This is a genomic window from Anabaena sp. CS-542/02, from assembly GCF_028331085.1.
GTDB classification, from domain to species: Bacteria; Cyanobacteriota; Cyanobacteriia; order Cyanobacteriales; family Nostocaceae; genus Anabaenopsis; species Anabaenopsis arnoldii.
Map to the genome: position 1 here is coordinate 1 of NZ_JAQMTM010000099.1, position 54,545 is coordinate 54,545.

General features: G+C 41.9%; 43 protein-coding genes and 2 pseudogenes. 26 read left to right on the top strand and 19 right to left on the bottom strand.

The features are described from left to right. Positions 1-395: 395 nt before the first annotated feature. The 3 genes from PN447_RS11230 to PN447_RS11240 form a co-directional block, all read right to left on the bottom strand. A complete protein-coding gene (locus tag PN447_RS11230; protein WP_271763109.1) occupies positions 396-647 on the bottom strand; it encodes a hypothetical protein in 252 nt (83 codons plus the stop codon). A 246-nt stretch (positions 648-893) separates the two neighbouring features. After that, the gene (locus PN447_RS11235) at positions 894-2,399 is read right to left on the bottom strand and encodes a M16 family metallopeptidase (protein WP_271763111.1); all 1,506 of its coding nucleotides are present in this window, start codon (positions 2,397-2,399) and stop codon (positions 894-896) included. Positions 2,400-2,434: 35 nt separating this feature from the next. After that, entirely contained in the window at positions 2,435-4,045 is a 1,611-nt protein-coding gene (locus tag PN447_RS11240; protein WP_271763112.1) for a M16 family metallopeptidase, read from the bottom strand. Positions 4,046-4,197: 152 nt separating this feature from the next. On the opposite strand from PN447_RS11240, the gene PN447_RS11245 reads away from it, so the two are divergent. Beyond that, the gene (locus PN447_RS11245) at positions 4,198-4,812 is read left to right on the top strand and encodes a TetR/AcrR family transcriptional regulator (protein WP_271763113.1); all 615 of its coding nucleotides are present in this window, start codon (positions 4,198-4,200) and stop codon (positions 4,810-4,812) included. Positions 4,813-4,816: 4 nt separating this feature from the next. Here PN447_RS11245 and PN447_RS11250 read toward each other — a convergent pair whose 3' ends face one another. Continuing rightward, positions 4,817-5,266: a DUF4332 domain-containing protein gene (locus PN447_RS11250; protein WP_271763114.1), complete on the bottom strand. Its 450-nt coding sequence runs from the start codon at positions 5,264-5,266 to the stop codon at positions 4,817-4,819. A 71-nt stretch (positions 5,267-5,337) separates the two neighbouring features. Further along, positions 5,338-6,135, bottom strand: a complete 798-nt coding sequence (locus PN447_RS11255; RefSeq protein WP_271763116.1) for a PhzF family phenazine biosynthesis protein — start codon at positions 6,133-6,135, stop codon at positions 5,338-5,340. 518 nt (positions 6,136-6,653) lie between these two features. Between PN447_RS11255 and ffh the strand changes: the two genes are divergently transcribed. The 6 genes from ffh (at position 6,654) to PN447_RS11285 (ending at position 11,329) form a co-directional block, all read left to right on the top strand. Further along, on the top strand, positions 6,654-8,120 hold the full coding sequence (gene ffh / locus PN447_RS11260) for a signal recognition particle protein (protein WP_271763117.1): 1,467 nt from the start codon (positions 6,654-6,656) through the stop codon (positions 8,118-8,120). A 102-nt stretch (positions 8,121-8,222) separates the two neighbouring features. Further along, entirely contained in the window at positions 8,223-8,483 is a 261-nt protein-coding gene (gene rpsP, locus PN447_RS11265; RefSeq protein WP_200987113.1) for a 30S ribosomal protein S16, read from the top strand. Beyond that, entirely contained in the window at positions 8,446-8,904 is a 459-nt protein-coding gene (locus PN447_RS11270) for a KH domain-containing protein (RefSeq protein WP_271763118.1), read from the top strand. Before rpsP ends, PN447_RS11270 begins: the two co-directional genes overlap by 38 nt. Before the next feature lie 129 nt (positions 8,905-9,033). After that, positions 9,034-9,987 carry a PhoH family protein gene (locus PN447_RS11275; protein ID WP_271763119.1) on the top strand — a complete coding sequence of 318 codons (954 nt, stop codon included), beginning with the start codon at positions 9,034-9,036 and terminating at the stop codon, positions 9,985-9,987. Between the two features lie 9 nt (positions 9,988-9,996). Continuing rightward, positions 9,997-10,395, top strand: coding sequence for a ChuX/HutX family heme-like substrate-binding protein (locus tag PN447_RS11280; RefSeq protein WP_271763158.1), 399 nt, complete (start codon positions 9,997-9,999; stop codon positions 10,393-10,395). Positions 10,396-10,522: 127 nt separating this feature from the next. Then, a complete protein-coding gene (locus tag PN447_RS11285; RefSeq protein WP_271763121.1) occupies positions 10,523-11,329 on the top strand; it encodes a DUF6816 family protein in 807 nt (268 codons plus the stop codon). Positions 11,330-11,370: 41 nt separating this feature from the next. Here PN447_RS11285 and bioU read toward each other — a convergent pair whose 3' ends face one another. Next, entirely contained in the window at positions 11,371-12,375 is a 1,005-nt protein-coding gene (gene bioU / locus PN447_RS11290; RefSeq protein ID WP_271763122.1) for a (S)-8-amino-7-oxononanoate synthase BioU, read from the bottom strand. A gap of 676 nt (positions 12,376-13,051) precedes the next feature. Between bioU and PN447_RS11295 the strand changes: the two genes are divergently transcribed. The 3 genes from PN447_RS11295 to PN447_RS11305 are packed head-to-tail and all read left to right on the top strand — an operon-like array spanning position 13,052 to position 14,146. After that, complete coding sequence (locus PN447_RS11295; protein ID WP_271763123.1) at positions 13,052-13,261, top strand: DUF2997 domain-containing protein; 210 nt, start codon at positions 13,052-13,054, stop codon at positions 13,259-13,261. A 40-nt stretch (positions 13,262-13,301) separates the two neighbouring features. After that, a complete protein-coding gene (locus tag PN447_RS11300) occupies positions 13,302-13,688 on the top strand; it encodes a DUF1257 domain-containing protein (protein WP_271763124.1) in 387 nt (128 codons plus the stop codon). Continuing rightward, positions 13,688-14,146, top strand: a complete 459-nt coding sequence (locus PN447_RS11305; protein ID WP_271763125.1) for a ferredoxin — start codon at positions 13,688-13,690, stop codon at positions 14,144-14,146. Before PN447_RS11300 ends, PN447_RS11305 begins: the two co-directional genes overlap by 1 nt. A 68-nt stretch (positions 14,147-14,214) precedes the next feature. Here the strand turns inward: PN447_RS11305 and PN447_RS11310 are convergent, their stop codons facing one another. The 3 genes from PN447_RS11310 to PN447_RS11320 all read right to left on the bottom strand — a co-directional run bounded on the left by PN447_RS11310 (position 14,215) and on the right by PN447_RS11320 (position 19,019). Continuing rightward, on the bottom strand, positions 14,215-15,654 hold the full coding sequence (locus PN447_RS11310; protein ID WP_271763126.1) for a DUF4335 domain-containing protein: 1,440 nt from the start codon (positions 15,652-15,654) through the stop codon (positions 14,215-14,217). A 23-nt stretch (positions 15,655-15,677) separates the two neighbouring features. Continuing rightward, positions 15,678-16,304, bottom strand: a complete 627-nt coding sequence (locus tag PN447_RS11315; RefSeq protein WP_271763128.1) for a DUF3038 domain-containing protein — start codon at positions 16,302-16,304, stop codon at positions 15,678-15,680. Positions 16,305-16,628: 324 nt separating this feature from the next. After that, a complete protein-coding gene (locus PN447_RS11320; RefSeq protein ID WP_271763129.1) occupies positions 16,629-19,019 on the bottom strand; it encodes an endonuclease MutS2 in 2,391 nt (796 codons plus the stop codon). Positions 19,020-19,439: 420 nt separating this feature from the next. Here PN447_RS11320 and PN447_RS11325 point away from each other — a divergent pair, with 420 nt between their 5' ends. The 8 genes and pseudogenes from PN447_RS11325 to PN447_RS11360 all read left to right on the top strand — a co-directional run bounded on the left by PN447_RS11325 (position 19,440) and on the right by PN447_RS11360 (position 27,630). Further along, positions 19,440-20,099: an OB-fold-containig protein gene (locus tag PN447_RS11325; protein WP_271763130.1), complete on the top strand. Its 660-nt coding sequence runs from the start codon at positions 19,440-19,442 to the stop codon at positions 20,097-20,099. A 19-nt stretch (positions 20,100-20,118) separates the two neighbouring features. After that, a complete protein-coding gene (locus tag PN447_RS11330) occupies positions 20,119-21,399 on the top strand; it encodes a flotillin family protein (protein WP_271763131.1) in 1,281 nt (426 codons plus the stop codon). Positions 21,400-21,471: 72 nt separating this feature from the next. Further along, complete coding sequence (locus PN447_RS11335) at positions 21,472-22,056, top strand: flotillin domain-containing protein (protein WP_271763132.1); 585 nt, start codon at positions 21,472-21,474, stop codon at positions 22,054-22,056. 236 nt (positions 22,057-22,292) lie between these two features. Further along, a complete protein-coding gene (locus PN447_RS11340) occupies positions 22,293-22,934 on the top strand; it encodes an IS607 family transposase (RefSeq protein WP_271763133.1) in 642 nt (213 codons plus the stop codon). Between the two features lie 143 nt (positions 22,935-23,077). After that, positions 23,078-24,241 (top strand): GuaB3 family IMP dehydrogenase-related protein, encoded by a 1,164-nt coding sequence (locus PN447_RS11345; RefSeq protein ID WP_271763134.1) that lies wholly within the window; start codon positions 23,078-23,080, stop codon positions 24,239-24,241. Between the two features lie 331 nt (positions 24,242-24,572). Continuing rightward, a pseudogene (gene trxA / locus PN447_RS11350) lies at positions 24,573-24,917 on the top strand (thioredoxin); the annotation flags it as partial. 221 nt (positions 24,918-25,138) lie between these two features. Further along, positions 25,139-26,209 carry an LOG family protein gene (locus PN447_RS11355; RefSeq protein ID WP_271763159.1) on the top strand — a complete coding sequence of 357 codons (1,071 nt, stop codon included), beginning with the start codon at positions 25,139-25,141 and terminating at the stop codon, positions 26,207-26,209. 89 nt (positions 26,210-26,298) lie between these two features. Continuing rightward, entirely contained in the window at positions 26,299-27,630 is a 1,332-nt protein-coding gene (locus tag PN447_RS11360; protein ID WP_271763135.1) for a D-alanyl-D-alanine carboxypeptidase, read from the top strand. Positions 27,631-28,090: 460 nt separating this feature from the next. Here the strand turns inward: PN447_RS11360 and lptC are convergent, their stop codons facing one another. The 3 genes from lptC to metG all read right to left on the bottom strand — a co-directional run bounded on the left by lptC (position 28,091) and on the right by metG (position 31,737). Then, a complete protein-coding gene (gene lptC, locus PN447_RS11365; RefSeq protein ID WP_271763136.1) occupies positions 28,091-29,347 on the bottom strand; it encodes an LPS export ABC transporter periplasmic protein LptC in 1,257 nt (418 codons plus the stop codon). Continuing rightward, complete coding sequence (locus PN447_RS11370) at positions 29,347-29,976, bottom strand: LabA-like NYN domain-containing protein (protein WP_271763137.1); 630 nt, start codon at positions 29,974-29,976, stop codon at positions 29,347-29,349. The genes lptC and PN447_RS11370 overlap by 1 nt, the downstream gene beginning before the upstream one ends. A 159-nt stretch (positions 29,977-30,135) precedes the next feature. Beyond that, on the bottom strand, positions 30,136-31,737 hold the full coding sequence (gene metG / locus PN447_RS11375) for a methionine--tRNA ligase (protein WP_271763138.1): 1,602 nt from the start codon (positions 31,735-31,737) through the stop codon (positions 30,136-30,138). A 564-nt stretch (positions 31,738-32,301) separates the two neighbouring features. Between metG and PN447_RS11380 the strand changes: the two are divergent. After that, positions 32,302-32,710 (top strand): annotated as a pseudogene (locus PN447_RS11380) (1-acyl-sn-glycerol-3-phosphate acyltransferase); the annotation flags it as partial. Positions 32,711-33,140: 430 nt separating this feature from the next. After that, positions 33,141-33,974: an alpha/beta fold hydrolase gene (locus tag PN447_RS11385; protein ID WP_271763139.1), complete on the top strand. Its 834-nt coding sequence runs from the start codon at positions 33,141-33,143 to the stop codon at positions 33,972-33,974. Positions 33,975-34,002: 28 nt separating this feature from the next. Here the strand turns inward: PN447_RS11385 and brxL are convergent, their stop codons facing one another. The 6 genes from brxL to PN447_RS11415 form a co-directional block, all read right to left on the bottom strand. Beyond that, complete coding sequence (gene brxL / locus PN447_RS11390) at positions 34,003-36,021, bottom strand: protease Lon-related BREX system protein BrxL (RefSeq protein ID WP_271763140.1); 2,019 nt, start codon at positions 36,019-36,021, stop codon at positions 34,003-34,005. A gap of 191 nt (positions 36,022-36,212) precedes the next feature. Next, positions 36,213-36,629 (bottom strand): four helix bundle protein, encoded by a 417-nt coding sequence (locus PN447_RS11395; RefSeq protein WP_271763141.1) that lies wholly within the window; start codon positions 36,627-36,629, stop codon positions 36,213-36,215. 81 nt (positions 36,630-36,710) lie between these two features. Continuing rightward, on the bottom strand, positions 36,711-39,299 hold the full coding sequence (gene pglZ / locus PN447_RS11400; protein WP_271763143.1) for a BREX-1 system phosphatase PglZ type A: 2,589 nt from the start codon (positions 39,297-39,299) through the stop codon (positions 36,711-36,713). 99 nt (positions 39,300-39,398) lie between these two features. Continuing rightward, a complete protein-coding gene (gene pglX, locus PN447_RS11405; protein WP_271763144.1) occupies positions 39,399-43,073 on the bottom strand; it encodes a BREX-1 system adenine-specific DNA-methyltransferase PglX in 3,675 nt (1,224 codons plus the stop codon). A gap of 222 nt (positions 43,074-43,295) precedes the next feature. Next, a complete protein-coding gene (brxC, locus tag PN447_RS11410) occupies positions 43,296-46,844 on the bottom strand; it encodes a BREX system P-loop protein BrxC (protein WP_271763145.1) in 3,549 nt (1,182 codons plus the stop codon). Next, positions 46,834-47,430, bottom strand: coding sequence for a DUF1788 domain-containing protein (locus PN447_RS11415; protein WP_271763146.1), 597 nt, complete (start codon positions 47,428-47,430; stop codon positions 46,834-46,836). Before PN447_RS11415 ends, brxC begins: the two co-directional genes overlap by 11 nt. A 324-nt stretch (positions 47,431-47,754) precedes the next feature. Between PN447_RS11415 and PN447_RS11420 the strand changes: the two genes are divergently transcribed. From PN447_RS11420 to PN447_RS11445, 6 genes are all read left to right on the top strand, one after another. Beyond that, entirely contained in the window at positions 47,755-49,230 is a 1,476-nt protein-coding gene (locus PN447_RS11420) for a leucyl aminopeptidase (RefSeq protein WP_271763148.1), read from the top strand. A 177-nt stretch (positions 49,231-49,407) separates the two neighbouring features. Next, the gene (gene plsX / locus PN447_RS11425; RefSeq protein ID WP_271763149.1) at positions 49,408-50,433 is read left to right on the top strand and encodes a phosphate acyltransferase PlsX; all 1,026 of its coding nucleotides are present in this window, start codon (positions 49,408-49,410) and stop codon (positions 50,431-50,433) included. Between the two features lie 87 nt (positions 50,434-50,520). Further along, positions 50,521-51,513 (top strand): beta-ketoacyl-ACP synthase III, encoded by a 993-nt coding sequence (locus PN447_RS11430; protein WP_271763151.1) that lies wholly within the window; start codon positions 50,521-50,523, stop codon positions 51,511-51,513. A 71-nt stretch (positions 51,514-51,584) separates the two neighbouring features. Further along, positions 51,585-52,466 (top strand): ACP S-malonyltransferase, encoded by an 882-nt coding sequence (gene fabD / locus PN447_RS11435; protein ID WP_271763153.1) that lies wholly within the window; start codon positions 51,585-51,587, stop codon positions 52,464-52,466. A 111-nt stretch (positions 52,467-52,577) separates the two neighbouring features. After that, positions 52,578-53,213: a lysophospholipid acyltransferase family protein gene (locus PN447_RS11440; RefSeq protein ID WP_271763154.1), complete on the top strand. Its 636-nt coding sequence runs from the start codon at positions 52,578-52,580 to the stop codon at positions 53,211-53,213. A gap of 87 nt (positions 53,214-53,300) precedes the next feature. Further along, entirely contained in the window at positions 53,301-53,594 is a 294-nt protein-coding gene (locus PN447_RS11445; protein ID WP_271763155.1) for a DUF2288 domain-containing protein, read from the top strand. Positions 53,595-53,660: 66 nt separating this feature from the next. Here PN447_RS11445 and PN447_RS11450 read toward each other — a convergent pair whose 3' ends face one another. Further along, positions 53,661-54,188: a YdcF family protein gene (locus tag PN447_RS11450; RefSeq protein WP_271763156.1), complete on the bottom strand. Its 528-nt coding sequence runs from the start codon at positions 54,186-54,188 to the stop codon at positions 53,661-53,663. Between the last annotated feature and the right edge of the window lie 357 nt (positions 54,189-54,545).

Consider the following 54,545-nt stretch of genomic DNA (forward strand, 5'->3'; position numbering starts at 1 on the left):
CTTGCAAGGGTAGGTTTTTAATATGATCTGTGAAGGCAAGACTAGGAAGACAAGGAAGGAAAGTTGACAAGGGAGAAAAACAGTACAAAGTCTGTATTTTTAGTAAGAAAAATAGCCCCTTAAAAGACCATTGTCCTTATAAAATCTTCCTTGTCAACTTTCCTTCCTTGTCTTCCTAGTCTTGCCTTCACAGATCATATTAAAAACCTACCCTTGCAAGGAGAGGGTGGGGTCAAACAATAGTTGATACACTAATCATGACTTGACAAACATCCTCTAAGAAGATGTCAGATGCTATTTATTCTATAAATTAATTTATAGGTTAATTTAGCGATATTGAAGTTAATTTGCATCAAAATCAAGCATTATTTTAAATATTTAATTATAGAAATGGCTTACAAAGAATTGAGTCCTTCATTGAACATAGTTCTAGCACCAACAATCACCACACCCATTTGGGTTCTTAAGCTAAAAAGAAAATTATCTAGATTTTGATCTAGATTTTGATCTAGATTATTAGCTAAAGACTGTTCATTGATAGCGCTTCCTTGACTTCCCTCCACCCTGTTCATTTCCCCAAATGTGATTTCATTCAGAATCTGTTGAACCTTAAGAGGGGACAAGTCATCAATTGTTATCTTTGCCATGTGATTAACTCCCTAAATACTTCCGGTGAGACTTAGTAGGCTTTTGACAGAATTATGCTCAAAATTATAATTTCTTTCTTATATTTGACAATTTCATTGGTAAAAGTCAAGAAAGTTTGTGAATTTTCTAGACAAAAATCAAGTAGTTACGTCTGAAAAACCGATGTTTTGCCGAGTTAGCAGTTTTACATCTTGAGTTGTTTATTAGGGATTAGAGACGCGATGTCTCGCGTCTCCAGTTAAGTTTTAATTCTGCGCCTGTGATTGGGACATGAGAATTGTCACGTCTATGGGGGTTACCGTTGCTGCTAGTTGCGTCAATGGCGGTTGAATGGCTGTCTGGTTCCCTACTACCAGAGTTATCATTTTTTCGGGTTTGAGGTATTTTTGTGCTACTCGTTGCACATCAGCTTCGGTTGTGGCGGCTACGGCTTTTTGATACCTAAATAAGAAATCAGCCGGATAGCCGTAATATTCGTATCGCATTAACCGTGATAAGGTTTGAGCAGGGTCTTCAAAGTTGAATACAAAGGAGTTGAGAGTAGACTCTTTGGCATAAGCTAGTTCCTTTGGTGTCACTGGTTGTGCTTGTAGACGCTTGATTTCCGCTTGTACCGATTGGACAAATTGCACAGTAGCATCTGAACGGGTTTGTCCACCTGCAATAAACATTCCTGGGTAATCGAAGCGAGGACTCCAGTAGGCATATACAGAGTAAGCTAAACCCTGGCGCGATCGCACCTCATTTAATAAACGTCCACCAAACCCATTTAATACCCCATTCAATACATCCAGCGCAGCATAATCGGGATTATCCAACTGACCACCCAGATGTCCAATTAGCACACTACTCTGAGTTAGTTGTGGTTGATCCACAAAAAATATCCCACCTGTATTAACTGGCGTTACCTCGGATAACTGGGGTGGCGTAATTTCGGGATGGGGTTCCCAATCGCCAAACTTAGCTTGAATGAGCGATCGCATTTTCTGCGCTTCAAAATCCCCTACAATCCCTAAAATCATATTATTGGGATGAAAATATTGCTGGTAAAACTGCAGCAAATCCTCCCGGGAAATATTATCTAGGGTGGCATACTCCATAGTGCGAGCATAGGGGCTATCATTGCCATAAATTAATTTCTGAAATTCTCGTCTAGCAATACCCTCTGGATTATCATTACGGCGAGCAATACCACCCCTAGCCTGGTTTTTAGCTAAATCTAACTGTTTTTGGGCAAATACAGGTTCTCTCAATACCTCCGCAAACAAATCAAACACCGTTTCTAAATCTTCGGTGAGAGACTGAAAACTCGCAATACCTGAAGCTTCACTAATACCAGTTTCCACAGTAGCAGCACGTTGTTCTAAAATCTCATTGAGCTGATCAGCCGAATGCTTCTGAGTTCCCCCAGTCCGCATCACCGCACCAGTGAAACCAGCCAACCCGATTTTATCAGCCGGTTCTAGGCGACTTCCAGTCCGGATCAAAGCGGTGCCATTTACCAACGGTAAATCATGGTCTTCCATTAAATACACAACCAAACCGTTATCCAGCACAAACCGCTCATTTTTGGGTAACTTAATCTCAGGCAATGGTGGCAGAGCTAACTCAGTATAGTGTTTAGCCGCCGCCGTCGCCGCCCAAGAAAAGTTAAAACTGATCAACAAACAGGCAACAACCAGAATCAAACTATAAAATAGACTCCTACTCTTGCCAAACCTGAATTTAACATTGAAAATTCTCAATCCCATTCTCCGTCTCCTGAGCCTGTGTGTGCTTCATTCTTTTAACCTTGTTTTGACAACAACTTACCAATTGTGCGGTTCTGTGATGTAAAACTTGCCTCAGCGACCCGTTGAATGTCCGCAGGTGTCACCGCCGAAATTGCATCTAACTGCTCAAACAAATTGCGCCAAGAACCAGTTTTTACTTCCGCTTCTAATAACTGCTGGGCCATACCCATATTGGAATTAAGACTACGTAACAAACTCGCCCGTGCTTGAGTTTTCACCCGTTGCAACTCAGCCTTCGTCACAGGTTCAGCTTTCAATTTGTCAATTTCCTGTCGCAAAGCTAAGGCCACCTCATCCACAGTGTGACCGGGAGCCGTGATCGCATAAAATAACATTAAATTTGGGTACTTATCCCCAGGAAAGCCACTAAAACCCTCAGCATTTAAGGCCAGTCGCTGCTGTTCTACCAAAGATTTATACAAACGAGATGTACGCCCATTACTTAATAAACCTGCGATAATTTCATAAACTGCGTCATCGGGATGGCTAACTGATGGTCGGTGATAGCCTTCTAAATACCAAGGTTGAGAGGGTAACTCTAAAGTAAATTCTCGTGTTTGTGTTTGCGGTGGTTCAGCGGGAATCTTTGCTGCTGCTTTTGGTTTGGCTTGATAGCGGCCAAAGTAAATTTTTGCCAGTCTTTTCACTTGGGCCGCATCGACATCTCCGACAATGGCAATGGTTAAATTACTCGGTACATAGTGAGTGTTAAAAAAGTTTTGTACATCTTCGGGTGTCAGATTCCGGATATCCTCTTCATAACCAATCACCGGTCGCCGGTAGGGATGGACTGTGAAAGCAGTATCGATAAAGTTTTCCACCATTGTACCGATAGGCGAATTATCTACCCGCATCCGGCGTTCTTCCAAAATTACATCTTTTTCTTTGTAAAACTCGCGACGTAGTACAGGTTCTAAGAATCGCTCTGATTCCAGTGACATCCACAGTTTCAACTTATTAGAAGGAAAGCTGTAAAAGTATTTAGTAGCTTCGGCTGAAGTAGTAGCATTTAAACCTACGCCCCCGGCTTGGTTGACAATTTGGCCTAATTCGTTTTGCTTGATTAGCTGGTCTGCTTGGGACTGTATTTGCTTAAATTCAGTTTGCAATTGAGTCGCATCATCTTCTTTACCATTGGCTTTTGCGCTTCTAATTTGGGCATCTAACTGTTCTAGGCGGTCTAGTAATAGGTTTTCTGCCTCGTAGTCTTTTGTACCAATACGCCTAGTACCTTTAAATGCTAAATGTTCTAAGAAGTGTGCTACACCAGTTTGACCATCTGGCTCATCCACACCCCCAACATCAGCATAAGTAACAAAAGAAACTACAGGTGCTTGATGTCTTTCTAAGACAATGAATTTCATCCCATTATCCAGGCTAAACTCTGTTAGTTGCTCAATTACCCGATCTAAATAAGGTTGAATTGAACTCTTCTGTGATGATTTTTTACGAACTTGCAGGATTCTTTGCAGAGGATTTGCCGTTTGAGTGTCAGCTAGAGCCGTGTTTGGCACTAACCCACACCATAAAATTAGGAGTACCATCAAAATGGTCGAGAGCCGACGCAATGACCAAGCCAAAATTGAACGAGGGGGCTGATTCATAAGCGACAATAAAATTAAAGTTCTATTATCTAAGAAATGTGCTAAGTAACAAACAGGGCGTTAACCTTGTATTTAAGTTTCTGTGTTTTTGGTACCTGATATTAGAGAATAATCATACAAACCGCCTTCCGAAGATCACACCATAAGTTATTATGCGAGTTTTTAATTCACCTCCGCCTTCAGAAGCACAAACACGTACCCGCATTTTAGAGTCCGCACAGAAGTTGTTTGCTTCTCAGGGATTTGATGGTACTACCACCCGTGACTTAGCACAAGCAGCTGGGGTTGCTGAGGGTACTTTGTTTCGTCATTTTCCTAATAAAAAATCCATTTTAGTGGAAGTAGCTACTAGTGGGTGGGTGGATATCTTAACAGATTTGCTCACAGAATTGAGTGAAATGGGTAGTTATAAGGCTATTGCACAAGTGATGCGCCGCCGGATGTGGAATCTACATAAAAATGTAGATATGATGAGGGTCTGTTTTATGGAAGTCCAGTTTCATCCAGATTTGCGCGATCGCATTCAAGAAGAAGTCATTGATAAAATGACCGATGTGGCTGAAGCTTTCTTTCAAACTGCCATGGATAAGGGGATTTATCGCCAAACCGATGCTAAACTGGTGGCTAAGGTTTTTTTAGGAATGTTTGCGATCGCCGGTTTCTCTAACAATACTGTCATAGCTCCCGATGCTTCCCCCCAGGAAATGCAGCAAATGGCCGAAGGATTAGCCGACATTTTTCTCAATGGCGTGTTAGCCAAGGAATAATACATCACCCCTGAGAACTCAGCAGTATTTTTGCTTGTTGACTCCACTGTTCTACCACATCAATAGTTGGACACAAATCTCGGCGTTGCATTGTTGAGACTTGCAGACGCATAATTTGTTGGTGTAACCTGTGGGTGGGTGTTTGAGCCAGTTGTGCTACACAACCAATACCGGAATGGAGCAATAAACCGCAGTATTGCACTCCTATACCAGGAATACGCGCTAAATCCGCTAAAGCCATCCATTTATTTACATATTGAAGATTAACCTGTAGTTTATTTGCCAAATCCACCCTACTTTGGGCAGTTTTTCCTTGTTTAATTAGGTCTTTTGTGGTTGTAATTCCACAATTTTGCAATTGGGCCTGTTCTTCCTGACTTAATCCAGGTAATTGTTGAATCGGCCAGTGAGAACTTCTGACCTGATTTTTATGATTTGGCTGTTTAAAGGACATTTGCAAGGTGGAGTGTGGCTCTGCTGAAAGTTAATCTTAGGGTTTTTTGATGTAGGGGTAAGCGGACTTTTTTAAGTAATTAATTCCCCCCGCATGACAGTTACTGCTTGTCCTGAAAGCAACACGCGATCGCCCCCTGAATAACTCACCTTAACCACTCCACCACGATGGGAGGCTTGAAAAGCCAAAAACTCATTTTTACCCAAGCGATCGCGCCAGAATGGAGCCAGACAGCAATGGGCAGCCCCAGTCACAGGGTCTTCATCTATACCTAAACCCGGCGCAAAAAACCGAGAGATAAAGTCATATTCAGAACCAGGAAGACTGCGGCTAGTCACAATCACATTAGCCATAGGTAAAGTTTTTAACTCCTGAAAATTCGGCTGCATTTGTCGTACCAACTCCTCCGACTCCACCTCTACCAAATAGCCCAGAGAATTTTGCAGCACTGACTTACAAGGTACACCCAAAGCCGCAGTTAATGCGGGAGGTGCAACTGTAACTTGAGAAATATTCACCGGAAAATCTAAACAAATCCACTCACCCAACCGTTGAGCAATCAAAACACCGCTTTTAGTATAAAAACGAGCAACTGCATCAGCGGATAAATACCCCTCAGACCATAACACATGAGCGCTGGCTAAAGTTGCGTGACCACACAGAGGGACTTCCACAGTAGGAGTAAACCAACGCAACCTAAAACCATCATCCTGTTGCAGTAAAAAAGCCGTCTCAGATAAATTCATTTCCTGAGCCACATTCTGCATCCAGCCATCATCTTGAGACTCAGACAAAACACAAACCGCCGCCGGATTACCAGCAAAACATATATTAGTAAAAGCATCAACCTGAGTAACTAACTGCCCCATAACACCAACCTCAAATTAAAATTAACTAACACCTCAGCGTAACTTTGCGCTTACCTTTGCGCCCCTTTGCGTTTAATCATGATCAAAACATCCAACATCCAAACCTTACATCACCTTATAAGAAATACACTGCGTAACATAGTCCCACACTTTATGTTTCCATCAGTGTGGGCTTTGAGTCCAAACCCAGTATCCCTTGGGAGATTCAACGAACCTCTGTTTAGAGTTCACGGTATGTCCTATGGCCAAGAAGAATACAAAAATCCTCAACACCTTTGTACTGCCGGAATTTTACCTACCCACAGAAACTGACACACATATATTATTAAGGCAGCATTAACATTTTAAATCTTCCTAGGCAAGCTACGGCAGGGGAAAGTGAATTGCTCAAGTCGGGATAAAAACTACTAAGCTGTAAATAGCACGCGACAACTTGACCGTAAATTCTAAATCGCCCCAGAAAGTTTTAACCTGGGCGGTTTAAGCTTACCCATTGGCGAATTACCTGTAATGACATTATGTTTGATGCTTTATCTGAACGTTTAGAAAGTGCCTGGAAGAAGCTACGGGGACAGGACAAAATATCTCCATCCAATATTCAAGATGCTTTGCGGGAAGTACGCCGCGCCTTGTTGGAAGCAGATGTCAATCTCCAGGTAGTTAAAGATTTTATTGGCGAAGTCGAAACCAAAGCACAGGGAGCCGAGGTGCTCGCTGGTGTGCGACCTGACCAGCAATTTATCAAAATTGTTCACGATGAATTGGTGCGGGTCATGGGGGAGGAAAATGTTCCCCTGGCTGAAACTGAGGAGAAGCCAACAATTGTGTTAATGGCTGGGTTACAAGGTACTGGTAAAACCACAGCTACTGCTAAGTTAGCCTTACATTTACGGAAATTAGAGCGTACCTGTTTATTGGTAGCCACAGATGTATACCGCCCAGCCGCTATTGACCAGCTACTGACCTTGGGTAAGCAAATTAACGTCCCAGTTTTTGAGATGGGAAGTGATGCAGACCCGGTAGAAATAGCCCGCCAAGGTGTGGAACGTGCCAAGGCGGAGGGTGTGAACACAGTAATTATTGATACTGCTGGTCGTCTGCAAATTGATGAGGATATGATGGGGGAACTAGCCCGCATCAAAGCTACTGTTCAACCTCATGAAACCTTGCTAGTTGTAGACGCTATGACTGGTCAAGAGGCAGCAAATCTCACCCGCACCTTTCACGAACAAATCGGCATTACAGGGGCGATTCTGACCAAATTAGATGGTGATAGCCGTGGTGGTGCGGCGCTGTCAGTCCGACAAATTTCGGGAGCGCCCATTAAGTTCGTGGGTATAGGTGAGAAGGTGGAGGCGCTACAACCCTTTTATCCTGACCGCATGGCTTCCCGGATTCTGGGCATGGGTGATGTTCTTTCTCTGGTAGAAAAAGCTCAGGAAGAATTTGATCTGGCCGATGCTGAAAAAATGCAGGATAAAATCCTTTCAGCAAAGTTTGACTTTAATGACTTCCTCAAGCAGTTGCGTTTGTTGAAAAATATGGGTTCATTAGGCGGGATCATGAAGATGATTCCCGGTATGAACAAGATTTCCGATGACAAACTTAAGGAGGGAGAAACCCAGCTCAAGCGCTGCGAGTCCATGATTAACTCCATGACCCGCCAAGAACGCCAAGACCCGGATTTATTGGCGAGTTCTCCGAGTCGGCGGCGGCGCATCGCTCAGGGATCTGGTTATAGAGAGCCAGATGTGAGTAAATTAGTGGCTGATTTCCAAAAAATGCGCAGTCTGATGCAGCAAATGGGTCAAGGTCGAATGCCGGCGGGAATGCCAGGAATGTTTGGCGGCGGCGGTATGGGCAATCTTTTTGCCGGTGGTGCTAATCCTCCCTCGGCTCCTGGATGGCGGGGTTATAATAGCGGTGCTACCACGAAAAAGAAAAAGAACAAAGATAAAAAGAAGAAGGGCTTCGGCAATCTTTAGAATTTTTCCACCGTTCATGATTCCTAGCAGCTAATGCTAGGCAAGTGCTAAAATTGTCATTTTAGTACCAACCAATACGATTAGGAGAATTGTTCCTCAACCATGATTAAATTGCGCTTGAAGCGATACGGCAAAAAGCGGGAAGCAAGTTACCGCATTATTGCCATTAACAGCCTTGCTCGCCGTGATGGCCGTCCCCTGGAAGAACTGGGATTCTACAACCCCAGAACTGATGAAGTGCGACTAGATGTTCCCGGTATCGTCAAGCGACTCCAACAAGGCGCCCAACCCACTGATACCGTCCGTAGCATTTTAGTAAAAGCCAATGTTTTTGAACAGGTCAGTGCCACAACCGCATCTTAACTCCGGAATTAAATCTCTCAATGCTAGTCCCAATTATGTTGGGCTAGTTAGGTTTTTGATGCAGCCATTTTTAGAATCTCCAGAAAGTTTAAGTATTGATTGTGAGACTGCTCACGGGCTTAAACGGGTTTGGATTCGCATTGCCTTTGATAGCAAAGATAAGGGTAAAGTGTTTGGTCGAGGAGGACGCAATATTCAGGCAATGAGAACGGTGATTGCGGCGGCGGCGGAAGTTGCTGGACAATCAGTCTACCTGGATATGTACGGCAGCAATGGTTTAGGTCGAGATGGAATGTCTTCTGAGGACGACCAGCAAGAGCGATCGCCTTCGGCAGTGCGCGGACAGCAATCGTCAGAACCTAAAACACGAGACACAAATGTAAATATACCCAGACCAGTTGTCAAACCAAGAACTCACTAGTTAACTAAGAGAAAGTCTGAGCGTTGGTTTAATCCCGCTCAGATATTCCGTTTTTTTATCAAAAGTTCTCAATTTAAAATTACTTTAGTTGTCAAAAAACGAACCGCATAAATTAAGCAATACATACTTATGGCAGATGCCTTAATCATTCAGCTGCCTAATATTCCCAGTGCGATCGCTCTTGGCGGTGATAGAGAGGAAAATCTCAAACTCTTATCCCGGCAAACAGGGGCTAATTTGGTGTTGCGTGGGCAAGAACTACATATTGGTGGTACGGAGGCGCAAGTTCATCTGGCGGCTCAATTGGTGCGATCGCTTGAAGAAATCTGGATTAAGGGCAACACTATCTCCAGTGCCGATATTTTAACAGCCCATCAAGCCCTAGATAATCATCGCCAAGGAGAACTGCAAGAATTACAGCGAGATGTTTTAGCTAAAACTCGTCGCGGTGAAGAAATTCGTGCCAAAACCTTTCGCCAACGCGAATACATTCAAGATATCCGTAAGCATGACTTAACATTCTGCATTGGGCCTGCGGGAACAGGTAAAACTTATCTGGCTGTTGTCGTTGCTGTGCAAGCACTCCTGAATAACCAGGTGGAAAAGTTAATTTTAACCCGTCCGGCTGTGGAAGCAGGGGAAAAACTGGGCTTTCTACCGGGAGATTTACAGCAAAAAGTTAATCCCTATCTTCGCCCCCTTTACGATGCTATCTATGAATTTATTGATCAAGAAAAAGTCCCCAGTTTAATGGAACGTGGTGTCATTGAAGTTGCTCCCCTTGCTTATATGCGAGGACGCACCCTCAACCATGCTTTTGTAATTGTCGATGAAGCCCAAAATACTACACCCGCCCAAATGAAAATGGTGTTGACTCGTTTGGGTTTCCGCTCTCGGATGGTAATTACAGGTGACACTACACAAACAGATTTACCCCTGAACCAAAAATCAGGACTAGCTGTAGCCTTACAAGTTCTCAAAAATGTTGAAGGTATTGGCTTTTGTGAATTCACTCAAAAAGATGTTGTCCGCCATCCCTTGGTTCAACGCATTGTCGCTGCTTATGAAAAATACGAAAGGTAAGGAACAATGATGAATAAAGATTTAAAAGATTTTTTAGAAGTTTGTGAAAAGTTAGGTACTTTACGCATTATTGTTACTAGCAGTTCTGCTGTATTGGAGGCTCGCGGTAAAATAGAAAAGCTATTTTATGCTGAATTACCTAAAGGTAAGTATGCGAATATGCATACTGAAGGATTTGAGTTTCACTTGAATATGGATAAAATTACCCAAGTGAAATTTGAAATAGGTGAAGCAAAAAGAGGTAACTTTACCACTTATGCAATTCGATTTTTAGACGACAAGCAGGAAGTTGCTTTAAGTTTATTTTTGCAATGGGGTAAACCCGGAGAATATGAACCCGGACAAGTTGAGGCTTGGCAAAGTTTACAGCAACAATATGGGGAAGTTTGGCAACCTCTACCGATGTAAATGCTAACCTACAAAAACATCTGTGTACCCTATAGCCATACCCGCCAAGGTGTCTATATCTGTGGTTAATTCATTCTGAGTTATACAGCAATCAAAATATCACCACTTTCAAAATCCCATAAAATTCATGCTGAGTCTCAGGGCGATTTGCACTTTTAGCTTAGTTATTTTCTGCCTACTCGGATGCAATGGTACAGCAGCAGCTGGAGAATTGTCTCAACGCCTGGCAAATTTTCCCCAGTGGGAACAGATAACATCTGTGGAAACTGCTCAAGGAGATTTGGTTTATCCTGATTGGATGGCTGGTTCATGGAAGGTGACAAGTACATTAGTAGATTTGGTTGCACCTTTAGCACCGGATATAGTCACCCCGGGATTTGAATCTAATCGCGAACAACTAAATCAACCTGTGAGTTTTGTCGTGCGTTTTATTAGACAAAAACCCCCTAACAGTGGGTTAAAATTGATTCCGAAAATTGCCGATCAATCATCAGTTGTAGTAGCAGATAGAAAATTTAATAGTTTAAATTTGGCCAAGGCTTATTTAGGTGAAGAAGCGGTTTTATCAGTGAAAATAGACCCAGATTCACCTAATCGCCAAATTACCCGTTTACGTGGGGAATGCTTGACGGCTAAAGTTTGCGATCGCCAATTAGTTTCTATCATTAGCGCCCGCGCTACAGAAACCACCTCAGATAGTAATTTTATTACATCGGAAGTTTTTCAACAACTATTTAAAGGTGATTCGCGTCCATATTTCAATACCGTAGAATCAACTACAGCTTATAATAAACTGGCTACATCATATCCTACCGTCGTCGCAGATCAAGTAACTGCTGTTTATCTTTCACCCCAAGACCCAAATTACTTTAGAGCGGCTTCTCATCCAGTGGCCCTCTATCGGTATCGCTTAGAATTTTCACCCACAAACTGAGGACAAATATCAGAAGGGGCTAGAGGCTAGCCCCTAGCAGCTTATTTCACAAATTGGGGCATAATTTCAGCTGCGGTGAAAATCCCATAAATACCGCGATCGTGTAATTGTTTACCAGCTTTAAGATAACCGAAGGCCGGACCACAAACATTCGCCGCCATACTGGTTTCATCTCCTAAGGTAAAGGTATGGGTGGAAATCTTACCTTCAAAGGTACGTCCTGTAACTTTAACGTTGGTGCTGAGAGGTTTTTTAGGATTGCGAGTGTCAACTATACCACCAACTGTAACGCGATCGCGCGAACAAATGCCGGCAAATTCTAACATCACATCATCAGCGTGTTCCATATTCTCTAAAGTCAACACGCCATTGGTTTTATCTAGTAGGGCTTCTACTTGTGCGTCAGTCATTGCCCTAGCCTTTTCTACAGTATAACCAGGCATATGGCCAATGTCCTCCCGAACTGTAGCCCGATAAGCTTCCCAGTTAGCAATACCGACACCAAAGGTAATTTCTACCTTGTGAATTTCGGCGTAGCTTTGGGCTGCTAAAGCCGCCGCCGCCGTTAATAATCCAGGTGTAGCACCACATCCAGACATATAAGTGATTCCGGCTGCTTGTAGTTCTGCTTTCATTGACAAAAGTTGTTCTACTGCGCTGGTGCGTTTAATAGCATCCACTAACACACCCCGCCAACCAGATTTGATAAACTCTTGGGCTACTGAGGGGATGAAATCGTTAGGGAGGTTGGGTAAGGCGAGAAAGTAACCATCTACAGGCTGATGAGTCGCAATTAAATCTTGAATGCTGCTATTGCTTAATGTCCCAAATGGTTCTAAATAACCCACAGAACCTTGAGACTGGTAAGTTTGAATACATTGTTGAGTATTTAAACCTTCTGTAGAGTAAGCGTAGCCTTTTTGGTCCCCTGCTGCGACTAAGATCATTTCCCCTTTGCTGGAGAGAAGTTTTGCGGCTGCTTGTCCCAGTCCACCAAAACCCAGAACTCCGACGCGGATAGGTTGCTTGGTTAGTTGTGTATTCATAGTGAATTTACCGTGTTAGCTGATGGCTATAAAGGTTAATTATGCTCCATTATCCTGGTTTCGTTAGCTGAATAATGCTTTTTTTATGAGAATATTTTGCTGATTTGACCTTGGATACCAAGACAGGGATGTTTATTATTTAACTTACCTCTGTGCCAAAATATTTAATAGGTATTTGTTATTATTAGCTTTGCTAAAAAGCAGTAACTAGAGCGTTTAATACATATGTACTATCAAGTGATCGCATTGTATCCCAAAGCGCAGATATTAAATAATGCCACTGGGTAAAAGCACACACATTGAAGTTATCTATGGACAGAATAATATATATTCAATGGTAATGATAAACTTTTTCAATAAAAAGTATATTTTTGTGAAGCATAAAAAGACCTAAACTACTGCTATAGGTGGCTTTCAGGGTTTTTATTACCCATTTTTTCACAGCAATCGTGAGCTTGACTAATTAGTGAGGTTAAGAGAAACTAACTAATAAGTGATGTATGTGCTTATAATAATAATAAATTTTGTAAAGATTCTGAGATATATATTTTGAGAGATGGAACATTAGTTAGCAAATGCCAAGTTTGTATCTAAATAATAATGTTCCCAGGGCTATATTTTTAGCCGGCTGCTCAGGCGGTCAAGTTCAAAAGTCGTATCATGGTTGGCCAAAAGTATGGAGACATTAGAGTTCATCATCTATCCAGACGGTCGGGTACAAGAAAAAGTCACTGGCATTATCGGCAATTCATGCGCTGAGGTCACAGCAGCAATAGAAGCACAGCTAGGACAAGTACTTAGTCATGAGCCAACCTCAGAATTTTTTGCGACTCAGTTGCAACAATCCACAGTGGCTAATACCCAAGCCACATACAGCGATTGGTAAGTTTTTCCTCACAGTTTAGTCTCATTTATTAATCACTGCCATGTCACATTTTAGCCAAATTAAGACTCAAATCCGTAACCTGGACTCTTTAAAAGATGCACTCACTGAATTGGGCATAGACTGGAAACCCGGACACCGGGAAGTCCGTGGCTATCGCGGTCAAACCCATCCTGCGGAAGTCACTATTGAGCAGGAAAATGGCTATGACATCGGCTTTAGATGGAATGGCAAAGAATATGAATTGGTGGCTGACTTGCAATATTGGCAACAAGGCTTATCTGTGGATGGGTTCTTACGCCAAGTAACCCAACGCTATGCTTACCAAACAGTGGTGAAAGAAACAGCTCGTGTAGGCTTTGAAGTTGCAGAACAACAAAAAAATCCAGATGGCTCAATTCGCTTAGTAGTACAACGCTGGAGTGCGTAATGGCTGATTTTCTGCCGTCGCAGTCAGAAGAAGAAAACAACCGTTCCGGTGCAGAACCAGAGTTAGGCGGTTTCTTACGGGATGAGCCAGAACGCTCTGGTTTAGAGCCGGAATTGGGTGGTTTTCAGCGTCAAAAGGGTGTTTACGTAGACGAAATCACCTGCATTGGCTGCTTACACTGCGCTCATGTTGCCCGTAACACCTTCTATATTGAAGCGGATTATGGGCGATCGCGCGTGATTCGTCAAGATGCTGATTCAGAGGAAGTCATTCAGGAGGCAATTGATACTTGTCCAGTTGATTGCATCCATTGGGTTGATTACACTGAACTGAAAAAGTTAGAAGAAGAGCGGAAATATCAGGTAATACCTATTGCCGGGTATCCAGTGGAACAGGCTGTATCTACTAGTCAACGGCGGCGTAAAAAACAAAAGTTAAAACCCCCAAAGAACTCTTAATAATTTGTCATCAGAAAACCTCTATAAGATACCCGAGTTCTTCAAGAAGTCGGGTATCTGCTTATTTATTATTCATTTTCTGCAAATGTTTGAACTTTGCCATCAGGGCTGAGAAGGACTCGAATTCTGATAATTTCTCCATTTTTATTGGCAGAGACAAAGGGTTTACCAATTTCAGGCATCCCCACATCCTCAATGAATATTCTCGCAGCCTGATTTATGGGATAAATCTTGTCAATGCTACCATTATCATTAACCATTAAGCTGTACTCTAGTGTTTGTGTAAATCCACTAGGTGGCTGCCAGCGCTTTGTAAATATTTCTCGAGCTTCTGCTACTTGAGGGATATCAAATAACTGACTACCGGCGGCCAAAGTTTCCGATGTCCGAGTTACCGGTTGACTCGTTGACCTACCAACTAATGAATTATTATTATTTGACTGAGTAGGAATATTTCTAGAGCCATTGATTGTGTTTTCCCTTTGCTGTAGATTGACCGGTGAAGATGGCAAAGAACTCTGATTTGGCTGGGGATTAGTGGAAACAGACAAGGGAACTGATGAGATACTGGGTAATGTATATCCAGAAGAGAGGCTACGCTGCGCGAACGGCTGAGATAGAAACACTGGATCCTGCCCAGATGGGAGAGATGAAGAGGGATTAGTCAGGATGCTAGAATTAGATGGCTTTAGGGGCAGTTCCGGGAAAGTGCCAGTGGGAATTTGAGAGTTCGAGGCTAAGGTTTGTGGAGAGGTCAAATTACCTGGGGGCGTAACTTCGGGTTGCTGTGTGGGAACATCCACAGACGGTTTTACAGCAGTTTTCGCTATCTGTGTTTGATTTTGCCTATTATTGACAAAGTTCCAAGTCAGTGGTAAAAGTCCTACACCTAAAACCATGACTGCGGCAATGGGAGACCAAGCTGGTAATCGCAAAAGTTTATTATTGTTATTTAAATTTGGTAAGGCCATAACATCAGCAGAATACTCATCTAAAGCAGTTGCTAAATCGAAAAGTTGCAGCAAACTCAATATAATTACAGAGCCAGATGTTGAGTTAGCAAGAGAACCAAGAAATAGATTATGAGTTACATCATTGTCTGCTTCTAAGTAGATTTTGCTCTGAGATGTTTGGTAGATAAAAGATTTCGAGGTTTGAGCGCTGGGTAGTGGAGTCTGGTCAAAATCTGTGAACTCTGAATCATGAGATACTTTACTGGAATCCTGAGGTTCACAAAGACTCAGCCAAAAGTTATTTGGGGGTTGCTGTAGAAATTTTTGTACATAGTTGGTGACAACATCACACAAAATTTCTAGTTGATCGCGATCGCCCCTAATGAGGATTTTACCTGCTTCTAGTCCTTGGGCATCCTCAAAATATAGCTCAAAGGTTAGCTGCTTGATCACAGTTTTTCCCATTAAATGGGACAACGGCGAACTTTGTGCCCATATTTCTAGGGTACAATTAGGGCGTGCGTAGCGTCTAATGACAGAATTAAATGGTGGCATAGCAGAAACGACGAAGGAGACGATTATCTAAAATTAGAACTCTCTATTAGTGCTAGCCAGAGACGGCGGTGTCCACCAGGCGCACTATAAAACAGTAAATCTACAAGCAGTTTTAGTGCTAAGTTTGTGAGTAGATCCGTGGTTATTTGGTCGTCTTCTTCCATCCGTTCTTGGTAGGTATTACAGAAGGCATCGATATAATCTCCAAGTAAAGCAGCCTGATGATAGCGAAGTGGGGCGAGCCGCTGCTCCCGATTCTTTTCCGCCATTTTTTCCAGTAGACCAACAGCACGGCGAATTAATTCCTGGTGCTGTTTGGCGAGGTAGCAGGTAATGAGAACAATTGCTCGAGCTTCTTCTACATCTAGCTTTTTTCGTCCACCTTGTCCCTTGCGTAGGGGATTAGACTGACGCAATCGCCATAAAGCTACCCGGTCTGGCACTCTTGACTCTAAATTCAGGTTAATTGCCGCAGACAGCATAGCTTCGGAACCAATACCAGTGAAAGTTTCTAGCGCTAACAGCACCAAGTCTAACTGGGTCTTGATATTCTCCCACTGAACTGTGTTTGAGGCTGGAAGCTTAATTAAATCGTCCCACTGAGGATTTGGTGTGGCTGAATCGGCGGCCGAGTGCATAACGTTTAGCATAGGTGATCAGTCTGTAGGGTCTGTTGCTGTTACCCATTTTGAAACCAGACCCTTAAATATTAAGGTTGGTTTCCCATCGCTTTGCTCATTTAGTCAACAGCAATAGTCTTTGTCTTACTTTACTAGAGGAAAATCAATTTTCCACCAATTTACTTGACAAAAAACATGAAGTTATTGATAAATTAAATGCTTCCTTATTCATGTATAAATAAACATTGCTGAATTTAGTTAATATCTAATTGCTAATTGCTAATTTATATAAAAGCAACTAATAACTAGATATTAAAAATTTACTTGCCCGCACCCATGATATTTATTGCCTATTTATTTAATATGAGCAATGGTGACACCACTACCACCATCTACTTGTTCTGCCGGTTGGTGGTGGCTAACTCTGGAGTGCTGATGCAAAAAGGCGTGAACTCCTTGCCGTAACTTACCGGTACCATGTCCGTGAATAATCCAGATTGGCCCTGTAGCTTCAGAAATTGCCTGATCTAAGATAATTTCCGCATCTGCTACCCGTTTACCACGCAAATCCACTGTATTTCGAGACGTGCGAATAGCTGGGGCGGGTTTTTCCGGCTGAGGAACTACGGCGGGCTTCTGTTTAACTACTGGTTCAGCTTTTTGACCATCCAAAGATTCGATATCTTCGAGCTTAACCGTCATCTTCATCATCCCAAAGCGAACGCTGAACTCACCATCCTCATCGGGAGCAGTTAAAACTTCCGCTGTTTGTCCAAACTGGGAAATCCGCACGCGATCGCCCACTTTGGGTTTAAACCCAACTTTTGGTTTTAGAGATGCTTGTGGCTGATATTGTTGGGCAATTTGATGTAATGCATCCGTTGCTTGTTGAGCATCTTGGGCTTTAGGTGTACCTTTTTGCAACCGGCGAATAACTTGGGCAATTTCACCTTTAGCCTGGGCGATGGCTTGTTGTACTGCTACTTCCTGATCAATCCGCAAAGCTTTTTCCCGTTCCTGCAAAGCTTGAGATTTTGCCGACACTTCCTTATATAAACGTTCCGCTTGCTGCAACAAACTTTGAGCTTCCGCAGCTTTAGTTTCTTGGCTGCGGCGTTGTGCTTCTAACCCAGCAATGACCTGATTAATTTCGTCGGTAGCTCCTCCCACTTGAGTTTTTGCCTGTTCTACCACCTCTGGTTTTAAACCTAAACGCAGAGCAATTGCTAAGGCGTTAGAACGTCCAGGAATCCCCCACAATAAACGGTAGGTAGGCGAAAGTGTGCTTTCATCAAATTCTACAGACGCATTTTCAAATCGCTGATCATCATACTTGAGCGCTTTTAATTCACCAAAGTGAGTTGTGGCCATTGTTAGCTGGGCATGATTAGCTAAATATTGTAGTAAAGCGATCGCTAAAGCACTACCTTCTGCTGGATCAGTTCCCGCCCCCACTTCATCCAGAAGGACGAGGGATTGGGTATTGATATCTGCCTGTTCCCCAAGACTCAAAGCATTCAAAATCCGACTAATCCGGCGAATATGTCCAGAAAATGTCGATAAACTTTGCTGTAATGATTGTTCGTCGCCAATATCAGCTAATACCTGCTCAAACCAAGGTATTTCTACTGGTTCGCGGGCGGGAACAAATAACCCTACCTTCGCCATTAATGCTGCTAAGGCCAGGGTTTTTAAAGTGACTGTTTTACCACCGGTATTTGGTCCAGTAATCGTTACTACCCGAATATGGGGACTAATTAATAAATCCACTGGAACCACCGCTTGACCATGTTCATGCTGCTGTTGCCACACTAACAGAGGATGGTGTAATTGCCTTAGGGTAATGACTTCATTGTCCTCACGGTTAATAAATCTGGGAGGATTAGCTCCTAACCAAAAACTGTACCTAGCCCTGGCGGTTGCTAAATCCAATGTAGTCACAATTGCTAACAACCGTTCCAAATCTACTTTGACTGCTGCGACTTGCTGTGTCAGCATCCGACGAATGGCTTCTTCTTCAACTTGCTCTCTTCTGAGAGTCTGTCGCAGTTGGTTACCCAAAGGCACTATAGAATTAGGTTCTATATAAAGAGTAGCTCCACTGGTAGAAGTATCATGTACAATACCCGGTATCGCATCCTTTTGGGGTGCTTTTACGGGTATAACAAAGTGATCGCCTCTTTGGGTAATGATTTGTTCTTGAACTGCGCTCGATTTTGCATGTAATATATTTTGCAATTTTTGAGTAATTTGAGCGCGTAATTTACGTACTTCTGTACGGATTTCCCCCAGTTTTTGGCTAGCACGGTCGGTTACTTGGCCTCGTTCATCAATACATCGGTGTATTTCCTGCTCTAGTTCGGGATAAGTCCGTAAATCAGCAACTAACTCTGTGAGTACGGTCAAATCTTCTTGATTATCAATTACGCGGCGTAAATTTCTCGCCCCTGCCAAGGTCGTAGCGATCGCTAGCAGTTCGTCCCCTGCTAAAATACCGCTAAGTTCTGCCCGTTCTAAAGAATCGCCAATATCTTGAACACCCTCAAATGACAATCCCGTTGTCATTCGATTCTCCAGTTGGTAAACTTCTTTAGTCTGGGCAAGTAATTGCTCACTTTCTGCTTGAGATGCAGGTATTTTCAGATGCAGTGATGCGATCGCCCCTAGTTTAGTAGCCGCAAATGTGGAAAGATGCTGACAGAGGCGATGCCATTCGAGTAGTTCTAAGGTTTCAGACTGGATCAAGGCTTCAATATCTAATCTAAAAGAATTGTAACAATTGTGGCTGCTATAGGACTCACTCTTCAAGGAGAAAAAATTACTGGGTCATGAGACCACTGTATTACTACCTCTTGACTCTTATGCAGATATATGCTAACTATCTTCAATTCTAGCCTGAAACAGGGTCAAGTTGGCATTTAAATACAAGAGTTTCTCAAATCTGCCCAACCAACTCAATATTATTCGGGCAACGGATTTTAAAATTAGTTAAATATTTCAAGAAGTTTCATACAAAATATTAAAAAATATATTCTTGTGTACAAAGAAAAAAAATAGCCAAAATCATAGTCTAATATTCTGATGTGAAAACTATCAATTTCAATTAATGCCAACTGTATACAGGTATCACAGAAGCTAGTCAGCATAGTATATCGACAAAATCTTATGCTATTTAACCCTGCCAATTTACCCTATTGGATATTCCTAGGCATGGGAATATTGCTGTTTGTATTTCTGATCATTTCCATTGGGGGAGATGGAGATGTAGAATATGATGACGATATCGATATCCAAGTCAACCTTGATCAATTACTAGGATGGACAGGCATTGGCAAAGCTCCACTCATATTGTTACTAGCAACAGATTTGAGTTTGTGGGGTATTTTAGGGCTGATATTAAACAGTTGGGCGATTAGCCTAAGTAAAGGTAATTTAAGTGGGTTTATTAGTGGAACTGTATTATTAATTTCGCTAATTATCAGCTTATTACTGGGGAGATTAATAGCACAAGTAATTGGGAAAATATTCGCTGAATTTGGTGAAGATACTAGTAAAGAGCGATTGATTGGTTGTCTGGGTACGGTTACTTCCTTTTACATTCCTAGTGAACAGGAAGGTAAAATCGGGCAAATAGACATACTAGATGGAAAATCAAATTTTTTGACAATTAGTGCGGTTTTACCAAAATGGGCAACTGTGTCGCCCAAACGTGGAGAAACAGTAATTGTCATTGAAATCAATCAGCAAAATTATGTTGTGATTGCCCACAAGAGTCGTGATGAAGAACTTTGGCTAGCCAACTCCATCAACCGAGATAAAAATTAAACAAATAGGGATCATAATTATGTTATTTTGGTTAACTTTTATCCAGTCATTGCCAACTGTAAACACACATCAAACCTTACAACCAAAACAGCAGGAAACAGGATATCTCGTTCAAACTATCCCAGTGAGAACTCAATCTACTATCGCTCAAATCCATAGTTCATTGGTATTACCAGGAGTAATTGGGGCTTTCATCCTATTACTTTTATTGAGTTTGTATGCTTACACAAGAGTTTATGTAGTCACACCCAATAATGAGGCTTTCGTCAGAACTGGGGGACTGTTTACAAAAAAGAAATCGGTAATTCTTTATGGCGGTTGTATTGTTTTACCAGGATTCCACCAACTGACTCGCGTCCCCCTGCGAGAAATTTCTATTGATGTAGAACGTACTGGAAAACTAGCCGTGCGTACTAAAGACTATCTGAGAGCAGATATTAGAGTCACATTTTATGTGTGTATTAATGCCTCTGAAGAAGATGTCTTAAAAGCAGCTGCGAGATTATCTCAGAATGGTAACAAAATTACTGGGGAAGATATAAAGAACGCCCTAGAAAAACGTGCTGATGATGCCATTAGAGCAGCAGCTAAAACCAAGGATATTGCAGAAATAGATTCAGATAAATTGGGTTTTGCTCAAGAAGTCTTGAACTTAGTAGGACCAGATCTAAAAAAAGTGGGTTTAACCCTCAATAATATTGCAATTTCGGAAATATTAGAAAGTGTTACCTATGACCCAGATAACTTTTTTGATGCCCAAGGTGTGCGTTTAAGAACGGAAATTATTCAGCGTTCCATTGAACAAAAACGGGAAGTTGAGTTAACAACCCAAGTAGCAATTGAACAAAAAGAACTGGATGCTGAAAAGCGATCGCTACAAATTGCCCAGGAAAAAGAAAGTGCAAAACTATCCCAAAAACTCCAAGTAGAGGCACTGAAGGCACAGCGAGAACGGGAAATTCAAGAAGCAAAAGATAAAGAAGCCGCCGCTATACAAAGAACTAAAATTATTCAAGATAAATTAGTTGCAGAAGAAGAAATTCGCAAAAAATTAGCTTTACAGCAAACCCAAATAGAAGCTGAGATTGCTCTGGAAGAACGAAACAAACAGTTAAAGGTGACCCAATCCCTGCAAAAACAAGAAGCCGAAATTGCCGAAATTGACCGTCAACAAAAGGTAGAATCAGGCAGACTCAAAGCACAAGTAGAAATAGTTGAGTCAGAAAGATTAACACGCATTGCCCAAGAAGACGTTGCGATCGCCATTGCGTCCAAAAAACGTGAAAGCTTTATGGCGTAGGCAGAACAAGCCAAAGCGGAAGAATCAGTAAATACAGCCGGGGAAATTGAAAAAGCCGAACGTGACAAACGCTTGTCAACTATTGCAGCCGAAAAGACTGCCCAACAGCTGAGTATTAGCGATCGCAATATCATAGAAATAGATGCTTTCCGCCGTCGTCGCCAAGCAGAAATTGCCCAAGAAGCAGCAGAATTAGAAGCTGAGTCAATTCGGATCCTCGCCGCAGCTAACCGCGATAAAGTTTTAGCAGAAGCAGAAGCCCTAAAAGTGAAAATTGCCGCCGAAAATACCATCAGTAACGCTAACCTATCTGCTAAAATTCTCACTACTATTTGGCCCGAATTAGCCGATAAACTCCCGGAAATTATTACCGCATTAGCACCTCAACCTGGAGTTTTAGGAGATACTCGTATTTACTCATTCCCTGGTGCTAACGGTACAAATAGCAGTCAAGATATTAACAAATTACTTCTTTCTACCAGTGGGCTTTCCTTAATTAATACCTTGCTTGACGAAGGGAAGTTAGGGGAATTAATCGGGCAATTTAGCCAACTAGTCCGTACTGAAAATCAAGTAATTAAGGACACAGACAGTAATGTTTACTTATCTAACAAGACAACACAAACTTATAGCCAGACCAACAAAGAAATTGGTTAACAATAGTTGGGAAAGCTTACTTAGTATAAAATATTTTATGACAGGCGCAGCAGTCATCATATCCTAGCTCGGAGAGGGGACTTAAGTCCTCTCTCAATCTGGGAAGCAGAGCAATGAGTAAAAACAGAAAATTGAAATTTCCGCTGAGGTGTAACTAATTGTAAACTATTTGCTTAAAACGAGGAAATATTACTAAATCACGCTAGACTAAAAGTAGTTGATTTAATGAGGTCTTAATGCAGCATGTCACTCCCAAGGAAGCAGCTAAAATCCTTGGTGTCCATGTATCGAGTCTCAGGAGATGGGAAAACGAAGGCAAGCTTAAAGCAATCCGTACACCAGGAGGTCAAAGGCGGTTCATCCTCGAAGAAGTCGAAAAAATTGGCGGAATACCCCGGACAATTAAAACTATTTGCTATGGACGAGTATCGACTCATTCCCAGCAAGATGATTTGCAACGACAACTTGAACACTTACGCACAAGATATCCAGAGGCTGAAATTATTTCAGAAGTTGGAAGCGGACTCAATTTTAAACGGAAAAAATTCCTCGCCATTCTGGAAAGAATCATCGACGGCGATATCCAACGTATTGTCGTTGCCCACCCTGACCGACTTGTCCGATTCGGATTTGAATTGGTTAGGTGGTTATGCACAAAATTTGAGTGCGAACTCGTGGTTCTCAATGACCGCAAGCTCAGTCCAGAGCAGGAACTCGTACAAGATATGCTGTCGATCATCCACTGTTTCTCTAGCAGGTTATACGGGCTTAGAAAATACAAGTCAATCATCAAAGAAGACTTACAAAAAGAAATCGCGTCACAAGGAATCGACAAAGCAGCCTCCGAACAGTGTATTGACAATCAGGCTATTTCCTAAGTTAATCTAGTTTAATCGCTTTAATTAGCTTAAAAGTTGCACACTGGGGTAAATCCTCATATTCATTACTGGCAAAAAAAACTGCTGCAAATACCCTCACAATTTGATACCCTAGCTTAAACAGATTTGAGAAAAGTTAAAGCGTGGAAATTCAACTTGGGCGCGGGAAAAAAGCTCGTAGAGCTTATGGAATTGATGAAATTGCTCTAGTTCCTGGTAACAGAACACTAGATCCAAGTCTGGCAGATACTAAGTGGACTATCGGCAATATTGAACGAGAAATCCCGATAATTGCCAGTGCCATGGATGGGGTAGTGGATGTGAAGATGGCTGTACGCTTGTCACAGTTAGGAGCATTAGGAGTCATCAATTTAGAAGGTATCCAAACTCGCTATGCCGACCCAAATCCAATTTTAGATCGGATTGCCTCTGTAGGGAAAAGTGAATTTGTTTCCCTCATGCAAGAACTCTATGCCGAACCGATAAAGCCGGAATTAATTGAAAAACGTATTCAGGAAATTAAACAGCAAGGTGGTATAGCAGCGGTGAGTGCTACTCCCGCAGCAGCCAGTAAATATGGTCAGGTAGTGGCAAAAGCCGGAGCAGATTTATTTTTTGTCCAGGCTACAGTAGTCTCTACAGCGCATTTATCCCCAGATTCGATAGTTACCCTTGATTTGGCAGAATTTTGCCGTTCTATGCCCATTCCGGTGGCCTTGGGCAATTGCGTCACCTATGAAGTCACGTTGAATTTATTGAAAGCAGGAGCGGCTGCGGTATTAGTAGGAATTGGACCTGGTGCGGCTTGTACCTCTCGCGGGGTTTTGGGCGTAGGTGTACCACAAGCAACGGCGATCGCTGATTGTGCCGCAGCCAGAGATGATTATTATCGGGAAACTGGTAACTATATCCCCATCATTGCCGATGGCGGTTTAATCACCGGTGGAGACATTTGTAAGTGCATCGCCTGCGGTGCTGATGGTGTGATGATTGGTTCTCCCTTTGCGAGAGCCGCGGAAGCCCCTGGACGGGGCTATCATTGGGGAATGGCAACTCCTAGCCCAGTATTGCCCCGTGGTACGCGCATTAACGTTGGTACTACTGGCAGTCTAGAACAAATACTCATTGGTCCTGCCGGACTAGATGATGGTACTCATAATCTTGTGGGAGCCTTGAAAACTAGCATGGGTACATTAGGAGCCAAAAACATCAAAGAAATGCAGCAAGTAGAAGTGGTAATCGCTCCTTCCCTACTAACCGAGGGAAAAGTATACCAAAAAGCCCAACAATTAGGCATGGGTAAATAAAAAATCCCCCATAGGCACTAGAGAATCACTAATAAGAAATAAATTATTTAGTTTCTACCATGCCCTATACCCCATACCCAAACTCAAAGTTGGCAGAAATTTTTTTCCAGACTCTTAAAAAAATCCTGGAAAAATCCAATCTGTAGCCTACAATAGAGATAGCGGAGACGCATGTTTCCGTTCACTCCTCACACCACACTCCGCCCGGACTACTGTTCGGGCGGTTCCTTATGTTTATCCATAATTTCTTTAACTTCGTTGCAAATGTACATTCTTCACCTCTAAGCTGCTGCTTTTGCTATGGTAGAATTTTCACCAAACTCAAAAATATAATTGGCAAAGGTTCTTAGGCATGTCAGCAGCCGCACAAGTTACAGATTCTAGTTTTGATCAAGAAGTACTCGACAGCGATGTACCCGTTTTAGTTGACTTCTGGGCACCCTGGTGCGGTCCTTGCCGCATGGTAGCTCCTGTAGTGGAGGAAATAGCCAGTCAGTTTGAAGGTAAAATAAAAGTTGCGAAAGTCAATACTGATGAGAATCCTCAAGTTGCTAGTAAGTACGGTATCCGCAGTATCCCCACGTTAATGATTTTTAAAGGTGGGCAGAAAGTTGATATGGTAGTTGGCGCAGTACCTAAAACTACATTAGTTAACACTTTGGAAAAATATCTTTGAAACTCAATTGGGATCAACATTCTTTTGATCCTTCCATTTGCTCTAGATTTAGATCAATATGCGAGGCGCGAAAACTCGCGTCTCGAAAAAACTTTTTGTTGTGCTGAAAAGTTGCACTAAATCTTTACCAACCACCAATTATGAAACACGACTGCTCAAGGCAGTTGTCTATTGCATTGCAAAATTAGGTAAAATGTAATGCCATTGTGACGAAAGTTCTCATGACCTCATCTGCGTCGTTTGAAACATTAGAGAGTCTCCAGGCGGACATCGCTGAACTATTTGACCGTTTACCAACGTTAAAAAATCGGCAACTGATTCAGCAGGCACTGGCTACTATAGTGCGTTTAGCTGATAGTGAAATTGAACGTTTGGACTGGAAAATCTTATCGGCCGCTTTAGCAGATATGGAGCGAGGTTTCCAGTTATTTTATGACTATCGACACGTCCGCAAAATAACTATCTTTGGTTCTGCTCGTCTATCCCCAGAAACACAGGAGTATCAGATAGCCCTGGACTTTGCTCGCGCTGTTTGTCAGTTAGGATTTATGGTCATGACAGGCGGTGGTGGCGGCATCATGCAGGCAGGAAACGAAGGCGCTGGGCGAAATAATTCCTTTGGCTTAAATATTCAGTTACCATTTGAGCAACAGGCGAACCCATTTATTGAGGGTGATCCTAAGCTGATTCATTTTAAGTATTTCTTCACCCGCAAGCTGTTTCTCCTCAAAGAAAGTGATGCCGTGGCCTTATTTCCTGGAGGTTTTGGTACTCAAGATGAAGCTTTTGAGTGTATGACCCTCAGCCAGACCGGTAAATTTGGTCCGGTTCCTGTAGTTTTAATTGATCATCCAGGTGGAGATTATTGGCGCTCCTGGAGCGAATATATTGATAAACAACTCGTGCACAAAGGTCTTGTCAGTCCTGAAGACCCCAGCCTTTACACCGTCACAGATAACCTGGAAGTAGCTTGTCATGCTATCACCAATTTTTATCAAGTTTACCACTCTAGCCGTTACGTAGGTGAACAGTTGGTCATTCGTCTATCAACAGATTTATCTGATGCTGCGGTGGAAAAATTAAATGCCAACTTTAGCGACATTCTGGTGAAAGGAAAAATTGTCAAAAGTCAGGCTTTACCCCCAGAAAACCAAGATGAGACCGAGGAATTACCCCGTCTGGTGTTGTATTTTAACCAACGTGATTTGGGTCGCCTATATCAAATGATTGCGGTAATTAACCAGATGGGTACACCTTCTGTGGCAGAAAAACCTCATCCAGAAAGAAAGTAGGGGCGGTTTGACAGATATTATTCCTGGTCAATACTGATCATGAGCACAAAACTTGTATATTAGCTCAGGAAACATATAGGGGGATCAAAATGCTGGAATTATTAGGTTCGGGTTTAATTTCTCTTTGGCTGGAAATGGCTGGGGTACAAATTAAGCCCACAGAAGCTTTGGAAACTTTGGCTTTACACAATAGCCGTGGTTTAGTTCTAGCTCCCGATCCTAATCCAGCAGGGTCTACCACAGTTCAGCAATATTTACAGGAACTAATTACCACGAAATTAGTCCCGGAAAATTTGACCGAGAGTCAGGGTATTTGGTTACAGTCCGGACCCATTTTGATGGCTAATCATCAAGGTACAAGACCTCTACCTGCTGCTTCTTTAACTAAGATTGCTACTTCACTTGTGGCTTTGAAAACTTGGGGGCCAGACCACCAATTTGAAACTTCGGTCAGCTCTACAGGTCCAATAGTTAACGGTGTATTGCAAGGAGATTTGGTGATTACTGGTGGTGGTGATCCCATGTTTGTTTGGGAAGAAGCCATCGCCCTGGGTAATAGTCTCAATCAAATGGGTATTAAGCAGGTAACGGGAAATTTGGTGATCAGGGGGAATTTTGCCATGAATTTTGAACCAAATCCTATATTAGCCGCTCAGATGCTCAAACAAGCCCTAAATCATTTAAGTTGGACTCGTCAGGCAAATTACATATATTCAACCATGCCCAAGGGCACAGCTAAACCTCAAGTTGTGATTGCGGGGATTGTAAAATCAGCATCCCAACCAAACCCCCAAGAAACCCTATTGATGCGTCGCGGTTCTTTACCTTTACACCAACTTATCAAGGAAATGAATGTTTTTAGTAACAATGTCATGGCTGAGATGTTGGCTCAATCCCTAGGGGGTACAGCGAAAATGCGATCGCAGGCTGCCAAATTTGCCGGAGTCCCGGAGGCAGAAATTCAATTAATTAATGGTTCAGGTCTGGGAGTAGACAATCGTATTTCTCCGAGGGCTGCCTGTGCTATGTTAATGGCAATTCAACGGGAAGCTACCACCCACAATATTAATGTAGCTGACTTGTTTCCTACCTCTGGATTTGACCGTCGGGGAACAATGCAAGCTAGAAATATGCCTTATGCTACTGTGATGAAAACTGGTACTTTGCGCGAGGTTAGTGCTTTGGCTGGAGTCTTCCCTACACGCGATCGCGGTTTGGTTTGGTTTGCTATTATTAACCATGGTTCACAAATTCCAGCCTTCCGAGCTAGTCAAGATCGGTTTTTACAAGCTCTTGTCCAACGCTTGGAAGTATCTCCCAATATTCCCTCTACTATTACTCCCAACTCTCCTAAATATTCTTTACCTGAATTGGGTACCCCTAGTCGTAACGCAATTTTGTTCCCCGCTAATAATCCTTGATTGGGTAGATACACGGAAACAATCAAGGATTATTAGATCCTCTTGTGGGGGTGTCAACTATTCTCTCAGAGGATGTTTGTCAAGTTATGATTAGTGTATCAAATATTGTTTGACCCCACCCCCTTCCTTACAAGGGTAGGTTTTTAATATGATCTGTGAAGGCAAGACCACCGAAGACAAGGAAGGAAAGTGGACAAGGAAGATTTTATACGGGCAATGGTCTTTTAAGGGGCTATTTTTCTTACTAAGAATACAGACTTTGTACTGTTTTTCTCCCTGGTCACCTTGTCCACCTTGTCCACCAAGTCTTGTCCTTGTCAGGGGAGGGGACTGGATTTGATTGTTTTTTGTGTGGTCGGTGAGCGAAGTCGATAGCGATAGCGTGGCGTTAGCCATACCGTGTTCGGTGTGTTCCCCATTCCTTCCCATTCCCCATTCCCTGTTCCCTGTTCCCTGTTCCCTAATTACTAGTACCAACATCTTGAGGAATAATTTCTGTTACTACTCTGCCACCCGATTTCCCACTTTTAACTACAATGTCCTCTGTTTGTAGGTTACCAATGGCTGTTCCACCTGTAAAATTTATTGGTGGGTCAATCTGATTATAAAAAACATTTCCCTGAGCTTCTAATAATTTCTTGTCGAGATACCAACTTAATTGATTAGATTTGAGGGTCTGACCACGTTGCCCTATAGCGTTGACATTTCCTGTTAAATTCACAATTTTATTCGCTATTTTCATTTCGCCTCTATTGGCGGTTACAGTCACATTCTCAGCAGTCTGGACAACACTCACAGTCGAATTGGTCTTCACTGTTTCTGCTTTCATATCCCAGGTCATAGACTTACTAGCTATTTGCGTCGGTGGGTCTAATAAATTTAACTGGGCGTTTTTTTTGATCGTGGCAATTTGGCTTTTTAAGTTTATTTCCGCAGCATCTCCCTTTCCACGGTCAGTAATTTGATTGTTGTTGTAACGGTCAATTTCTATGGTGCTTTCAGTAATTAATATTTCTTGTGGAATCTGCCAAATTAAATTTTCCGTTCGCATTTGCATTTGCGGATCAACGGAGATAGCTACTACGCGACCAGAAAATTCTATACGTTGTTCGCGAGTTTTAACTCGTGCTTCTTGCGCCGATGCTTTTAGTCGTTGATGAGTTCCATTGATTTGGTTACGGACAATTAATAAATCTTCTTGAGGTAACCATTCTAATTCATTACCTTTCAATACAATACCGTTCTTAGGATCCCTAGCCACTATCTTTCCCTTGAGAAATAGCCGCTGACTATCCTGTTCAATATCTGCTCTTTCTGCTTGTATTTCGTAAACCGGTTTGCCATCTTGGTATAGTTCACCAATGGGATTTTCTGCCTCACCAAGTTTGTCTTGAGTGTATCTCGCTTTTTTAGCTCGCACTTTCCAAAGCGGTTTTCCGACCTCGTCCGCTTGCTCTAAGGTGACATCGAAAAATGTCAAATTACTTTCTTGGGGAGATGAATCAGAATCTTTAGCTTGTTCAGCTATTGGGTATCTACCACCACAAGCAACTAAACCAAGTAACAATAAAAAAGTTAAAGGCAGGTAAAAAAGGTGGGCTTTTATTTCGACCCCCTTCAGATTTGATGATAAAATTAATCTAGGTAAATTTTGATGATTTTGCCTTGTTTTAGGACAATTTACCCTCTTTTCTGGCCTGCCTTTGCAATAATTCATTAATCTTGGATTTCTAAGTGTTGATCACTTTCCCTGATATCTTCCAGAAACCCCATGCTGGATAGAGGTCGATATGGATAGCTTTGTCGCGGGTTTTTTTGAATATCCTCTTTGATGGCTTCTAAATCAATATAGCGATCGCTGACGTTGATTAAACTATCACTGGTCATTGAGCGCAAGCTGACGACCTCTACACGCACACCACGATAGCTAACTGAGTTGACTGCGTATGCCAAGTCCCCATCGCCGCTGACTAATACTGCGGTATCATAAGAATCTACTAAAGCCATCATATCTACGGCAATTTCTACATCCAGGTTAGCTTTTTTTGAGCCGTCCGGCAACTGCACCAAATCTTTGGCAATCACTCGATAGCCATTCCGACGCATCCACAACAAGAACCCTTGTTGCTTTTCGTTGGTTCTGTCTACACCTGTATAAAAGAAAGCACGCAATAGTCTAGATCCCCCAGTTAATCTGCACAGTAGCTTGGTGTAGTCAATTTCAATTCCCAGTTGTAAAGCAGCATAAAATAGATTGGAACCATCAATAAAGATAGCGACACGACCTCGATTTTCTAAGACTTGTTCCGGCGTAAAGATTGAGTCATTTTCTAGATTATTCAACATTGTTCTCATACCTCATTATTATTCTTGTTATATTTGATACGCGTTAGCAACGTGATATGCTAGAACAGCTTATGATAAGGTTTCGGAGCTAATAAATTAAGCCCCGATAAGTTTTTTGACAAAATTAAGAACTTGAACAAAACCGAAAAATAAACAGGACTAATGGTTTTTTGAAGTTTCTATGCGCTTGAACACGGGATGGGGTTTACCCAAGGATTGTGTACTGGTTAGTACACCCCATTTTGCATGGGTGGCAAAACCGGCAAGCATTGAAGTTTTTATTTGATCATTAAAGTCAATTCCAAAGCCCAGCTGCTGATAAATGGCGCTACTGATATTCGGAATAATTGGGGACAGGAGATAAGCTGCTAGTCTAACAGATTCTAGAACTGCGTAAAGTACCGTTTCTACTTCCTGCTGCTTTCCCAGTTTATATAGTGACCAAGGGGCTTGTTCATCAATAAACTTGTTACTGGTACGAACCAGCATCAGGATAGCTTCACAGGCTTGGTTGAAAGCTAGCGCCTCATAGGCTTGTTTTACCTGTTCTCCTAGACTTAAACCAATCGATTTCAAAGGATTTTCGTCATTAATGGCTTCATTTGCAATTGGCACTCCATCGCCAGTACAGTATTTCTTCACCATGTTTAACGTCCGATTCAGCAAATTACCTAAGTCATTAGCCAAATCTGCATTCAAAACATTAATGAATCTAACTTCATTAAAATCGCCATCTTTGCCAAATTCGATTTCCTTAAGGAAGTAATAACGAACCGCATCACTACCATAGCTTTCCACTAGCCTTACAGGATCGAGGGTGTTACCCTGAGACTTGCCCATTTTTTGGCCATCTTTGGTTAAAAAACCATGCCCAAACACCTTATCTGGTAAGGGTAAACCGGCTGACATCAGCATAGCTGGCCAATACACTGCATGAAATCGGAGGATATCTTTACCAATTAAGTGCAAATTGATTGGCCACCAGGTTTCTAAAGCATTAGCTAAAGTTGGTTCTGAATTTGCTTCTAGCAGTGCGGTGACATAAGCTAGCAACGCGTCAAACCAAACATAAAGGGTATGCTTGGGATCAACTGGTACAGGAATACCCCATTCCAGATTGACCCGTGAAATAGAAAAGTCTTGTAAACCCTGGCTAACAAAGCTCAAGACTTCATTACGACGACTCCCGGGTTGAATAAAATCTGGTCGAGACTGGTAAAATTCCTCTAGTTGCTTTTGATACTTAGATAGGCGGAAAAAGTAATTTTGCTCGTCCCGCCACTCCACTTCCTTGTTAGTATGAATAGGGCAGCGGTGTCCTTCTAATAGTTCCCGTTCTTCCTTAAATTCTTCACAAGATACACAGTACCAACCTTTCTGTTGTCCTTGGTAGATATCCCCTTTTTCCCAGACTCGGTGGAAAAACTCTTTAACTATCGCTTCATGGCGAGAATCTGTAGTCCGACTAAAGCGATCATATTGAATATCTAATAACTGCCATAAGCTGATAAAGCTAGGCACAATTTGATCGCAAAATTCTTGTGGCGCTTTTCCTAAACTTTCTGCTGAACGCTCAATTTTCTGGCCGTGTTCATCTGTACCTGTAACTAGCAGCACCCTATCCCCTAGGAGCCTGTGAAATCGGGCTACTGCGTCCGCTGCTATTGTTGTATAGGCACTTCCCACGTGAGGAACATCATTCACATAATATAGGGGTGTAGTCAATGCAAATGTTTTTTCTGTTTTATCCACTAAATTCATACAGAATAAAAAAAATCAATTATTAACCTTTTCTATCTTACTTTTACTGACCAATATCCGCAATCCTATAATATTACTACTTGTTTGACAAACGGTAAATTAATATTAGTGAATTCAGAATGGTAACAATTATTTATTAATGTGTATAAATCCATTACCTTGAATCCTAAAAGATTATTTAGCTACTAGTAATATTTTCTATCTTTTCCTATCAGATTGATTGTCACCGTCACTACATAAATCTAAACTCCAAAAACCTAACTACCTTGATGCATAAAATTTATCTACCTGAAGACTGCCTTCATATGAAGACTGAAATATAAAGATTAACTCAAGCTCATATGTCATATTTGGTAAAAATCATATAGCATTTCCCATGCTCGTGAGGTACAAAGTTGTTTAGTTTCAGGGAACAGGGAACAGGGAATAGGGAACAGGGAATAGGGAATTGGTGTGTACTTCATGAGCCTGAAAAAGGCTTTATTTGGTAAAAACCATATTAATTATTTATGATTCCCAGCAATCCCTGGATGTTTTTGGCTATTTCCTAGCGGTATCGACGCTATCCAGTCAAAGCAGATGGTGGGTGTTTTTCCTGAAGGAACTCGGCCAATGGTGACATTATCCGCCTCAACAAGGTAGGCGAATTTCACAGAGGATTTGCTCATGTAGGACTGTGGTCTACTTTATTTGGGAATTTTACCAATTGCGATCGCCCAAGGGCTGACCTGTCATTCCGCTTCCCTAACAGAAGTAAATACTTATGGTTTACCTCTGGGACTGCAAAGTTTTTTTGAGCCGTCAGGACTTTTATTTAATTAATCAACCCGGTTTACATCCCTTGGTTATCTATCATAGGGTGGCTATGTTGATTGGCCGCCCTTATTCGGTGACACCACAACATCAACGAAAATATCATGGCAAACAAGCCAAAAATGTTGTGAATGAACTAACTAAGCATTGCCACAATTAAATTACCATTTAACTAGTTTAAGGTTGTCATTAGAGATTTGATAGGGGGTATTTTTGACAAACCCAGGAAACTAGGCTTAAGCAATTCACACTGCACAATTAACAATTTAAAACTTAACACTGTTTACAATGGTCATTTCAACTCTCAAACACAATATATGCTGATATACAAAGGAGTGAAACTCTTTTTTTCCTGTTAATTTCACTTGTCTATCTGTAAATAAACCACTAATTCAACAGTTTTTGATAAATTGATTTCATCTTAACTGTGTCAGTTATATTCAATGTGGTCTTACTATCCACGCTATCATTTTATCATAATTTCAAGTGCATGATTGTGCTTCACTCTCTTAGTGTGATCACATCTGGAACAAATCGGATATTTACCCGTGTAATTCCATAACAACAAAAAGTTGAATTTAAATTTTACAATGCCAAAAGTTGAGCTAAAGCCGTGTTTCCTCACTCCTAACCGAGTCCAACTAGAGTATCCGTTATTTGTGTATTTACCAGGACTGGATGGAACTGGTGAACTATTGCGATCGCAAACCGCTGGCTTAGAAGTTGGCTTTGATGTCCGGTGTTTAGCGATCCCCAGACAAGACCTCACCACCTGGGATGAGTTAAGCAACAACGTCTTGGACTTAATTAAGACCGAATTAGCAAAAAGCTCACAAAGATCAGTTTATCTGTGTGGCGAGTCATTTGGGGGTTGTTTGGCCATGAAAGTAGCAACCCAAGCACCACAATTATTTAAGCGGATTATCTTAATTAACCCAGCATCAGCCTTTCAATTGCGCCCTTGGTTAAGTTGGACATCCCAACTAACTTACTTAGTTCCAGAATCCTTTTATGATGTTGGCACACTAGGGTTATTGCCATTTTTAGCATCCTTACCACGCATTCCCCGCCATTTGCGCCACGAACTGCTCAAAACCATGCGGTCTGTACCCCCAGCCACAGTTACTTGGCGATTGTCTTTACTCAAGGAATTTAACGTCACTCAAGCTGAGTTACGCCAACTAACTCAAGCAGTTTTGCTGATTGCTGGTGCTGGCGATCGCCTTTTGCCATCTGTACAGGAAGCCGAACGCTTAGTAAATATCTTACCTAACACCCAGTTAGCTGTGTTACCTGACAGCGGACACGCCTGTTTACTAGAATACAATGTTAATCTCTATAAAATCTTGCGGGATCAGAATTTTGTAGAACACCACATTCAAGCCTGTCAGGAAATACAAAATCAATTACCCACACCACATTAACCGCTGCGACGCAGTCTATCAATTCTATTTAGTCAACTGCTAAGGCTTTAAATACTGCATCTACTGGGTCAGTGTAGAAAGAGGTTTGAAATTTAGCAAACAATTCAGGGGGAACACTAGCAATATCTACAGCACTACCCATTGGTAAAAGAATACGTTTAGCACCGGCATCAAATGCTACTTGTAGGCTACCGGCTAAGTTACTGACTGGAGTTATTGTACCACCCAGGGTCATCTCCCCAAAGATAGCTAATTGTATTTGTACACTGCGTTTCAGGGTAGCAGAACACAGAGATATAAATAGTGCAAGTCCGCTTTCTTGGGGGATACCAGTACCTTGTAAATCTAATAACTGTAGTAAAAAATCCCAATTACCTGGGTGAATACTACTGCTAACCCGTTGAGCGTTAGCTTTAAAGTAATTCATAGCAATGTGCAAACTGTCTTTGATTTTAGTAGCATTGGACACCCCTGTACGGGTCAGCTTGCCATTACCTGGTACTGCTTGCAGTTCGAGTTTGAAAACGCCGATAATACTACTATCTCCAGTGCTGATCAAGTGCAAATGACCAGGGGTAAGAATATCTTGGCTAATGAGGGTAGATCCTCCCTGTTCTGGTACGGAAACAAAATGCTCATCCATTGTTTCCAGGTCAATGTAACTGAAATGGACATCATAAAATTCCATACCGCCAATTTTCTTTAACTGTTCCTTGACCCGTCGGCGCACTCGCAGTGCATATACTAGAGCATCATGGACATCTTGTTTACTAAATGAACCATGGGGGAAAAGTAATTTTAGTAATCCTGATACAGTTTTACGTACTGCTTGCACGTCCCGTTGTTTGAGGTTATTACCCAAGCGAAAGTAGCGGTCAATCGCATCGGCAAAACTGCGTTTCCGCATTTCCCGCAACCACTCTGCTAAATAATCAACAATAAAACCATATTGATTGGTAAAATTCTCTGGGCTGAATTTGGGAATTTCCCAACCGGGAATGTAGGCGTGAAAACGGTCAAAAAAAGCAGTATCAATCATGGCTTCAGGAAATGGCGCCAACAAATGAGAGGTTTTTACCAAAGATTCTACGCTTTGATCAATATTACCTACAAAAACCATAGAAGCATTAGCGGTAATTTCTGCTTTACCCCGTGCAAAGGAACCTGAAGCCATGTAGTCTTTCATGATTTGTACACCATCGTTGTCATGAAAGCTGATACCGGCGACTTCATCAAAAGCCACTACATCAAATAAACCGACCAATCCCACGCGCCGGGTGGACATATTATAAAAAAGATTGGCTACTGTGGTTTTACCGCCAGAAACAAGGATGCTGTTGGGAGAAACTTCTTTATAAACGTGGGATTTACCTGTGGAACGGGGGCCAAGTTCACAAGAGTTATAATTGTTCTCGCAAAGAGGTATTAAACGCGCGAGTAAATGCCATTTTACTTCGTCGCTGACAATAGTTGGTTCTAGTCCGGTTGACCTGATTAACAGGTCAATCCATTCATTGCGGGTAAAAGCTGGACGACCTGCAAACAGTTCATCCATATCTACATTAGGCATTTGAATGGGTTTGAGACTGGCGACAATAAAAGGACTAGGTTTTGTCCCTCCTTCGTACTCCATTTGTAAAATACACCAAATTCCACTACCTAGGAGTTTAGAATTTAGTTTCACAGTTTCTGGGTCAATTACTACACCTTTAATACCGAGGTTGGTTAAGGTACCTTGGTAAATATCATCTTTTTCGTTGAGTGTGACGTTTACTTGGTCAATGATTGTAAAACGTCCTAGTTCTCTAATTTTGGATTTGACTAGCTCCGCTTCATCAGGACGAACATAATTTTGAGCTAGGATATTTTTGACACGAGTAACGCCTTCTGCAATAGTAGTTTCTTCATCTGTGGCACAGTACATACCCAATAGATACTCCAGCACATAGACGGGTACATTTGCACCTTCTTTGATGCGCTTTGTCAGGTCTTTCCGTACTACCTTACCAGGATAAATGTTGTTTAGTTTTTGGTTGAGGTCGTCCATGGGGAGAAGGGGGAGCTTACAAGGGTAGGTTTTTTACATTGTCGTGAGGGCAAGACTTGGAAGACAAGGAAGGAAAGTAGACAAGGAAGTTATGCCAAGGCGTGAAAAAATACCCCTTTAAGAGCTATTAAAAGCAATTGATTGAGTATTATTCTTCAACATTGTTCTACATTCCCCATTGAGAACAATACTTAATTGTTACCCATTAACCAACTTTCTGGATGATTAATCATTTTTACTAATCCGCTTAAAACTTGATTGTATGTACTATATAAATCTCTTCCTTCCTCTACGGAAATATATTGACATTTCACTGCAAATTTTAGCCACACTTGGGTTTCTGCTGCTTCCGATTCACAATCATTTAATTTAGCTATAAATGATGCTTGATACCTTCTTTTTCTCCATGCCTCTGCATAATTCGCACATACTGAACGAGAAGAACGACGTATTTGGTCAGTCAGAGAATATCTTTCTTCCGCAGGAAACTGTTTTGATAACTCAAAAATTATCATCGCTGCATTAAACGCTTTTTGATATATTACTAAATCTTCATGGGTTTTAATTCTTCTTTGTTCCTCTTCCTTGTCTACCTTGTCTTTCTCCATTATAAATCTCTATGTAAAAAACCTACCCCTGTGAGGAAGGGGAGAAGGGTTTGCGATCGCCATAGCTTAGATATTCAGCTATCAAAAATCACCGAAGTCATTGGCAATACCTAAACTAATTATCCATGTTTCTCGCAGCAATTCGCTCTGGTCATCTGCATCTTTGACAATTAAATCAGCCCTAGTAGGAGGACTAGCGGTATTTACAGTCAATCTTAAGTCAATTTCTCGATCGCCTGGATTAGGACTTGTGCTGGTTAAATTCACTTCAGCTACATTTGTAATCGGGGTATGGGTTTGAGGGTCATAGAAACCAACTGTAATTTGACGCGATCGCCATCTGCCCTCTACAGCTTCAGTTTGTACTAATATTAATTTAAATCGATTATTTGTCACCCTGCGCACCGTAGCACTCACCTGTACCCCCACTTTTCTGGGTTGTCCCTCATTTTTTTTAACTGCTCGTTGGTGATGGTAAGTAATTACGGGTACACAAACTTCTTGTAAAGATGCACCACCATGTACAAATTGTGACCCTGCACCTTGAACAGCAAAGCGTAATGACCCACGGGGGACTATGGCAAAAAGATTTTCTGTTGTGTAGGGTAACTTAAAATGCAGTAGGGTACTATCACTTAGCGGTTTGGTTGCTAATAAGTAGCGACGTTTACTTGCTAAGAGAGCTTCATCACTGGGGATGGGTCGTTTATCTGCTTCTTGAATGGGACGACGTTGATATAAAAAGCCGTGGTCAGCAGTGATAATCACATTTGTACCATTAAGGGAGTTACAAATTTTTTTGACTAATCTCAATAACTGTTTTATGGCATCTTCACAAGCAGAAAATACTTGGCGTTCACTAGATGCTTGATCTCCAATGGCATCAATGATATTATCATAGATGTAGATTAGGCGATAAGGTTGCACTGCTGCCCTTCCCGCGTCAGTAGTCATATGTAGCAAGTCTTTAGCATTGAGTACTGTTACTGCTACACTGCTATTTTGGCTGAGTACCTTTTCTCTGGCTGCTGTGCCTTTGGTACTCATACCATCCCGCAATACATCATCATTATCTGGTGTTAATTCTAACTTTGAACCTGGTAAAAGTGCTGCCATCCCCCAGCGGGTAACACTGGGTAAAATACCTAAAACCGGTTCTAGGCTGGTTTCGCCCCGGACTTCTGTTTTAATGACTGTTGCTAGTTCCCTGGCGACTTCGTAGCGCAAAGCATCGGAAATAATTACAAAGGCTTTTTCTCTGTCGCTCCGGGCTAAAATTGGTGATACATATCTACGAAAGAATCCCCGCTGTGGCGGAATATCTCCTAGTTCCCAACTGTTACCCAGAGCATCTGACCAAGCTGAACCTAGTTCATCTAAAAACCATTGGGTGTAAAAGTTTTCTATATCTTCAATTAATGCTTTGAGAATATCCCCTTGAGCTTGATCGCTAGCAAAGATAAAATGGCGATATGCTTGGTCAAATTTGTGTAAATCACTGGCGTAAGCTTTGAATAAAGCTGGCGCAGGTTGGCGAAATCCACCTAAATACTGCTGTCGTAACTCCCAAAGTGCGATCGCAGCTTCCAAGGCTTGGTAAATTTTCTCATACCCAGGAAACCAAATCAAAGTATAACGGGCTTTTAACCAGTCTTTCCAAGGGGTTACTCCCACTGTTGGTGTTTCTGTTCCGGGAGTGGAGATTTGAGTAAAACCAGTTTGCAGGGTTTTCACACAAGCGCGAATTAACACCTGATCTACAGCTTCAAAACTGGATGCTTCATATAAAATTGCTGGTGATTCATTTTCAATCACATCAAAAATATGCAACTGGTCTGCTATTTCACCACTTAATTTTTGCCATCCAGGGGAATCTTGTTGATCTCGCATCCACTGGTCAATAAAAGCATAAGCTCTTTGTCCTGGGGTGATAACTTTGTCTGCTAACTGTCCAGGAACCTCACCATGTAAGGATTTAGCGAAATGGGTAATGAGTAAATATACACATAATTTGTTTAAACTGGGGTTGGGGGAAGCAAAACCTGTGTGTTCTTGAACAATATCCCAGAAGGTTTGTGGGGAAACAAGTTCTACAATCTCAGACCATAGGGGATTATCAGTTTCTAATAATCCTTGTAATAGTACCTGGCGAATTAAGCCACTAGGATCAGGGACTTTTAAATTTGCGAGAACCGATAACATGGCTAAAAATAATCCCCGTTCATCGCTATCAGCAGAAATAGCCATTGCTTGGAGGTCTTCACCCCGGTTTTTACAGCTGAAGAATTTTGAGTGTTGACGAATGGTTTTTTCTAAACGTCGCTGATGTAGTCCTAAATCTGCATAAATTAAAGCTGCTGGGTCAGCGGAAAAAGTTAAACCGCTTTTTTGGATATCTAACAGCCAATTTTCTTGGGGTTCTGGTTCGGGGAAGGGAGCATAAAGCAGAAAGTTTTGATTGGGGTATTCAATCAGTAAGCGATATTTGACGGTGAAGGGAGTATCAGCAAGTTGGAGTTTTTCGACTTCTTCTATTTGCAGTTCGTTGAAGATGCTGGTAAATTGCTCGTCGGGGTCGTACCAAAACACTATCCGCCTTTGTGAGTGAGACCAACGGGCGGAATCTTGGAAGATGTTTTCTAGTTGGCTTTGGATACGGTTGGTGTTCATTTCTAGCCGGGAGAGAGAGCGCGCGGGAGTTTACTATAATAAAGGGTGATATTGTTTTAGGCTTTCATCATCCCAATAAACGGGGTTTGACAGAATTTGCTACCTTCTCCATTTTGATGCTTTTTCTAAATCTGCCATTTTTAAATCTGTACCTTCATAAACTAACCCCTTAAACAGGGTGTAGTTATACGCCACTCCATCATCAAGGTCAATTTTAATGCGTGTATCTGCTAGGTGTTGGAGTTTGGCTTGGTAGTCCCTTAGTTCTAATTGTTGGTCTTGTAGTTCTTTAAGGCGTTTACTGGCTGCTTTCTTGGTGGTGGTGCTGGCCATCTCGCTGTCTAATTGTTGTTGCGCTCTGAACATTTCGTTATGTAGCTTTACTTGTAATTCTAATACGTAATCCATCCGCAGACGGGCGAGGGTGTCTTGGTTGTAGCGGTGGAGGTAGACTAAAGCGCCAAAGGCTCGTTTTTTACCACTGGTGAATAACCAGTAAATGGGGCGTTTTTTGTAGGTTTGGATGTGGTCAGAGATGAACTCTTGGAGGAAGTAGCGCCGGATGCGGTCTATTGGGGTTTCATTATTTCTCTGGGTGAGAACCTTGGCGATAAAGTTGAGGTTTTCCATGAGGGTGTCGGGACTGTATGCAACTCGCATAAATTCCACAAACTGGGTAACAATATCTTTATCAAAGTATGCCTGGTCCGTGATGGGTATGATGGGATTACTGCTGGGGGTAAATGTTTGGTGTAGTCCGGGGTCAAAGGGTTGACCAGCGTGGATGAGTCCGGGGTGATCTAGGCTATAGCGTCCCATCATACAGCCGACGGCGTAGGAAATGAGGGAACGAATATCTTTGTTGAGGTCGGCTCTGCGGATGGTAATTTGGTCGTCGGGTACTTCTGGGGTGAGTTCTTCTTGCAGTCCGTAGGCTTCTATCCAGTAGCGGTTATTTTCTTCTTCTAGGTGTTGCAGTTCTCGGAATGCTGTTTCTGCTTGGTTTTGCCAAATGTCAAAGGCTTCCCTCAGGTGTTTAGTGTTGTGGCGTAATAATGGGTGGGTTTGGAAGTCCCAGGAGGTCTCGTAGTTATCCCAGTCTTGTTTACTTATTTGAATATTTTTGATAGCTGTATTTATTAAAATAATTTTGTTGTGATTATCTTTCAAGGGTATATACGGTATTTTAGCAATATCTCCTGGTTGAAAATTTAAAGTGGGAGAAAGAAAGTTTAAACATCTTTCAGCAACTTTGGAATTTATTAGACTTCCCATTATATCTAGATTTTCTGATGAAGCAAATAATGTACATCCCCCATTATCGAATAAAGCACCAGCCGGGCTATATCTTGCAGAGAAATTAGAAGATGAAACAGTTGTCCAAGTATATCCATCCCGAAAATAATAATCTTGATTTCTTAGTGTAGGCTTGCCTTTAGTATTATTTAACTGACTTTTTATCTCTGAACCGTTATTATACCAATTGATAATATACTCCCTATTGCCATACCATTTTCTGAACTCTCCACCTTTGTTATATGGAAACCATGTAAAATCACAATAAGTTATATCTTCGATTTGGAAATTAGATAATTTAGATTTTAAAATACTTACCTCATACCATAGCCTTAAAAATCTATCATTACAACCAGTATCTAATCCCTTTTTAGGTTCTGAATAATTTCCTAATAGCCTTCCTTGACTGTAAATATCTAATTCCTTAGAAGAAATCCAATAAGCGATCGCACTTCCCGGAATCTTTGCAAAATCAGCAGCATTTGCATAATAAAGATACCCACAATCAGGATTTTTGATAGCTTCTAGTAACTTTATTGGCTGTGATTCTGCCGAGCCTAAATAACCTAAATCTACATATATTCCTTTTGTATTCTCAAAATTATTCTTAATAACAAAAGTTACTAAAGGAACAATTGCAGAATCAAAAAAACTTGTATAGGAAGGTTTGACCAAGCTGTAAATTGTTTTTTGGGAAATAATAAATTTTCTTAACTTCTCATAGGAAGATAAAAACATCCAAACAAAAGGAGAAACGAAACCTAATTGAGATTGAGGTAATCCACTGTCAAAGCTTCTTATAATAAATGCAGCAAATAAATCTGATTTAACATCTTTGTAATGATTTGCCAAAAAAATTTTTAAAGTGTCATTTATTCTTTTACTCCCCATATAAGGTGGATTAGCCACCACAACCCAATACTTATTCCTCAACAACTCAGCTTGAGAAATCAAATTATATAAGGGAATAACACTTTCCTGAAAAATAGGATTACTCCCCTGGAGATCATCTAATTGCTTACGCAACTTATCAGCATCAAAATCTGGTGGCGTTATCAAACTACCTAAACTATCCGCATCCTCAAACGCATTTAATAAAGGTTCCCAATCTTCAGGATTTAATTCAGCTACTGGAGGTAAAACCTGACTACGAGTAGAGCGCACAGTCATAATATTTAAAGCCGGAGGTTTCCGCAAAATCCGCGAATTAACCGCCCGTGCTTTCATCAAAACTGCAAAACTAGCCAACTGCACCGCCCGCTCATCAATATCTAAACCATATAAGTTATGAGTTAAAATCAGTACGGGAATATCTCTTTCTAAATAACCCTGTTCCTTATAAATTTCTAACAACAAGTCAAAGGCATATACTAAAATATGTCCACTACCACAAGCAGGGTCAATTACCGTTAACTCCTGGGGAGTCTGGGGAAGACTAGGGGAGGTATTGGGAGAGTGTAAAGGGAAAGAAGTTTTTTCAGCTTGATGAAGAAGTTCAAGTAAAGGTTCTTTGGTTTCCCCTCCTGTCACCACAGAATTAATCACCGATGACTCACCACCAACATCACCCAATTTCCCACCCTCTAAAAAATAGGGCATTTTTTCCCGTAACTTTGACTCTGGGTGAGACTCCAACCACAACCGCCCTAGGCTATTCTCTACCATGTACTGGACAATCCACCGGGGGGTAAATAATTGGGTGGCGGCGGGGATGTCTTCAGCCTCAACCTTAGATTTTGCCCCAATTATTTCATCTTTACGATCAGAAATATAAAACTGATATAGCCAACCTACTATTTCAATATCTTGCCAATCTTCCTCAGCAATGTCCTGAACAAATCGCCGTATAATTGAATCTTGATTAAGCAGATTTATAGGTAAACATAAAGCTTGATAATTTTTCTCTTTGTCAAATAACGTGGGAACACTAGCTGATAAAGCTTCACACTGAGCTAACAACATCCGACGATAAATATACCCATCGGGGTTAGGTTCTCGACTAGCAAGCTTACGCCACTGGGTGAGTGTTGCTAAATTTAACCCTGGTAACTCTTCCATTTCCGCAATAGAGTAAGCATCCCGCAAAATATCAGGGTCTACTAAATTCGGGTCACTACTACTCAACACCCGCCCAATGTACCTGTTTACCTCCATAAACCGCAATGCTGCTAAACGGTTAAACCAGGTGTAAGCAATTTCATCAATTAATGATTCCACAGCTTTAGCTAATTTCTCCCCTGGAGTTTTGGCGTTGTCCTGCTGTTGTAGTAATTCATCTAAACGTAATCTTAACTGTTGATATTGGTTAGCTTCTGTAGCGTTAAGGATTTGTCCAGCTACCAATAAACCCCCAGAAACAGGTTGCGGTTCTATGATTTTTTTCTGGGTAATACCGAATTGAGTCGCACGCGCTGTTATTTGTTGCTTTAAGTAACCACGCGCCCAATTTGCAAAGTTTTTAACAGTAGTGCGGTTCATGACAGTTAAAGTTTTAGCTGAGATAATGCTGAGATAATTTAAAAACCTGTGTTTTTAGTTACTAAGAGGATGTTGTACAAGATTTTAACAGATAATTTTTATTCTGAACTGTCAAGAATCACCGACCTTTTCGCCGAGGGTGGTTTCGACTACGCTCAACCACCGCAACCCTGACCGACTTTTCAAGTACCCTCTTAGCCTTGCAAGTAACAAATACTTAAATTATTCTAGTCTCACCTTGTGATTCTGCTGAATTTGATGTAATAACTCCTGGCGCAAAGCTTCTACATAATTATTAACATCTTCTGGGGTCTCTAATACTAATTTAGTAGTAACTTTTACCACCTGTACCGCCACAATGGGTTTAGTTTTAACTACTGGTGTGGAGTTATCACCTGGACTTTGTAACTGAGTTTGAATAATTTGCTCTGCTTGCTGGTCTACTTGAGTCAGCAATGATGTTAACATTTCTTGTAACTCTGCTTCATGGGCGATCGCAGAATCAATACTCGTTACCTGAGAACTCGAACTAACAACCTGCTCAATTTGTTGTGTAATACTGCTGAAATCTAACTTCTCAGCAACTTCTGGATGTGCAGAGGTGATATACTCATTTACCTTTTCCCGCAATTCTTTACTCTTAGTCTCCACTTGATAAATTCGTTTACTCAAAACTCCCTGTACTTTCTCTTTCACAGGTTTAAGCAACATCACCAACTCAGGAATCTTGTCCGTAGGGTCAGGCATTGCTAAAATCTGTTTAACAGACTCTACCCGCTTGAGTAATTCCGGGTCTGTAACATGGCGGAGTTCTGGTTCTAAATCCTGCAAATCCTGTCGCACTTGTTGAAATAATTTAATCTGTCCAGTAAAGAAATATTGCAGCTTCTCCACATCCTCAATATATTCTTCTATTTCATCCCGTTTAGTACGAATACTGCGGAACAAATCCGCCGCACCATCCTTAGTTAATAGCTCTCCCAACAAATCTAAATTTGTCTGCAATAATTGCATAAAAGGTAAACCATGCTTCTGCACCTGAACTAACCATTCTTCCAGTTGTTTACTTCGTGCTGATAAAGCTTTTTTGTAACTTTCAAATAATAGTTGAGGGTCACTGGGTATATTCCCATTTAGTAAGTCACTAGCCAAATCTTTGGTTACTTTTAAACTTGTTGGGTCAATGACATCAGCTAGTCGCACTGTATATGTATCTAAACCTTGACGAGAACGTAATGTTTTAACTAAACCTTTTTCTCGCAGATTGACATTACCTTGTGCGTGTCGCAGTTGTACTACACCTTGATTAAGCAACTCCGCCATCACTCCTAGGGTATCCAGTTGTGACCACCCGTAAGGACGAACAGCAAATTTATTGATTAATCCTTTAATTGTAACTTGGCGATAGGCGCGAGATTCGTCCTGTAACCAAGTACGCATTTCACTATGAGCAGCTGCATTAACTGCTTGTTCAGCAATGTTTTTTTCTTCGCTATCACGAGTCAACGCATTAGTAACTTGTTCTTCGGTTTCAAACCCACTAGCAACATGACCTAATTTTTGATAAACGTTCGTGACTAAATAGGTTAGTCCTTCTATTAATAGGTTTTTTGCATCCCGGTTACGAATTTCTACTTTAGTTCCATAAGCAAATACATCTGCACCCGCAATTAAATCTTCTAAGGTATTTTTGATATTTTCACGCCGCTGATGATTTTGATCCCTCCGCGCCATTAAAATTCTTTGGATGTTGGGAGTCAAACTACTACTATTTTTCAGACGCAAATATTCATCTGTTTTCACTAAGGTATTCAGGTCATCAAGCAAGGATTGGTCATCTTGTAATCTGACTAATACCTCATAACCTCCTCCCGTAATTCCTAGACAAAAATCATCATTTTGCATAGAGGTGTAACTTTCTGCATAGGGGGTGACAATATGCAAAGTCAAGTCATTTGTTTGCTGTCCAGAGGTCTGTTCATCTAGCTGGCGACTAAATGGATATCTATGACGACCATATTTTAATTCTTTGTCAGTAAAAATTGAGTCCCAAACCAATGTTTGCATCTCTTTGCTCACTTTACCAGCATCAGCTTGGATATTTTTAATTTCTCTACCAATGTCTTGTTCTTCATGGGTGAGGAAAATATATTCATCACCATTGCGCTGAATTAAAGTCTGTCTTTCTAAACGTCCTAATGCAGCTTCTACTTGCTGTTTGAGTAATATTTTATTATCGTCAATGTGACCTAAACTTAAAGTGGTCAAGTTATCCAAGTTTGCGCTGATTTCTTTGATATACTTGACCATGAATAATGTTTTTAACAGGTCAATATCAAAAGTCTGTAATTGTGGGTTACGTGTAGCCTGATTAATAACTTGGCTGATAGCAGTATCTAAAAATCCTTCAATTGCCATATAAAAGGTGTAGAAGGGAACTAGTACACCTAGAGGCTTTCCTGCTACTGCTTGGGAAGCGACCTGAAAAGCATCAAGTAAAGAACGTTCTCCCGATGCTAAATGTTTACCCGCAGAACCCATGAGGCGAATTTGGGTAAACACTTTCTGCAATAAGGTAAACTGGTAGGGAACAAAGGGATAAGCCGCAGTAAAATCTTTTATACTGCTATATCCTGGCATATCAGCACTATCTTGAGTAAAAGTAATTTGGTTTCTCAGGATGGCGACTTTTTGGTTATATAAAGCTTCTAGTCCTGTTTGTGCTGCATCAGTTTTACCCAGTAACCGCAATTTAATTACTTCGTCTGTGTTCGCAGATGACAAACTCAGAGGACGGTAAAAACGCCCGATAATTTTAGAAAAATCCTCACCTTTAATCTTGTTTTTAGTAATCTCATCCATTGCTTCTTGGGATGTTACCACTACCCAAGCTTTACCCTGACAGTGTGTACCCAAATCTTCTACTACCGTCTGAAGATTTAACATCAGTTTACTGTCTTCACCAATATATTGTCCCACTTCATCCACCATAAAAATTAACCGGTGTTGGGGACTTTTACCATCTAAATATTGCCTAACTATTTGGGCGAATTTCTCCGGGCTTAAACTATAATTTTGTTGATTGAAATCTAATAGGCGGTTAGCTGCATCTGCACTCATCCCCGTACTCACTTGTAAAGCAGTGGCGATCGCATCCTGATAAAACCCCCAAGCATCGCGATTTTCTGACCATACCAAGCCACTTTCAGCTTGAAAAGCATCTTTAAAAACTTGATATTTACCTTGTTTATCTAACTGGCGTTCAAATTCAGCAATTGCGGGTATTGTACCAAAATAACCCAAATGTTCGTCAAAGACTTTCTGAAAAACTTTAGTAATGCTTTCTTTATCGTGTTTATTATTAGCATCTGCTTTAGAATCAATATTGAAAAGAATTACATCACAAGAACTTTGTGCAGCTTGGGTAATTTTTGCCAGTAATAAGGGGTCAGGAATACGTTCAGCGTTGAAATAGTCTAAAGCCCAACTACTACCTAAATGGCGATTTTCTAACAGGTAAGAAAGAATCTTCAAAAAGTGCGATTTACCAGACCCAAAAAAACCGGAAATCCACACCCCCATTTTATCGGTAGGATTACCCAAAGCATCAGTAAAGCGGTCAAAAAAAGTTCGGAAGTGTTTATCTAGTTCACGAGTAACAACATACTCCTCTAACTCCTGACGGATATTCTCGTCATCCTGCTGTCCTACTTTGATGACACCATTAATGTTACGGTTAATATCTTTTTGAAATAGTTCACTAATATTCATAAACGTAATTGTGAGGAATTAAAGGAAAAGCACGATAGTAATTGTCATCTTTAAAAGTGTTAAACAGGCGTAGCTCATGGCCATCATAGGAACCAGGAAAAAACATCACCAGGGGGATTTTATCCAGGATAGGATGTAGGTTATTCAGAATCGTATGTGACCTCACAAGCGGCCAACTTGCACCAACTCCCGTCATTAACACCAACTGTTCATCACCCTGTAACTGTTTCTGGATATGGGTAATAACTTGCTCAGGTCTAACAAGTGGTGCAATAGTTTTAGCTAAAGCTGCATTCCCCTTATTCACCTCCAACTCAAAAGCCCTTCCAAGCAACTTTCTTTCTTGCAATATCTCCAGAATAGTCCGATAGAGATTAACTTCCAGGAAAATAACCCCACTGGGTGGATTGATCAATTGCGACTTTAAACCCTCAATATACTCCTGTACCAGTGGTTCATATTCAGCATCGTAATCAAAGATATAAAAACCAATCTCGTTACCAATACCACGGTTACTCAGGAGCCGCGTGTCTTGTAACTTCGGTAATAGTGCATCAAGGCGTTGGTGGATTGTTAACGTAGGCATGAGTTTAACCAATACAGGCAGCAAGTATCTGAGATATTATTAAGAAACATCACAACTACTTGACAGTTAGCTTCACTACTTTGATTTAGTGAGTTATTGACATTTTTATACAGTCTCCTATAAAAAAATTATACATTAAAGCCTTTTTTAGGCTAATGAAGTACACATCAATTGCCTATTCCCTATTCCCTATTCCCTATTCCCTATTCCCTATTCCCTGTTCCCTGAAACTATTAGCTTCACTGTTTGGTATTTTCCACCCAAGGGAAAATAGAATTTTAGGTAATACTGGTACAAGCAGGAAAACCTAGATAAAATCACAAAATGAAAATTCAACCTAGTGACAAGCCTTTGCTAGATTGGGCAGGCGATAGTTTGGCAATTGGACTATTTGAAGATGCAGTTGAGTTAACTGGAGACCTGGCAAAATTAGACCAGCAGTTTGCCGGGGTGTTAAAAGAACTAATTGCCGAAGAAGAATTTACCGCCAAACCCTACAGCACCATTTTCACCCGTGTTAGTCCTGGTGGCTCTATCCGTAAAGTAATTTTAGTGGGTTTGGGGAAACCAGAAGCCCTGAAATTAGAAACCCTGCGACGTGCCGCTGCTGCTGTGGCTAGGGTGGCAAAAAAGCAAAAAAGCAAAACTCTCGCCTTGAGTTTTCCCTTGTGGAATAATCAGCCATCAGCAACTGCTCAAGCTATAACTGAAGGTACGCAACTAGCCCTTTATCAGGACATTCGCTTTAAATCTGAGCCAGAAGATAAAGGAGCAAAAATTGAGACAGTAGATTTACTGGGACTGGGTGGACAAGAAGCAGCCATTACCCTCGCCAATCATATCGTCTCCGGGGTAATCTTAGCTAGGCAATTGGTGGCAGCACCAGCCAATGAGGTAACACCCATTACCCTAGCAGAAACAGCCCAGGCGATCGCGACTGAACACGGCATAGAAGTAACAATTCTGGAACGAGAGGACTGCCAAAAGTTAGGCATGGGTGCATTTTTAGGAGTTGCCCAAGCTTCAGAGTTACCACCAAAATTCATTCACCTGACTTACAAACCCCAAGGCACACCGAAACGGAAACTAGCAATTATTGGTAAAGGTTTAACCTTTGATTCCGGCGGACTAAATATTAAAGGTGCTGGTAGCGGCATCGAAACTATGAAAATTGATATGGGCGGTGCTGGTGCGACCTTGGGTGCTGCCAAGGCGATCGCCCAAATCAAGCCAGATGTAGAAGTTCACTTCATTTCAGCCGCCACAGAAAACATGATTAGCGGTCACGCCATGCACCCAGGGGACATCCTCAGAGCATCTAACGGCAAAACCATAGAAGTGAATAACACCGATGCTGAAGGGCGTTTGACCTTAGCCGATGCCTTGGTGTATGCAGATAAATTGGGAGTAGATGCCATGGTTGATTTAGCCACCCTCACCGGTGCTTGTGTGATTGCCTTGGGTGATGACATTGCTGGCTTATATACGAACGATGATGCTGTAGCTTCCCAACTGCAACAAGCTGCTGAAACCGCAGGGGAAAAAGTTTGGCGGATGCCAATGGAAGAAAAATATTTTGAAGGGTTGAAATCCGGGATTGCGGACATGAAAAATACCGGTCCGCGTCCTGGGGGTTCCATTACTGCGGCCCTTTTCCTCAAACAGTTCATTAAAGACACCCCTTGGGCTCACTTAGACATTGCTGGGCCAGTGTGGACAGATAAGGAAAACGGCTACAACAGTTCAGGGGCTACAGGGTATGGAGTCCGCACCCTAGTTAATTGGGTATTAGCCCAGTAGGGAGCCACAAGCAGGGCATTTGACTTCTTAATCAATACGCCCCAATCCCTGAAAAGTTGCCACGTAGCTACTAAAATATGTTGCAATATTAACAGGAAGAATATGGCAGTGAGAAACTCTCGGTTTTTCAGCAAAGTCATCTGGTAAAATTTGTAAGGTTTCTAGTAGCTCTAAGCAATGGGATTGACTGGCGTACGGATAGCAATTGACGCAATGGGAGGGGATCATGCACCCGGAGAAATCGTCACTGGCGCACTGCGGGCAAGTGACGAATTGGGTGTAAAAGTATTATTAGTTGGTGATCCCCAACAAATTGCAGCCGCCCTGCCCCCAAACACTAATTTGGAGCGGGTAGAGATCGTTCCTGCACAGGAAGCGATCGCAATGGATGAGGAGCCTTTGAATGCGGTGAGACGCAAACGCAAAGCTTCTATTAATGTGGCTATGGATTTAGTCAAGCAGCAGCAGGCAGATGCCGTGTTTTCTGCGGGACACTCAGGGGCAGCTATGGCAGCAGCTTTGCTCCGCCTGGGACGATTGCCAGGAATTGACCGCCCAGCCATTGGTACGGTTTTCCCCACAATCAAAGCCGGTAAACCAGTACTCATACTTGATGTTGGCGCCAATGTAGACTGCCGCCCTAAGTTTTTAGAGCAGTTTGCTGTCATGGGGTCAACTTATAGTCAGTATGTTTTAGGTATTACCAATCCCCATGTAGGTTTGTTGAATATCGGTGAAGAAGACACTAAGGGTAATGAGGTCGCCCTGCGCGCCCATGAATTATTACGGGAAAATTCCCAAATTAATTTTATTGGTAATGCTGAAGGGCGTGATGTACTTTCGGGTAACTTCGATGTGATTGTCTGCGATGGCTTTGTGGGTAATGTGTTGTTGAAATTTGCCGAAGCCGTGGGTGAAGTGATTCTGCAAATCTTGCGCGAAGAATTACCCCAAGGATTACATGGTCAAATTGGTACGGCAATTTTAAAACCTAACCTGAAGCGAGTTAAACAGCGCATGGATCATGCAGAACATGGCGGTGCTTTGCTGTTAGGCGTAGCTGGAGTCTGTTTTATTGGCCACGGTAGCTCTCAAGCTCCTTCTATTTTTAACGCCATTCGCATGGCAAAAGAAGCTGTAGATAATCAGGTGCTGCAAAGACTTCAGTCCCAATATGAAATCCTACAGCAGGAAACCAATTAGAAATTAGTCACAAAACTAGCGAGCAATAGCTGGGAAAAAAAATAAAAATTTTCATGACTAAAATTCTTATAGCTTGGGAGACTAGGAGTGCAAAAGTTAGGCATAGCAATTACAGGTAGCGGCTCGGCAGTACCAAAAAATCACCTCAGTAACCAGGATCTGACTGAACTGGTGGAGACTTCAGACGAGTGGATTACCACAAGAACCGGAATTCGTCAACGGTGTTTAGCATTGCCATCTGAATCCGTGAGCACCCTCGCGGCTGATGCCGGTAGTCAAGCGATCGCAGCGGCAGGGATAAAGGCAACAGACCTAGATTTGATTCTGCTGGCCACATCCACCCCAGATGATTTATTTGGCAGTGCTTGTCAAATTCAGGCGGCATTAGGAGCAACCAAAGCAGTAGCCTTTGACTTAACGGCTGCTTGCTCTGGGTTTGTCTTTGGGCTAGTCACAGCAGCCCAATATATCAGAACAGGCGTTTATCAAAACGTACTCCTAATTGGGGCTGATATCCTCTCTCGCTGGGTGGATTGGCAAGACCGCAGGACTTGTGTACTGTTCGGTGATGGTGCGGGAGCGGTGGTACTGCAAGCCAATAACAGCGATCGCCTATTAGGATTTTCCCTGAAAAGCGATGGAACCCAAAACCGCTACCTCAATCTTGCTTATACCCCTTCCGCCCAAGAACTCCTGCCCAATGTAAATATCACTCAAGGTACTTACCAGCCGATCACCATGAACGGCAAAGAAGTATACCGCTTTGCTGTGCAAAAAGTCCCTGAAATTATTGATAAAGCTTTATTTCAGGCTCATCTCACTATTGAGCAAATAGACTGGCTGATCTTGCATCAAGCCAATCAACGCATTCTTAATGCCGTTGCCCAACGCCTAAATATTCCAGAGAACAAGGTAATTAGCAATCTGGCTAATTATGGTAATACCTCTGCCGCCTCTATCCCCCTAGCCCTAGATGAAGCAGTGCGCCAAGGCAAAATCAAACCCCACGACATCATTGCCACATCTGGCTTTGGTGCCGGACTCACTTGGGGCGCAGCAATTTTTCAATGGGGAAGATAGTTAAAACTCAAAACTCAAAAAACTAGACTCACCCCCATCACCAATCACCAATGAGCAATGACTAACGACTAATGACTAAAACTGCATGGGTGTTTCCCGGACAAGGTTCTCAAGCCCTGGGAATGGGAATGGATTTATTAGATATACCTACCGCTAAAGATAAATTTGCCGAAGCCGAAGCAATTTTGGGCTGGTCTCTCACACAATTATGTCAGAACGAAGAAGAAAAGTTATCACGGACTCTCTACACACAACCCAGTCTTTATGTAGTAGAAAGTATCCTGGCTGATATCCTTCGAGAACGGGGACATCAACCAGATGTAGTTGCTGGTCACAGTTTAGGCGAATATATCGCCCTTTACATTGCCGGTGTGTTTGAGTGGTCCGCTGGCTTACACCTGGTCAAGCGTCGTGCTGAACTCATGGATAGTACCGCTGGTGGAATGATGGCTGCTGTGATGAACTTTGACCGTGAACAGTTAGAATTAGTTCTTGCTCAGACACCAGATGCAGTTTTGGCTAATGATAACAGTCCGGGTCAGGTAGTGATATCTGGGAATCCAGAGGCTGTCAAAACAGTAATTTCCCAAGTTAAAGCCAAACGTGCTATACCTTTAAAAACCTCTGGAGCATTTCACTCACCCTTGATGGCTGCTGCGGCCGCCGAGTTCCAAGACATTCTAGAATTAGTAGAATTTCAGCCGGCTGTTATACCCGTACTGTCTAACGTAGATCCGGTTCCATCCACTGATGCCAAAATAATCAAGCAGCGCCTCAGCCAACAAATGACCGGTTCAGTACGCTGGCGAGAAATTTCTTTGGAATTAGCAATACAGGGTATTGAGGAAGTGGTGGAAATTGGCCCCGGTAATGTGTTAACTAATTTGATTAAACGCACTACACCGGATTTAATCCTCAGAAATGTCCGTAATGCAGCAGAGTTGCCAGAATAGGGCATAGCAAAGCCCACGTAAATTGCAGAGTCTAGGCTGCTGGGCAAAATTGAGATTTTCCATACCCTATCCCCATTCCCCATTCCCCAATACCCTATATCCCATTTCTCTATGTCTCGAACCCGCGAACCTTTGATCAGTTTGGCACTTTACCACGCTTTTAAGTGGTCAATTGTCAGCCCTATGCTTCATGCTTACTTTCGGGGGAGAATTTATGGGGTGGAAAATGTCCCTCAGTCAGGTCCACTGGTGGTAGTCAGTAATCATGCTAGTTACTTTGACCCCCCCATTGTCTCTAATTGTGTACGTCGTCCAGTGGCTTACATGGCTAAGGAAGAGTTGTTTCAAGTCCCTGTTTTAGCACAAGCAATTAAATTGTATGGTGCTTACCCGGTGAGTCGCGGTAGCGCTGACCGCAATTCTATTCGTTCAGCCCTAGAGTACCTTGATAATGGCTGGGCTGTAGGTGTTTTTTTGCAAGGTACTCGCACTCCCGATGGCAAGATCACGGATCCTAAACGAGGGGCGGCTCTCTTGGCGGCCAAGGCTAAAGCACCATTTTTACCGGTGAGTTTATGGGGTTCTGAGAAGATATTACAAACAGGCTCCATACCCCGTCCAGTTCCCTTAACTATTCGGATTGGCAAATTAATTGATGCACCCACTTCTACCAATAAAGACGAATTACAAGCTGTGACAGATAAGTGTGCTACAGCAATTAATCAGTTGCATGATTTAGGACGCTGAGAAATATGCTGCAAAGAGTCAAGGCAAGAAAATCTCAGGGCAAAAATTAGGCTAAAATCGGCCAGAAAAATATCTAAACGGGGAATTATGTCCGATTTAAGAACACAATTAACAGACAATCTGGATGAGGCTGAGTGGGATTGGCTAATTCCCCATGTACAAAGGGATGCGGTGATTTTAGTCACGCAAGGTTTAGACTTGCTGGATGTGGGAGTGGCGATCGCTAGCGATCAGGTTTCATCAGTGCAAGCATGGATTGACGGACAATTAATAGGTAAACCTTCCAATACACAATTGGGGAATTGGAATAGCGATCGCACCAAAAGATTTCAGACTCTGATTATTCAGCCCTATGTTCTAATACAAGAAATATCAGCATAATCGGACTACGAAATAAATTTTGGCAAGATTTAGCTCAAATCTGAATCTCCATCCCTCACCTGTGATTCATTGCTGTCTCATATGTTCTGCACCCGTGTAACCAGTAGCCACCCAAACTAAAGCCCTCACCCCATCACGGATAGATTTATCCAAGGGTTCATGGACATTTTTTGAAGGTACTGCTACAGGTTTAAATTGAATACCGCGACTTCCCAAAACTATCTCGCCAACCACACGGGCGCGGCGCATATGAAATTCCGAAGTAACTAAATAAACACTCTTAATACCTTTAGCCTGCAACTCATCTACTAGTGTAGTAAAATTTGTCACAGTATCTACAGCTTGATAGTCCAAGTACAATCGTTTGGGATCAACTCCAGCTTTGGCAAACACATTCTGAGTTGATCTAGGTGGACTACCACCAGAAATCCAAATGGGTAAACTTGGGTGCTCGCGGACAAAATTAGCTGTAAACCGTTCTCGTTCTAAATGTGAGGTAGAACCACCTAAAACTAATACTGCTTGGGGTGGTAAATTCTTAGTTTGCGATTCCTGGTATCCCAACCACATTAATAAAGGTAGGGCGAAAACCATAAACCGAAGTGAATGACCAGTAAATAATAGATGATTCTTCAAGGCTCTATACGTTAGTCTGTCGAGTCCAGGATTTTATCTAAAAAAAAGAGAAATATAGCATTTCCCATGCTCGTGAGGTACAAAGTTGTTTAGTTTCAGGGAACACCGGAACAGGGAATGGGGAATGGGAAGGATTGGGGAACACACAAAAAACAATAAAATCCAGTCCCCTCACCTTACAAGGACAAGACTTGGTGGACAAGGTGGACAAGGTGACAAGGGAGAAAAACAGTACAAAGTCTGTATTTTTAGTAAGAAAAATAGCCCCTTAAAAGACCATTGTCCGTATAAAATCTTCCTTGTCCACTTTCCTTC

Bases quoted from the DNA above. Each gene is read 5' to 3' on its own strand.
- PN447_RS11230 (WP_271763109.1), bottom strand. From the start codon at position 647: ATGGCAAAGATAACAATTGATGACTTGTCCCCTCTTAAGGTTCAACAG.
- PN447_RS11235 (WP_271763111.1), bottom strand. From the start codon at position 2,399: ATGGGATTGAGAATTTTCAATGTTAAATTCAGGTTTGGCAAGAGTAGG.
- PN447_RS11240 (WP_271763112.1), bottom strand. From the start codon at position 4,045: ATGAATCAGCCCCCTCGTTCAATTTTGGCTTGGTCATTGCGTCGGCTC.
- PN447_RS11245 (WP_271763113.1), top strand. From the start codon at position 4,198: ATGCGAGTTTTTAATTCACCTCCGCCTTCAGAAGCACAAACACGTACC.
- PN447_RS11250 (WP_271763114.1), bottom strand. From the start codon at position 5,266: ATGTCCTTTAAACAGCCAAATCATAAAAATCAGGTCAGAAGTTCTCAC.
- PN447_RS11255 (WP_271763116.1), bottom strand. From the start codon at position 6,135: ATGGGGCAGTTAGTTACTCAGGTTGATGCTTTTACTAATATATGTTTT.
- ffh (WP_271763117.1), top strand. From the start codon at position 6,654: ATGTTTGATGCTTTATCTGAACGTTTAGAAAGTGCCTGGAAGAAGCTA.
- rpsP (WP_200987113.1), top strand. From the start codon at position 8,223: ATGATTAAATTGCGCTTGAAGCGATACGGCAAAAAGCGGGAAGCAAGT.
- PN447_RS11270 (WP_271763118.1), top strand. From the start codon at position 8,446: ATGTTTTTGAACAGGTCAGTGCCACAACCGCATCTTAACTCCGGAATT.
- PN447_RS11275 (WP_271763119.1), top strand. From the start codon at position 9,034: ATGGCAGATGCCTTAATCATTCAGCTGCCTAATATTCCCAGTGCGATC.
- PN447_RS11280 (WP_271763158.1), top strand. From the start codon at position 9,997: ATGAATAAAGATTTAAAAGATTTTTTAGAAGTTTGTGAAAAGTTAGGT.
- PN447_RS11285 (WP_271763121.1), top strand. From the start codon at position 10,523: ATGCTGAGTCTCAGGGCGATTTGCACTTTTAGCTTAGTTATTTTCTGC.
- bioU (WP_271763122.1), bottom strand. From the start codon at position 12,375: ATGAATACACAACTAACCAAGCAACCTATCCGCGTCGGAGTTCTGGGT.
- PN447_RS11295 (WP_271763123.1), top strand. From the start codon at position 13,052: ATGGAGACATTAGAGTTCATCATCTATCCAGACGGTCGGGTACAAGAA.
- PN447_RS11300 (WP_271763124.1), top strand. From the start codon at position 13,302: ATGTCACATTTTAGCCAAATTAAGACTCAAATCCGTAACCTGGACTCT.
- PN447_RS11305 (WP_271763125.1), top strand. From the start codon at position 13,688: ATGGCTGATTTTCTGCCGTCGCAGTCAGAAGAAGAAAACAACCGTTCC.
- PN447_RS11310 (WP_271763126.1), bottom strand. From the start codon at position 15,654: ATGCCACCATTTAATTCTGTCATTAGACGCTACGCACGCCCTAATTGT.
- PN447_RS11315 (WP_271763128.1), bottom strand. From the start codon at position 16,304: ATGCTAAACGTTATGCACTCGGCCGCCGATTCAGCCACACCAAATCCT.
- PN447_RS11325 (WP_271763130.1), top strand. From the start codon at position 19,440: ATGCTATTTAACCCTGCCAATTTACCCTATTGGATATTCCTAGGCATG.
- PN447_RS11330 (WP_271763131.1), top strand. From the start codon at position 20,119: ATGTTATTTTGGTTAACTTTTATCCAGTCATTGCCAACTGTAAACACA.
- PN447_RS11340 (WP_271763133.1), top strand. From the start codon at position 22,293: ATGCAGCATGTCACTCCCAAGGAAGCAGCTAAAATCCTTGGTGTCCAT.
- PN447_RS11355 (WP_271763159.1), top strand. From the start codon at position 25,139: ATGACCTCATCTGCGTCGTTTGAAACATTAGAGAGTCTCCAGGCGGAC.
- PN447_RS11360 (WP_271763135.1), top strand. From the start codon at position 26,299: ATGCTGGAATTATTAGGTTCGGGTTTAATTTCTCTTTGGCTGGAAATG.
- lptC (WP_271763136.1), bottom strand. From the start codon at position 29,347: ATGAATTATTGCAAAGGCAGGCCAGAAAAGAGGGTAAATTGTCCTAAA.
- PN447_RS11370 (WP_271763137.1), bottom strand. From the start codon at position 29,976: ATGTTGAATAATCTAGAAAATGACTCAATCTTTACGCCGGAACAAGTC.
- metG (WP_271763138.1), bottom strand. From the start codon at position 31,737: ATGAATTTAGTGGATAAAACAGAAAAAACATTTGCATTGACTACACCC.
- PN447_RS11385 (WP_271763139.1), top strand. From the start codon at position 33,141: ATGCCAAAAGTTGAGCTAAAGCCGTGTTTCCTCACTCCTAACCGAGTC.
- brxL (WP_271763140.1), bottom strand. From the start codon at position 36,021: ATGGACGACCTCAACCAAAAACTAAACAACATTTATCCTGGTAAGGTA.
- PN447_RS11395 (WP_271763141.1), bottom strand. From the start codon at position 36,629: ATGGAGAAAGACAAGGTAGACAAGGAAGAGGAACAAAGAAGAATTAAA.
- pglZ (WP_271763143.1), bottom strand. From the start codon at position 39,299: ATGAACACCAACCGTATCCAAAGCCAACTAGAAAACATCTTCCAAGAT.
- pglX (WP_271763144.1), bottom strand. From the start codon at position 43,073: ATGAACCGCACTACTGTTAAAAACTTTGCAAATTGGGCGCGTGGTTAC.
- brxC (WP_271763145.1), bottom strand. From the start codon at position 46,844: ATGAATATTAGTGAACTATTTCAAAAAGATATTAACCGTAACATTAAT.
- PN447_RS11415 (WP_271763146.1), bottom strand. From the start codon at position 47,430: ATGCCTACGTTAACAATCCACCAACGCCTTGATGCACTATTACCGAAG.
- PN447_RS11420 (WP_271763148.1), top strand. From the start codon at position 47,755: ATGAAAATTCAACCTAGTGACAAGCCTTTGCTAGATTGGGCAGGCGAT.
- plsX (WP_271763149.1), top strand. From the start codon at position 49,408: ATGGGATTGACTGGCGTACGGATAGCAATTGACGCAATGGGAGGGGAT.
- fabD (WP_271763153.1), top strand. From the start codon at position 51,585: ATGACTAAAACTGCATGGGTGTTTCCCGGACAAGGTTCTCAAGCCCTG.
- PN447_RS11440 (WP_271763154.1), top strand. From the start codon at position 52,578: ATGTCTCGAACCCGCGAACCTTTGATCAGTTTGGCACTTTACCACGCT.
- PN447_RS11445 (WP_271763155.1), top strand. From the start codon at position 53,301: ATGTCCGATTTAAGAACACAATTAACAGACAATCTGGATGAGGCTGAG.
- PN447_RS11450 (WP_271763156.1), bottom strand. From the start codon at position 54,188: ATGGTTTTCGCCCTACCTTTATTAATGTGGTTGGGATACCAGGAATCG.